The sequence below is a fragment of the Rothia uropygialis genome (genome assembly GCF_004137765.1).
Lineage (GTDB): Bacteria > Actinomycetota > Actinomycetes > Actinomycetales > Micrococcaceae > Rothia.
The window spans coordinates 57672-115342 of sequence record NZ_NOIS01000003.1 but is presented as its reverse complement, the minus strand read 5'-3'; the positions used below and the strand labels follow the sequence as shown (position 1 = coordinate 115342).

The window sequence follows — 57671 nt, the reverse complement described above, 5'->3', positions numbered from 1 at the left end:
CGGCGGCAGGGGCGGACGTCATGGTTCTGTCGGCGAATTCCGGGAAGGCGGGATACGATACTCGTCCCGACCTCGGCGATTCCGAATGGGAGACCCTCCTGGGCAACCTCAACACCATCAATGAGGTAGCCGCCGCCGTGGGTGTCACCACAACTTTGCATCCGCACATGGGAACCCTGGTGCAGACCCCGGAGGAAACCGAGCGCGTCCTCGCAGGGTCGACCATCGGCCTCTGTGTGGACACCGGGCATTACACTCTTGCCGGCGGTGATCCGCTGGATCTGGTCCGTAAGCACCCGGATCGGGTCGCGCACATCCATTTGAAGGACGTGGACCTTTCCGTAGCTCAGCAGGTTGCCGACGGGGATTGCGACTACCGAGAAGGATGCCGCCGCGGAATGTACCAAGCGCTGGGCAAGGGCGACGCGAAGATCGCAGAAATTGTCAAAGGCCTCCAGGACACGGGTTACCAGGGTTGGTACGTACTCGAGCAGGACACAGTTCTGGATACGGAAGACGACGCCGCCAAGGCCCACGAGGATGCCCGCTACTCCGCCCAGTTCATCAAAGAACTGATCTGAGGAAGGAACTGTATGGCTCAGAAAATTCGCATCGGCCTGATCGGGACCGGTCGTATAGGGCAGGTTCACTTCCAGAACTTGACCGCATCGCCGGACATCGAACTGACCTGGATTGCAGATGCCTTCCCGGATACGGCTCGCACATTGGGGGAGACCATTGGGGCCAAGGTCACGGCGGACCCTCTCGAACTGATCAATTCAGGTGAGGTGGACGGAGTCGTCATAGCCTCCCCGACCCCCACGCACGTGGAATTGATCGAGGCTTCGGTCGACGCCGGGGTTGCGGTCCTCTGCGAAAAGCCGATTGACCTGGATATCGGGCGGGTTAATGCCCTGAGGGGCAAAGTGGCTGCCTCCCAGGTTCCGGTGGCGTTGGGGTTCAATCGGCGAATGGATCCGGCATTTGCCGAGGTGCGGCAAAGGGTCCAGGCCGGCGAGATCGGGAACCTCGAAGAGGTGACCATCATCAGCCGCGATCCGGCGCCGCCTCCCGCTGCATATTTGGGTGTTTCCGGCGGGATCTTCCGGGATATGACCATCCACGACTTCGACATGGCACGGTATTTCGCCCCCAACATCGTGGACGTGAGTGCGACGGGATCGTGCCTCTTCGACGAGGGTGCTCGTCAGCACGGGGACTTCGACAGCGTGGTCGTCACCCTGACCTCACGGGACGGAAAGCTGATCTCGATCACCAATTCTCGTCACAGCGCAACAGGGCACGATCAGCGCTTGGAAGCTTTCGGATCCGAAGGGGCACTCAATGTGCTCAACTCGTCCACGTCGCTGGTCACCCTGTCCAACGCGGTGTCGGTCGAGTCCAAGGCCACTTATCAGGAGTTTTTCCTGGAGCGGTACGCCGCGGCGTACCTTCTTGAATTGGAAGAATTCGTGAAATGGATCAAGGGCGAGGAATCGCGGAGCCCCACGTACGAAGACGGGCGCGCCGCGTTAATCCTCGCCGATGCCGCTCAGAAATCAGCCGAAACCGGTCGGAAGGTCGCTGTCGACCTGGACTCCTGATGAAATCTCAGTCCTCGATCTTTCCGATCGGTTCGCGCTTTTCGGCCTGGAACTTGTCTTCGGTGCGTCCGAAGGCCCAGTAGCCGGAGATCGAGATCTGATCACGCGGGATTTCACGTTCCTTGAGGAGACGGCGCACCTGTTTGATCGATTCGCGCTCTCCGTGGGCGAAGACATCAACCTTGCCGTCGGGCCACTGCCTCTCGGTCATCAATTGCGCCAGGCGGTTCGGATCAGCTCCAGCTCCTTCCTTGACATTCCATACGATATCCAGACCGGTGGGAGCGGCCAGCTCCTGCCGATCTTCTTCATGATCGAGAACGATGAACGCGTACCCCCGGGCCGATTCTGGCAGGGCCTCGATGGCCGCGCCGATAGCGGGCAGAGCAGAGGCGTCCCCGGCGAAGAGATACCAGTCTGCGGTCGGATCCGGGTTGTACTTGCCGCCCGGGCCCATCAACAGCAACTGGTCCCCTGGGGACGCGGAGGCGGCCCACGGGGCCGCGAGCCCTTCGGCACCGTGGGTCACGAAATCGATGGTCAGCGTGCCCGCTTCTTCGTCCACGCTCCGCACGGTGTACGTCCGGGTCACGGGAACGTCTTCCGGGGGAAGCTTCTCCCGCATTTCCATCATGTCGAAGGGCGCGGTGAGGTTCAGCTCGGGTTTCGCAAAGACCAGTTTGACGTATTGGTCGGTGCATCCGTTGTTCTGGAATGAAGCGAACCCTGAACCGCCCAGAATGAGTCGGACCATATTGGGGGTGAGTTGGCGGCGTTCGAGGACCTCGAGGACGGTTTGGGGTTTGCGTTTGGGGGCTGTCATAGGACTCCAATCCTCGGTTTGATTAGGCTTACCTCACTCTATCTTTCGATCGTGCAAGGCCCAAAGGTCATGCCGCGGGCGGAATTATATTAAGAGGTAGACGGCGCCCAGGATCGTCACCACGATCACGGCGAGGTCGAAGGTCTTCTGTCGAATCTTCTGGGCGGCCCACCGACCAAAGAGGGCGCCAACGACCACAGCGGGAACCAGAATCAGATCCATGAGCAGCGTGTTCCAGGTGATGAGTCCCAAGCTGATAGACACCGGGAGCTTGAGCACATTCATGGTCGCAAAGAACCACGCGGCCGTGCCCAAGAAAGCATTCACGGGGAATCGAGCCGCGAGGAAATACATGGACATGACGGGCCCGCCGGCATTGGCAACCATGGTCGTGAAACCGCCCAAGGATCCGTAACCGGTGGCCGCGCCCCAAGATGCGGGTACGGGATCCCCCGTGGTTTTGGCCCTTTTTCGACGCTGCCACAGGGTCAGTCCCATCAGCATCAGCAGCAATATGCCGATCACACGCTGCACCACGGCGTCGCCTGCGAATGCCAGGAAGACACCGCCTGCCGCCAGACCGATCAGGACGGCGGGAATCATGCGGATGAGGGTCGGCCAATCGGCGTGTCGGCGGTAGGTCCACAAAGCGAATGCGTCACCGACGAGCAAGAGGACCAGGAGCGCTCCCGTGGACGGCCTCGCGGGCAGTACCGCTGCGAAGATTGCCACGGCGAGGGTATTGATCCCTGGCAGCGCAGTCTTAGAGAACCCCACCAATACGGCCGCCAGGGCCAGTCCGGTCCAAGCGAGCAACGTCAATTCGGGCAGCACGGAGCTCTAGCCGCCGAAAGGCAAGCGCGAGTCGATATCCTGCTCTTCCCACTGCTGACGGACCCATCCGTGATGAGGGTCGTCGCTGATGAGCCACTTGCGGACCGGCCCGGGACCGGCCATGACGTTCAGGTAGTACAGGTCGTATCCTGGAGGGGCCATAGCCGGACCGTGCCAGCCATAAGGGACCAGCACGACGTCGCCGGTTCGAACTTCGGCATTGACGTCGATGGGACGGTCGTCGGAGGCGTAGACACGCTGGTATCCGATCGAGTCGGTGGCTTCTTGCGGGGCACCCGGAGTCACTCGCGTCTCGAAGTAGTAGATCTCCTCGAGTTGGGTCTCGACGCCCTCTTTTTCCTCGTCATGCTTGTGGGGAGGGTAGGAAGACCAGTTGCCGGCAGGGGTCAGGACTTCGCAGACGATAAATCGGTCGGCCTCAAGGGACGCGGGGGTTCCGAAGTTCCGCACCTCCCGCGAGCAGTTGCCTGCACCGCGCAATTCGAGCGGGGCCTCGTCCTTGGTGATCAGGCGAGTAGGGTACTCATTCTTGGCCGGTGCGGAGGCGACGGCAAAGCGAACGCCCTGAGCTCCGGAGAGTTCTACGGCCTTGTTGGCCCCCGTGTACAGGACATCCGTAGGGCCGTGGAAAACGGATTCGCGGCCCGAGAGCTCATAATTCTGACCGTCGACCACCGCGGCGACATCGCCCGTCAGCGGGATGACGATGCGTTCTTCCGGAACGGCATCCAGGGAGATGGTCTCACCTGCGAAAGTCGCGGTCTTGAGGCCGGTATGCTCCCAGCCGTCGACCTGCTGTGCGGAATCATACGCACCGAGGGAAACATTCCAAGGGCCATCGGTTGCTGTGCCTGCGGGGTAAACCCAGTTCGTCATCGTTGCATCCTTTCGGGGAGGTGTTTCCGGACGGTTGAAGTCTTGTGGTCAGGCGGAGAGGGTCATCTCGAAGGAATATGAATCCGCGCGATAGACGTGTCGACCGGTTTCGGCTCGTCTGCCGATATCGTCGGTTGCGGTCCGGGACATGGTTACCAGGGCCGATCCGGTGCTCGTCTTGAGCAGTTTGGCCTGCTCATTGGTGGCCACCGCAGCGCCGATCTTCTGCTGTGCGAGCCTGAAATTGATCCCTTGTTGGCGCAGAATCGTGTACAGCCCGCGAGATTCGAGCCCTTCGCGGCTAAGGTCCGCGATCTCGAGGGGAACCCAATTTTCCATGATCGCCAGCGGTGTGCCTGAACGGCTGCGCACACGCTTGAAGTAGTACACAGGGTCTCCCGACGCGAGGTTGAGCCGCTCGGCGACGTCGTCCGGGGCTTTGGTTTCCTTGAATTCCAGAACCTCGGTGGTGGGCTGGGCGTGGTCGTCACTCAGGTCCTCGTACAGCGAGGTCAATCCGACGGAGCGTCGAATCTCCGAGGCTACGACCTGCGTCCCGACGCCTCGTTTGCGGACCAGGAGCCCCGAACGGACGAGCTCGTCCATGGCCTTGCGCACCGTGGGTCGGGACAGGTGAAGGTCCTTGGCCAGGGAAAGCTCGTTGTCGAGCATGGTCCCCGGGGGAAGGACGCCCTCGGCGATGGCCGTCTCGATGCCATGGACCAGCTGATGGTACAGCGGCACGGGCGATGAGCGGTCGATCGTGACGTCGATTGAGGCTGTCATGGGTTACTCCGTCGTTGGTTCCCTACTATTGTTCTTTGTAAGGACAATAGGATTTAAGCGTAGCATGGCGGGCACTCTTCGGGTCGAACGACCCAAGAATCCCGCGTTGACCAGGTCTGATCTGTCATACAGCAGGATGGATGAGGCAGAACATACTGACTTCGACTAGATATGAGAAGTCACCGCCGTATTTCATGTGAGGAGGGTTTGCCGTTATGGCGCCCAGTTCCGAATCGCAGGTTCGTCCCGATACCACAGCTCCGGATGCATCGGAGAAGAAACTGACCGGGAAAATGCGGGCGGCAGCCATGATCCTCACGGTGGGTGGGCTGCTCTTCGGCTATGACACCGGTGTCATCAACGGGGCCTTGCCATCCATGGCTGCCGACTTCGGTATGGGCGAGGAGTACGAGGGCTTCGTGACCTCTGCCCTCCAATTCGGCGCGATATTCGGTGCCGTTTTCGGCGGGCGCTTCTCCGACCGCCATGGGAGGCACCGGACCGTCGTTGTGGTGGCCGCTCTCTTCACCTTCGGGGCGATCGGCTCGGTCTTGGCCCCAACCTGGTGGGTCCTGTCCCTCTTCCGGGTCGTCCTGGGTCTGGCCGTCGGCGGTGCATCCGTCACCGTGCCCGTTTACTTGGCGGAACTTGCGCCCACTCATCTGCGAGGGAGGGTTATTTCTCAGAATGAATTCATGGTGGTCTTCGGCCAGCTCCTGGCCTTCGGGTTCAATGCGGGCATCGCGGGCGTCACCGACGCTGGGCAAGCCAATACGTGGCGGTGGATGCTTGCGATATGCATTGTGCCGGCCATCGTTCTGTGGGCAGGAATGATTGCCGTCCCGGAATCTCCCCGATGGTTGGCTCGTGGCGGGCGAATCGACGAAATGCTGGAAGTGCTCCGCGAAGTTCGCGAGCACACGTTCTCATCGGACGAGCTCGAGGAAGTCAAAGAACTTGCCGCAAAGGACGAGCAGGCGGCGTCGGGGACCCTCGGTGACGTGTTCGGGACGCCGTGGATCCGGAGGATCCTGTTCATCGGTGTCGGAATGGCGGTCATCAACCAGATTTCCGGGATCAACGTGGTTCAGTACTACGGCGTCACCATTCTGACGGACGCCGGTTTTGTGGGGAATACTGCTTTCGTGGTGAACCTTCTGATCGGTCTTGCCGGGGTCGTCGGAGTGGGGGTGGCTCTGGTGATCATGCCGCACGTCCGGCGCAAACTCATGTTGAGTTCGGGACTGACCGGAACCATCGTCATGCTCTCCATCCTGGCTACGACATCGATACTCATGAGCGACGATGCGTCCGCGAAGCGGTGGATCATATTGTTCTCGATCGTGATCTTTGTGGGCATCTCCCAATGCGCCATCGGCACGATGACCTGGTTGTACATGTCCGAAATTTTCCCGTTGACGGTTCGAGGGGTGGCGATGGGGATCAGCACGGGCGTCCAGTGGAGCGTGAACTTCTTAGTAGCCCTGCTCTTCCCTTTGCTCTCCGCAGCGCTCGGATTCGGCTCGACGATCGCGATATTCGTCGTCTTGCAGATTCTGGCTCTCGTATGGGTCCGACTCAAGGCCCCGGAGACCAAAGACAAATCACTCGAGCGGATCGAGATGGAGTTCCGCGAGGCATAACGTCAAGCCGCCGAAAACAAGCGCGACGCCAGGACCTGGAACGAGTAATGTGGGGCAGGCGACACCGGGGCATTTTCGGTCCCGGTCTTCGAACCGCCACAGGAGGTCTGCGTGAGGCTTTGGTCCCTCGACCCGTCCTACTTGGATGCAAAAGGACTCGTGGCCGCCTGGAGGGAAGCGCTGCTGGCGCAAAAAGTTCTGGCGGGGGCCACCCATGGTTACCGGCAGCACCCCCAGCTGATCCGCTTCCGACAGAGTGAGGCCCCTCGAGCGGCATTGTCTGCTTTTCTCAGGGGAATCCATAGAGAGGCTACGTCGCGCGGCTACAGGTTCGACGTCGAAAAAATCGTCAAGGGGCCGTTGCTTTCCGGGGAGACCGAGCTTACCCAGCCCGGTCCGGACTGGGTCGATCTGTCTGAACCCAGTGCGGAGGCGAGTCCCACAGGCAATTCCGACGGCGAGGCCGAGCCGCAGGTCTTGCCGCCAGCCTCAGGAAATACCTCGATATCGGACGCTTCCCGTACGGTTCCGGCGATCCCCGTGACTCAGGGCCAACTTGACTACGAGGCCGAGCTGTTGACGTTCAAATTGCGCATGCGCGCCCCCAAACTCGTCGGACGCCTCGAATCCGACCTGCGAAATGCGACCCTCAAGAACCACCCCCTGTTTAGGGTTATCCCCGGCGATATCGAGCCGTGGGAGAAAGTGAGAGACGACCTATGACCACATTTGAACACAACGCGCACATCGCTCATCCTCGATCCGCCGTGACCGAGTGGTACGGCAGGCCGGGGGCGGTGGTCAGGCTCACCCCGCCGTGGAACTCCAAGGTCCTGACCGAACCGACCCACGGACTCGAGGTCGGTTCGAAAACGGAATTGCTCATGGGGGTGCAGTGGGCCGAAGGGTTGCTTCCCGGCAACATACCGATCAGGCCAGGAACGCGCTGGACTGCAGAACATACCGAGTATGTGCCGGGCGCGAGCTTCACGGACGAGATGAAGAGAGGCCCGCTCAAGTCCTGGAAGCATCAGCACCAATTCACGGACGTGGAACAGGGCCAGACGATGGTCTCCGATACCGTGAATTACGAATTGCCGGGTGGGTTGGAGAATCGTTTCAAATTCAGCGCCAATGCTTTCGATAAAGAACTTGAGCGCGTCTTCGCATTCCGTACGGATCAGACGCAAGCGGATCTGGACTTCGCTTCGTACTTGGACGACCACCGTGAGAGCAAGGGGCAGGGCACCGGAAAGCTCAAAGTCGCGATTGCCGGTGCATCCGGGCTCGTCGGAACGCAGGTTTCGGCTCTTCTGCGCGCAGCGGGACATGAGGTCATCCACCTTAAACGCCGTCAGGGCTTCAGTGGAACCATCGGCGAGGGGCAAATTGCTTGGGATCCGGAACAGCAAACCCTGGACCCTCAACACCTCGTCGGTCTGGACGCCGTCATCAATCTGGCCGGCGCCGGAATTGCCGGACCTTTCACCGAGAAGCACCGTCGTGCGGTGCTCGAATCCCGTCTCAAGAGCACCGAGACCATCGTTGCCGCGATGCGGGAGGTCACGGACAGCGGCGGACCCAAGATCCTGATTAACGCCTCGGCGAGCGGATATTACGGGCACGAGGCCGACGTCGTCACGGAGACCGACGGTCCGGGGCAGGATTTCTTGGCCGAAGTCTGCACCCAGTGGGAAGCCGCCGCGCGGAAAGCCGAAGACTTCGGAACGCGTGTCGTCCTCGTCCGGACGGGACTGGTGCTCAGCTCGTCCGGCGGGCTTCTGGCCGCCCAGCTGCCTCTGTACTTGGCCGGAGCAGGTGGCCCCCTCGGCGGGGGAGAACAGTGGCAACCGTGGATCAGCGTGGAAGATCTCGCCCAGGTATACGCGTTCGCGATAGCCGACCCCGAACTATCCGGCCCGGTCAATGCCGCGGCCCCTCACCCGGTCCGGCAGAAGGAATTCGCCAAGACATTGGCCTCGATTCTTCGGCGTCCGAGCATCGTACCCACGCCCAAACAGGCGCCGGGTCTGCTTCTTGGAAAGCAAGGCGCTCGCGAGCTCGCACTGAGTTCCGCCGCTTTGGTGCCCCGTGTTCTGGAAAACCACGGGTACTCGTTCCGATTCGCAGAGATCGAATCGGCACTCCGGCACACTTTGGGAAGGACCAATCGTTGACCCCAGAGCATGCCCCCTCCGGCAACGGCAGAACATCGGATAGCCGCCCGGAGGGCTCGGAGGTGAACTCTGCCGGGTCGAGGCAGGAACCACCGACGATCACGGGTGCCTTGCCCGAGGTCATCGTTCCGGACGAGTCGGCGGGTCGTAACCCGCGAAAAGACCTCAAGACCGGCTTCCTTCTCGCTTTCATCGCGTACGGCCTCTGGGGTTTCCTTCCCCTGTACTTCGCCGCGATCAAGCCCACGGGCGCCTTCGAAATCTTGGGGTGGCGCATCGTTTTCTCCTTGTGTCTGTGCGTACTTTTGGTGACCGCGACGCGATCGTGGGGGCGCGTTGCGACGGCTTTCAAGGACCGACGTGTGAACCTGACCTTGGGCATGGCCGGGGGCATCGTTTCCATCAACTGGCTGGTTTATATTTTTGCGACGACGACCGGGCACGTCCTCGAAGCTTCCCTCGGATACTTCATCAATCCCGTCGCGACGATCGTCCTCGGGGTTTTCGTTCTGCATGAGAAATTGCGCAGACTTCAATGGATCGCGGTGGGAATCAGTCTGGTCGCCATCGTTGTCCTCACGGTCGAATACGGGTCGCTTCCGTGGATGTCCCTGTTGATCGCGGGCAGTTTTGCGCTGTACGGCCTGGTCAAGAAGAACGTCGGTGGACGCGTCGACTCGTTGACGGGTCTGACCTTCGAAACGGCGTGGTTGTTCATCCCCTCGGTCGTCGTTCTGGCGCTGGTCGGAACGGTGGGTGGTGGTCTTGCTTTCAGCCAAATCGGCCCCCTCAAAACCGCATTGCTCGTGGGCACCGGATTAATCACCCTGATCCCGCTCCTGGCTTTCGCAGGTGCCGCTACTCGTTTGCCCCTGTCATATGTGGGAATGGTGCAGTATTTCACCCCCATCATGCAGTTTCTGGCGGGGTATCTGCTCCTTGGGGAGGAGATGTCAACGGGCCGCTGGATCGGGTTTGGCATCGTCTGGCTCGCGATTCTCGTCCTGATCATTGACGCCGTTCGTGCCGCCCGTTCCTACCGCAATGCTCTGAAAACGGCCCGCTCGCAGGAGGCCGTTTGATCCGAGAATCGCCGTGAGGAACCCCGTAGAATCTCCTGACATGGGAGCTTCTCGTGGCTCTTGTGCGGAGATCGGATCGTTGTGCCGTAGCTAACGAACTCTCTGGTACTATTTCGTCGCTGGTTCAGCTCGGTCCAGTGTTTCCGCCCTTTGAGAGGCTCACATGACAGACAACAGACCTTCCGGGGAAAAGCCCGATCTGCCCTGGGCAAGCTCTTCAGGGGACGCGGAAGAGGGACGCCCTGAGACGGCCGCTGGCGACGCCGTCGTCAAAAGCAAGCTGCCCCAAGCCGAGTCGAAGCGTTCCATCTTGTTGGGCGCGTTGTTCCTCATGGCGACTTCGGCGATCGGCCCGGGTTTCATTACGCAGACGGCGACCTTCACGGTCAAGATGGGTGCCGCCTTCGCCTTCGCGATATTCCTGTCGATTCTTGTTGATATCGCCGTTCAACTGAACGTGTGGCGTGTGATCGGCGTCAGCGGTCTGAGAGCCAGCGAGCTCGGCAACAGAATTTTGCCCGGTGTGGGCATCCTTCTCGGCGTTTTCGTGGTTTTCGGCGGTTTCGTGTTCAACGTCGGCAACGTTGCCGGCGGAGGGCTCGGCATCAACGCGATGACGGGACTGGACACCACCTGGGGAGGAATCATCACGGCAGTGTTGGCGGTCCTCGTGTTCTTGTCAAAGAAAGCCGGAGTGGCCTTGGACAAGATCGTGGTCGTGCTAGGCGTCCTGATGATCCTGATCACCGGATATGTTGCGGTGGTGTCGGGCCCGCCCATCGGCGACGCTCTGCGCCAGACCGTTTTCCCGGACAACGTCGATCTGGCCGTGATCACGACCTTGATCGGCGGAACCGTGGGTGGCTACATCACCTACGCCGGCGCACACCGCATGATCGACGCCGGCGTCTCCGGAGTCGACGACGTCAAATCCATCTCCAACGCGTCCATCACTTCGATCGTGGTCACCGGTGTGATGCGTTACCTTCTTTTCCTCGCGATCCTCGGGGTTGTCGCCGGAGGTGTGACGCTGACCAGCTCCAATCTCGCGGCGGAGGCATTCCAGCACGCAGCGGGCGAAATCGGGCTGCGTCTCTTCGGCGTGATCCTGTGGGCCGCATCGATTTCCTCGGTGATCGGCGCCGCTTATACATCCGTTTCGTTCATGACCACACGGAACACCAAGACTTGGATTCGCAACGTGCTGACGGTCGGCATGATCGTGCTCTCCACGATCGTCTTCTTCTCCTTGGGCAAGGCGCCAGGAACGTTGTTGGTCATCGCCGGCACTATCAATGGTCTGATCCTCCCTCTGGGGTTCACCGTGATCTTGATCGTTGCGATTTTCCGGCGAGATTTGCTGAGCGGTTACAGATACCCGAAGTGGTTGATCGTCGTGGGCGTGCTGGTGTGGTTGTTGACCTTGTACTTGGGGGCCAGCGCCGTGGGTCAGCTTTCGACCCTGTGGAACGGATAGCGCGCCTAAACATCCCGGTGGCCAAAGGCTACCGACGCGGCATCAACCAGAGCCGCACCTGTGACCAATGCTCCTGAATCGTTGGGAAGGGGACAGCCCTTTCCCAACGATTCACGCGCGAGTGGCCTTCTCGGAGAGGCCTCGCGGCCCTGGTCGCCGCATCACGTGGCCCGGCAGCAGTCAGTTCGCTGTTTCGACCCGGCCCAAGATCATTCCGGCCGATAGCTTGTGCCCCGGTTCCACGGGCTCACGACGAAAGACGCCGGTCGCCGGAGATTCTAGCGGCATCTCGGTCTTCATGGCCTCCACTATCGCCAACCTCTGCCCTTCCTCTACGGTCGCGGAATCTTCCGCCTCCCAACGAACCAATGAGCCGCTGAGCGTTGCGGTGACCTCGACGTCGCTCGACCCCGGCGCGTCCGTCTGAGCGCCGCTGGTTCCCGAGAATTGGACTCCTCCGAGCCCATCAGCGAGCCCAGCACCGATTCTCGCGAGTGCTTTGGCAGGGAAACGAACCTTGGTCAGCCGGCCTTCGATTTCGATCCCCGCAGTGACGGAGGCCGTGGCGTCGGAAGCGGACTCACCGAACAGTGTCCTGTCCGCATAGCGCGGAGCACTGTAGCCGCCGTCGGATTCCAGGACCGGGGTCAGAACGTCCTCGATCCAGGTCGTGTAGACGTTGAAGGGAGAGGACGTGAAGTCCTTGTGCTCGAGGACGGCACGGTGGAATGGAAGAGTGGTCGAGACTCCACTGAGCGTCAATTCGGCCAGGGCGCGACGGGCTCGAGCCAGGGCGGCATCGCGAGTCGGGCCGGTCACAATGAGTTTGGCCAAAAGGGAATCGAAATCCCCGGCAACCTCGGAACCCGTGACAACTCCGGCATCCCATCGAATTCCCGGGCCCGTGGGAACCGTGATGCCTGTTACCGTACCGCCGGCAGGGAGGAAACCCCGTCCGGGATCTTCCGCATTGATGCGGAACTCGATGGAGTGTCCTTGTGCTTTCGGGGCACTCTCAAAAGGCAGGCGTTCGCCAGCGGCGACGTCGAGCTGCATGCCTAAGAGGTCGACGCCGAACGTCTCTTCCGTAACAGGGTGCTCGACCTGGATGCGGGTATTGACCTCGAGAAAAGAGATCAGTCCGTCCGCGCCGACCAGGAACTCCACCGTTCCCGCGTTGACGTAGCCGGCCTCCCGAAAGATCGCCGCGGATGCTTTCTCGATATTTTCCAGCTGTTCCTCACTCAGGAACGGCGCCGGTGCTTCCTCCACGAGCTTCTGGTTGCGGCGCTGCAGAGAACAATCGCGGGTTCCCACCACGACGACTCCTCCGTGCGAATCCGCGATAACCTGCGCTTCGACGTGACGAGGCTTCTCGAGGAAGCGCTCGACGAAGCATTCGCTCCGGCCGAAGGCGCTGTGGGCCTCGCGAGCGGCGGATTCGAAGGCCGACTCGACCTGATCGACGTCTCGGACCACGCGCATACCGCGACCGCCACCACCGTGTGCGGCTTTGATGATGATCGGCAATCCGTGCTCTTCGGCGAAGTCCCGAGCTTCATGGGCGTTCGCCAACGGCCCGTCCGTCCCGGGAGCCAGTGGTGCTCCGGCGGCCGTTGCTATGGAACGGGCCTGAATTTTGTCGCCGAGGGCCTCAATCGTCTCGGCGGTGGGGCCTATCCACGTCAGGCCCGCGTTGACCACGGCTCGCGCGAAATCCGCGGACTCGGCCAGAAAGCCGTACCCGGGGTGGACATCCGTTGCCCCGGATCGTCGCGCTATGTCGAGGAGCTTTTCGATATTGAGGTAGGTGTCCGTGGGGGCGTTGCCTTCGAGCGCGTAGGCCTCGTCGGCGAGATGGACGTGGAGGGATTCTGCATCGGAGGCGGCGTAGACGGCAACGGTGCCGATGCCGCGTTCGGCGCATGCGTGGATCACGCGAACCGCGATCTCCGAACGGTTGGCAATCAGGACTTTGCGCATGGGGATTCTCCGGGGTATGTGGTGTTTTGAATGGGCTCTTCGGCGGCGTCGAAAACGAGGCGGACCAGCGTGCCTGGCGGCGACTGTGCGAGGAGACGCAAGTATTCCGGCTCAACGACTCCGATCACCGGATAACCACCGGTTACGGGGTGGTCGGCCATGAAAACGACGGGGTTTCCGTTGGGCGGCACTTGGATGGCTCCGGCGACGATGCCTTCGCTGGGCAATTCGCGACCTTGGGCCTTTGCCGTGCGGGTCAGCGGAGAAGGAAGCGGATCCTCGTCGGGTTCATGGGTGGGTCTCGCGAGGCGCACGCCTACCCGGTTGCTTTCTTCCGTGACGGCCCATACGGTCCGTGAGGTCTCGCGAACGGACTCGGAAGTGAACCAGTCGATTCGTGGACCGGGAGAAACCGGAATGTCCGTGACCTCATGGGGATGCGGCAGCTCCGCCCCGCCTTCGTCCAACTCGACGGCCCGTCGGGGCTCGGGCCCGATGCGCACGACGGCGTTCTTGACCATCTGGGCGGGCCCCAGCTTGGCCAGGGTATCCGTGGCGGTACTCCCGAGGACCGAATTCACGCGAATTCCTCCGCGTACGGCCAGGTAGATCCGCAGTCCACGAACGGCCGGACCGATGGTGAGCCGTTGGCCCGAGCGCAAGGCAAATGGTCGGTTCCGAGGAACCCGGAAACTGGTGCCATCGGTCTGGACGGTCAGTTCGGCTTCTGCACCGGTGACGGCCAGGACGGTATCCGTCAGTGCAGTTGCCGTCAGCCCGCCGGCAGTGTTCTCGAGGACGCTCGCCTCAGGGTCGTTGCCCACGAGCCGATTCGCGGACTGGGCGGCCACGGCGTCGGCCCAGCCGGAAGGGCTCACGCCCCAGTCCGTATGTCCCTCTCTGCCCCGGTCCTGCACCATGGTCGCGAGTCCTGGGGCGTCGATGCGAAGCGCTTCGGTCGTGCCCTGAACTGGGTCCGTCATCTCCGCTGAAGCTTTTTTCTCCTGCTGGCCGTTTCTCCCGGATTCTGCCTTCTTTTCTTGTAATTCCATCGAATCCCGAACGCGCGAGAAGCGGACCACGGTCCCCGGCGTGATCAAGGCAGGAACCTCCTGATCGAGGTCCCACACGGGTGCGTTCGTCGTGCCGATCAGTTGCCACCCACCGGGTGAAGCGCTGGGATACACGGCAGAAAATTCTCCGGCCAGAGCGACGGAACCCGCAGGAACTTTGGTCCGTGGGCTGTCCCTCCTCGGGACCGTAAGATCGGTTGTTGGCTGGGGCCCGACGCCAACGAGGTACGCGAAGCCGGGGGAAAAACCGGAGAAGGCCGCCGTCCAGGCCGTCCCCGTGTGGCGTTCGACGACTTCATCCGCGGAAATGCCGAGGTGAGCCGCGACGTCCTCAAGATCCTCTCCGTCGTAGCGGACGGGGATTTCGACCTCGCGCGCCCGGGAAGAGCTGCCGTGGCGGCCGGCCATGGTGGACAACTCGATTGACAGCTCGCGTGCCCTGGCAGGGCCCAAGGGCGAACGAAAGCGAGCGAGGAGGGTCGTGGCCGCCGGGACCAATTCGAGCTGATCCGGCAATGGATTCTCCGTCAGCGCGGTGTGGAGGTCCAGGACGTCGTCGATCCCACCGCAATCGATCAAAAGCGCGGAGCGACCTGCACGCTGCACCTGCCGGCGGTTGTGTTCTGGCATCGCGGCTCCTGTCGTTTCTTCGCCTCCACCCGTCCCATGGTAATCGAGCCGATAGCCTTCCGGACGCTTGTCCACAGGCGACTGGCCGCCCCAGAATCAATCCGAAGCGGACGATCGCGAAAGAGAAATGTCCAGGCCCTGCTCAGCGACTATTTGAAGGACATTTTCCATTGTGCTTTCGTGTCCGTCACCTTGACCTGGACCAGAATATTGGCCTCGTCCTTGGTCGCGTCGGGGAAATTCACATTCGCATTGTTGCCCTTGGTGACGTTTTCGTGGAATACCGAATCCCCTTTGAGATCGTATGCTTCCACCTCGAAGGAATCATCGCCCAGGTTCTCGAAGGTCGCGGACTTCTTGGGTCCTTGGTACACGAATGCGACGGTTCCGTTGCTCTGCATCGTCTTATCGCCTGCCGACTTGATGGCATTGCCGTCGTAGACCTTGATCTCCCATTTACCGTCCGTGGCATCGACGTCGAATCCCTTGGGGTTTCCGTAGAGGCCATCCATATCGATCCAGCTGGAACCGGAGGTCTCGTCGATGTCATTGGCGTACAGTCCGGCGTCCTCGCCCTTGTTATCGAGTCCCCACAAGGCGAAGTTCGAATCACCCTGGTACCAGTACTCGACGTAGTAGACCTGCCCGTCCTCGAGCTTGTCCGTTTTGACCTTCTGAGAGCCTTCCCCGGTGAACTCCACGACGGGGTCGGCGTCATTGGCCGGAATATTGACCTGCTCGGGTCGCATCCCCGACGGCCCGTCGCCCGAAGCGGAAGCCTTCGGAGAGCCGGTCGCGCTGTCGGAGGCATGGCCGGATTTCGACGCAGAGCTCGATGTCGCCGCATTCGTCTCCCCTGAATCCTGCGTGTTACCGAAGACCCCTGTCAGAGCGAGAACCAAACCTATGACCAGGACGAGAAGAATAGCGCCGATGATCGAAAGAATACCGGCCGGGGACGCAAAGAAGTTCTTTTTGCGAGGAGTCTGATTCCACGGATTGCTGTTCCATCCGCCTCCTTGCGGAGGCGGAGTTCCCTGCCCCTGAGTCTCCCAACCGCCGGGTTGCTGCTGCTGGTACTGGCGTGTGGGAGCCGGCCCTTCCGTCTGATAATTCCCTGCACCATCGGCCTGCGGGGATCCCCAGTCATTCTGCGTGGAAGCGGGAGCTTGATCGCCCTGATGCTCGTCGCGCGGTTGTGACTGGTCCGGTTGTGGTGCCTGCCGCGGTTCGTCAGGGATGAACGATGGGTCCTCGGGGTGTGCCGAAGGGACAGGATTGCCGTTCTCGTCGGTCCAGAAAATCCATCCTTGCGGCGCCGGCCCCCAACTGGGATCCGGGCGCCATCCTGGATCCGGGGACCAGCCTTCCGGAGGCTGAGGCCAATGGGGCGGAGGATTGAATCGAAGTGCCATGAGGACGATTCCTTAGTAAAATTATGTGATTGACGATTCAATTGTGACACGAAGTTTCAAAGAATGCTGATAACTCGTTTGGCGAAAATTAGGTCTTCGCTGAATCATGCGGAATTATTTGACGGTAGCTCCAGAGAGCCAAAAGGTGATGAATTGATGTCAACTGCCCGGTTCAAGCCCCACGTCACTTCTCTGCCGCGAGCGCATAGGGTAGAGAGCATGGAAGAACCCGCATCCACCTCGCGATCCTCGACGAACCCGGAAATACCTGATGCGCCGAATGACCGGCAGTGGGGCTCGAAGGCCTATCCCGCGGGGCCTGATGCCCGGTCGATTGACGAGGCAGGGAGCCTCGAGGCTGCTCACGCATACAGGGTCGCGGGCGCGCCGCGTCTCAATGATGTGCCTCTCTCGCCATTGCCGTATCACCGGCTCTGGCGAGCCGATCCTTTTCACGGGTGGTGGAAACCACTGGTCGAGTTCTGCATATCGGGCCCTCTTTATTTCGTCCTCGCGCTAGTCATTTCTATACCTATGTTCCTGTTGCCTTTTGTGAGCGGTTCTGAACCGCTCACGCTGGGTCCGAACGGTTACCCGGAGGGGATGTTTTCCCACCCGGTGCTTTTCCTGTTCATGTTTCTCAGCATTGCGGTCATGGCGCCCTGCGTCCTCTTGGCGAGGCTCATCATGGGTCCCAAGCCGCTGGGCCTCCTGTTCTCGGTTGCCGGAAAGCTGCGGTGGAAGTGGCTGGCGACGTGTTTGGGACTTGGTCTTGCTCTCTTTGTCATTTTCCAAGGACTGAGCGTCTGGGTCTCGGCGGCATCCGGCGCGGAACCGGTTTCGGCAAGTTTCGACCCGGCCACGGGCTGGTGGATACTGGCCATCATCCTGATTGTGGTCCCGTTGCAATGCGCTGCCGAGGAAATGGCGTTCCGAGGATTTCTCATGCAGGCGGTGGGACGCTGGCTCAAACATCCGATCTGGGCCGTGATCCTGCCCGCGCCTTTCTTCGTTCTCAGCCACGGGTATGGGCTCTGGGGGTTGCTCAGCGTCGGAATTCTGGCCGTGATCGCCGGAATCCTGTGCATCGCCACGGGCGGTTTGGAGGCCTCTATCGGTCTGCACGTCAGCAACAACGTGACCACTGTTTTGCTCGGACTTTTCGGTTTCGCAGACCCTTTCGGGGCGGTCGACCCAGGCCCCATGGACGCCCTCGTGACTCTTGTGGTGGACGGGCTCTACGCCGTTCTCGTGCTCTGGGCATCGCGCCGTCGCCACCTCACCACTCGCCGTAACCCCGCCACGAGCTGGCCGGCATGGCCAGCCTGGGCATTGCACAATGCCGGGGCACGAATTCCCGAGGCCTCGACACACATGATCCCCAGGAGGACAGCATGACCGAACACAGCAACTCGCTGACCACTTTCGACCCCGCCGCAAATGCCGAGGATCTCGCGGCATTCGTTGCGGCGTCGCCCTCGTCGTATCACGCGGTTCGAGAGGCTGCCCGTCGTCTGGACGCGGCAGGATTCGATGAGCAAGCAGAAACCGCGGACTTCAACCCGTCCCCCGGCGGGCGCTACATCATTCGAGATGGCGCGCTCATCGCCTGGTACACGCCGGAAGCTGCGACGTCGAGCAGCGGATTTCGCATCGTGGGAGCGCACACGGATTCGCCCTCGTTCAAGCTCAAACCCAAATCCTCGATCGACCGTTTCGGATGGCATCAGATCGGTGTCGAGGTCTACGGCGGCGCCCTGCTGAACTCGTGGCTCGATCGCGAACTGTGTCTCGCCGGGCGCCTCACCACACGGGAGGACGGCCTGATCAGCGAGAGGCTCGTGACCACCGGCCCGGTTGCCCGAATCCCTCAATTGGCGATTCATCTCGATCGGGGGGTCAATGACGGTCTCAAGCTGGATCGGCAGACCCATGTCCAACCCATTTGGGGCGCGGGGGAGGCTCCCGGCGACGTGCTCGCCTACGTGGCCTCCCACGCCGTCGACGGTGAGGCCATCGACCCGGAGACGATTCTGGGTTATGACATCGTCCTCGCAGATACCCAGCCTCCTCGGGTATTCGGGGCGAACGGCGAATTCCTCGCGTCAGGACGTCTCGACAACATCTCCTCGGTCCATGCAGGCGTCGAAGCCCTGACCCGTGCTTCCGCTGGTGAGGTCGACGGGGACAAGACTCTGGTGTTGGCCGCCTTCGACCACGAGGAAATAGGCTCGACCTCCCGCTCCGGGGCGGCCGGGCCCATCGTGGAAGACGTCTTAGTGCGAATCTCTGGAAGTCGCGGTGGTGGCGCCGAAGACTATCGTTGCGCTCTCGCGAATTCTGTGTGCCTTTCCTCGGATGCCGGACACCTCGTTCACCCGAACTATCCCGGGCACCATGATCCGAACAACCAACCGCAGCCGGGAGCCGGCCCGCTCCTCAAAATCAACGCGAACCAGCGTTACGCAACGGATGCCGTTGGTGCCGCGATCTGGGCCCGGGCATGTACGGACGCAGGCGTTGAGTACCAGGAGTTCGTGTCCAACAACGATGTGCCCTGTGGATCGACCATCGGACCGATCACTGCCACCCGTCTGGGAATCCGAACCATCGACGTCGGCCTGGGGCTGCTTTCGATGCACTCCGCCCGGGAGATGTGTCACGTTGGCGACCTCGCGGCTCTTGGCCGGGCGCTCGAGAGCTTCTACCGGGTCGAGTAAGCCTGCTCGGCGCGTCTACAAACGAACGCCGTGGGGCTCCCCTCCGATTCAGGAGGCCCCACGGCGTCGTAGCTAGGCGTGTCGGTCAGTCCTTGGGGAAGCTCGCCGGATGAGCCCCGGCCATTTCCTCCACCACTCGAATCACCTGGCACGAGTAGCCGAACTCGTTGTCGTACCACACGTAAACGACCACGGAATTGCCGGAAACAATGGTGGCCAAGCCATCCACGATGCCGGCTCGGCGTGATCCCACGAAGTCGGTCGAGACGACCTCGTGCGAATCGGTGTAGTCGATCTGCTTGCGGAGCGTCGAGTTCAAGGACATATCGCGCAGATATGCGTTGAGAGAGCTCTTGGACTCCGGTGCCTTCTCGAGCTGGAGGTTCAGGATCGCCATCGAAACATCCGGGGTGGGGACCCGAATCGCGTTGCCGGTCAGCTTGCCCTGCAACTGGGGAAGAGCCTTGGCAACGGCTTTCGCCGCGCCGGTCTCTGTCAGAACCATGTTCAGCGCAGCCGAGCGGCCACGTCGATCGCCTTTGTGGAAGTTGTCGATGAGGTTCTGGTCATTGGTGAAGGAGTGAACCGTCTCCACGTGACCGTGTGAAACGCCGTACTCGTCGTCCAGAACCTTGAGGACGGGTGTGATCGCGTTGGTGGTGCAGGATGCGGCGGAAATGATCTTGTCATCGGCGGAAATGATGTCATCGTTGACGCCACAGACCACGTTTTTCAGACTTCCCTTGCCGGGAGCCGTCAACAGAACCTTCGCGACTCCCTTGGACTTGAGATGCTGAGACAGTCCCTCTTCGTCGCGCCAGCGACCGGTGTTGTCGATGACGAGGGCATCCTCGATTCCGTATTCCGTGTAGTCCACGGTGGCCGGGTCCGAAGAGTAGATGAACTGGATGGGAACACCGTTGGCGGTCACGACGTTGGTGTCCGGATCGACCTGAATGGTCCCGCGGAAAGCGCCGTGCACCGAGTCGCGGCGCAGGAGCGAGGCTCTCTTGAAGAGGTCCTGATCTCCGTTCTTCCGGACCACCACGGCGCGGAGGTTCAAACCCGAGCCCAGCCCTCTTTCGACGAGGATTCGAGCCAGCAGACGCCCGATTCGCCCAAATCCGTAGAGCACGATGTCCTGACCGTGGTGCTCTTCCTGACCCTGCCGACCGACGACCTCGGAGAGTTGCTCACGGAGCCAACCGTCCACGTCGGTGTCGTTCCCTTGGGTCTTGTGCAATTTGTTGAGCCGAGCCAAGTCGACCGACGCGGGGCCGAGCTCGAGTTTGCTCAGAGCTTCCACGAGCGGGAATGTCTCTTCAAGGCTCAACTCGACCGTATCGATCTGACGAGCCCAACGGTGGGCTTTGATGATGTCCGTGACGGATTGGTTGAGGAGGCTACGGCCATGAATATTGACGACCACGCGGTTCTCGCGATGCAACCGCCCAATCAGCGGAATCATGGCTTCGGCAAGTTCTTCGCGGCGGGACCACTCGGTGGGGGTGACAGGGCTGGTCACTGTTTGACCTTCACTTTCTCGCCCAGGGCTTCACTGACCCGGACGTGATGTTTGAACGCATGCATGTGCTGAGCATTCTCTAGCGTAGATGATCCGAGGGATCGTTTTTTGTGAAATGTGGGGTTTGGGGGCAGAAAACAACGTGGTGCCGGACACACTGATTTTTCGATATATTCACGCCCGACGTCGGTCATGGTTGTTTGGCGCGAGGTCTCGGTAGACTGAGGTCATGTTAACTGTGATCGGCGAGGCCCTCGTAGACATCGTGAAGAAGGAAGGCGCCATCCCCAGGACCCACCCAGGTGGCAGTCCGCTCAATGTCGCCGTGGGTCTCTCGCGGCTCGACCATCGCACCCGATTCATCGGAAGGTATGGTCGGGACGAACACGGAAACGTCATCGACGAACACCTTCGGAACTCCGGTGTCGAACTGCCTGTCGAACCAGACGACGCACCGACCTCGGTGGCGGAATCCAACCTCGGCGAAGCAGGCTCGGTCTCGTATGATTTCCAGCTGGAATGGAACCTCGAAGCGGCCCGAGACCACATCGAAGATCTCCTGGCGGAAACCGACCTGTTGCACGTCGGCTCAATCGGGGCCATGCTCGAACCCGGTGCCTCAACGGTCCTGGACGCCGTACGGCTGGCAGCGCCACACGCCCTGATCTCCTACGACCCCAACTGCCGTCCTACGATCATTCCTGACTCCGCCCAAGCCAGAAGCTGGGCCGAGTCCGTGGTTGCCAACGCGGACGTCGTCAAGGCCTCGGACGAGGACCTGTTGTGGCTATACCCAAATCGAACCGTCGAAGCGACCGCGCGGGCTTGGCTCGAAGCCGGGGTCGGACTCGTTGTGGTGACGCGAGGCGAGTGGGGCCCGTGGGGCATCACCCGCGCTACCGGCCCGGAGGGGGTCCGGGTCGTTCCGCCTCACGTGGAGGTTGCGGACACCGTCGGTGCAGGAGATTCCCTCATGGCTGCTTTGCTGTCTGCCTTGATCGACCGCGGAATATCGGGCAAAGGAACGCGCGCAAAACTCGATGAGCTCGGCGCGGATGACTTGCGCACCGTGCTGAACAGTGCAGCTCGTGCGGCCGCGATCACCGTCTCGCGGGAAGGCGCGGATTTGCCCACCCGTAAGGATTTGGAAGAGTACGAGAAGCCAGAGAAGGAGAACGAAAATGCTGGATCGTGAACCGTACGCTGCTCTGCCGCAGCTCCCAGGATTCAACCTGACCTCGACCGACGTTACCGACAATCAACCCTTGGGCCTGGATCAAGCCTCCGGCGCGATGGGTATTGAGGGCGGAAAGGATACCGCCCCGCATCTCGCCTGGTCAGGAGCCCCGGAAGGCACCAAGAGCTACGTCGTGACCTGTTTCGACCCGGATGCTCCCACCCCCTCAGGTTTCTGGCATTTGTGTGTGTCCAACATCCCCGCGAACGTGACCGAGTTGAAGACAGGCTGGGCCGCGGAGGAGATCGCGGGAGCCATCAAACATCTCAACGACGGAGGAAACCGTGAATTCACGGGTGCGGCACCGCCTCCAGGGCATGGCGTCCACCGTTACATCTTCTGTGTGACCGCTGTGGATACCGAGCAACTGGACATCGACGAGAGCGCGAGCCCCGCCGTGGTCAATTTCAATCTCTTCTTCCACGGCATCGGTCGGGCGTTCTTGACCGGCACGTACGAGGTCACCGAGTGATCAAACTGATCGCAACGGATCTGGACGGGACCGTTCTCGGGCCCGACTTCAGATTTCGCGATCGCACCCTCGAAGCGTTGCGTGCGGCCCGGTCCGCGGGTGTCGAAATCGTCTACGTCACCGGGCGGCCGCATCGCTGGATCGAGCCGGTTCGGGAGCAGCTCGAATATGAATCGGTGGCTATCTGTTCTAATGGCGCGGTGATTTACGACGTCGCCCAGGGTGAAGTCCTGCATGCCGAAACAGTCCCGACAGATATGATTCTGGACCTTCACGCCACATTGCGCGAGACGCTGCCAGGCGCTCATTACTCGGTTGAGACTTTGGCAGGGGTCGTCTCCGAGCCGGGGTGGCCGCAAACGAATCTCCTCGAAACCGGGCAGCGCACCATCGGGCCTCTGGGCGAGCTGCTGACCGCGGACTCCCAGATCATCAAATTCCTGGTCAGGGACGAATCCATGGATCCGCGGACTTTATATGAAACGGTCCAGGACAAAGCCAAGAACCAGGTATCCGTAACTCACGCAGTCGCGAATATGCCTCTGACGGAAATAGGGCAGGCCGGGCTCTCGAAGGGCCGTACTCTGGCCCGATGGTGCGCGTCCGAAGGGATCGCTGCAGACGAAGTCGTCGCATTCGGTGACATGCCCAATGACACGACCATGCTTCAATGGGCCGGCCGAGGCTACGCGATGGCCTCCGGGTGGCCGGAAGTGATCCAAGAGGTCGGAAGAACCTGCCCTGCCTTCGAGGAAGACGGTGTCGCCCAAGTTATCGAGGAGCTGCTCGAACGTGGGTGACCGTCTGCGAGGAGAACCGGTCAGGATCCTTGCCCATCGCGGCTTGGCGTTGGATACGGACGAGAATTCCTTGAGTGCCTTTCGCGCCGCCGCCGCTTTGGGGATTCAATGGGTTGAAACGGACGTCAACACCACCTCGGATGGCGTGGTCATGGCTATTCATGATCCGGACCTCGAGCGAGTCGCTGGGACTAGTGGCTACGTTACGGCGATGGATTCAGAGGATCTCGCGACGATCCGGTTGCGCGCGGGGGAACATGTTCCGACGATGGTCTCGGCCCTCGAGAAATTCCCAGAGCTACGATTCAACGTCGACATCAAGGACGAAGCCTCCGTGCTCGCCCTGCCCCGGGCCGTCAGTCGGGTTGGGGCATGGGACCGAGTGCTGATCGCGTCCTTCTCCGAATCGAGACGCCGCAGGGCACTGCGTCACGTCCCAGATGGCGTTCCCTCGAGCGCAGGTTACACCGGAATTGCAGTGTTTCGGCTGGTCAGTGCCCTTATGCCGCTCAGGGTATGTGTGAAGGTCTGGCCTTGGGTGCGCAGAGCGATAAGTCCGTGGGTCGCCCGCTTCGAGGCTGTGCAGATCCCGGTCTCCCAGAAGATCGGCCCCTTCAAGATTCCGGTCGCGGAACGGCGATTTGTCGAGGCCGCGCACGCTTGCGGTCTGCGTGTGGACGTTTGGACCATCGACGATCCGGAAGAAATGAAAAGGCTCGTGGCCCTTGGAGTTGACGGAATCGTCACGAACCGGGCCGACTTGGCGAGGGACGTTGTCGCCGGCATCTGACGCTGGGGAGCTTGCGTTCCGGTAGGGCTGCCCGCGGCAGCTGAATGACCGACAAAGGAGTCTTTCCGGGTGCCGGTGGCGTCGTCATCGGGATCTGCCTTGTTCGCCGACCGCCGCAAACTGTCGCTTTTTCTTCGAGCACGTGCACACCATGGCTGCGATATAGGACTCGTGAAGGAGTAACGCTATGGAGTACACCCGTCTAGGCAATTCCGGCCTGTACGTGTCCCGCGTAGCACTTGGAACCATCCCCTATGGCCAGGGTGGAGGATTCGAGAAGATCTCCGGCTTGGGCGTCGAAGAAGCCAAGAAACAGCTGGACGAAGCGTTCGGTCGTGGCGTCAATTTCCTCGATACCGCGAATATTTACAATGGCGGCGATTCGGAGAAAATTCTGGGCCAGGCCCTGGGCAAGAAGCGCGACGAGGTCGTCTTGACCTCCAAGGCCCGCACCTCGATGGGCGATGGCCCCAACGATTCCGGCGCGAGCCGCTACCATCTGACCCGGGCCGTTGAGGACAGTCTGACGAGACTCGGGACCGATCATCTGGATTTGCTGTATATGCACCAGTGGGACGGGCAGACCCCGATCCGGGAGACCATCGAGACCGCCAACGAACTGATTCGTTCCGGGAAAATCAGGTACTGGGGCGTCTCCAATTACAGCGCATGGCAGCTGACCAAGACCGTCTATGAGGCCAAGGCCTTGGGGCTGAACCCGCCGATCGAGCAGCAGGTCTACTACACACCTGAGGCGCGGGAGATCGAATACGAGATTCTGCCGGCCGCTCGTGATCTAGGAGTAGGTACGTGGGGTTGGTCGCCTCTGGGCGAGGGCCTCTTGAATGGCAAAGTTCGACGCGGACAGGAAACCCCATCGGACACGAGGCAGGGCGCCGGTTGGCCGGAACCCCATGTCACGGACTGGGAACGTGCCTATGACCTCATCGAACTCTTCGACGACATCGCTGGCGACTTGGGATGGAGTTTGCCCCAGGTGGTCATCGCCTGGATCATGGGACGCCCGGGGATTGACGGTGTCGCGATTGCGGCACGCGATTTCGGCCAGTTCACGGAGGACCTCGACGCGGCCGAGTTGACTCTGCCGGCTGAAGCGCGCGAGCGTATCACCGAGGCGTCGCAACTGCCCGCATACTACCCGCTGTGGCACCGACTCATGAACGGTATGGATCGTCCCGAGCCGGCTGATCGCGAGTTCTTCGAGGAACAGCGAAAGCACGTGCTGGGGGAGTAAGCGAGGGGAAGCCCGCCGGGTCGCGCGACGCTCCCGCCTCACACGCGATGTCGGTTGCTGCCGCGCTTTGGGGAGATAGAACCCTGTCAAGGGGCGTTATCCACTTCTGGGTCTGCGCCTGACCAACACTAACCCAGCGGCGAGGGGTGTTCCGTAGCGTCCGGATCGAGTGGGTCGCTTCCGACCGACCGGCGACGTCGGGCAATGAACGCCATGAGGTGATACACCACCAGTGTGGTTCCCGTGCCGAGGGCGATTCCCGCGAACTGCAATCCGAAGATGTCCCACGTGTAGTCCGCGATACCCACGATCAGGGCTACGGCCGCAGTCGTGAGGTTGACCTGATTGGAGAAGTCCACGCGGTTCTGAACCCAAATGCGTACGCCGAGCATGCCGATCATTCCGTACAAGACGGTCGCGGCGCCTCCGAGGACGCCTTCCGGCACGGTGGCTACCGCCGCGCCGAAGACCGGCATCACGGAGAGCAGCAGTGCAAACATGGCAGCGACCCAGTAGGCCGCGGTCGAATAGACCTTGGTGGCGGCCATGACGCCGATATTTTCGGCATAGGTTGTGGTGCCGGATCCTCCACCCGTGCCCGCGATGGTCGTCGCCAATCCGTCGGCCATGATCGCGCGACCGGCGTAGTGGTCCAGGTTGTTCCCGGTCATCAAGGCCACGGACTTGACGTGGCCTATGTTCTCCGCGACCAGAACGAGAACCACGGGCACAAACAGGCCGGCCAGAGCCAGATGGAACTCCGGAGCATGAAACTGCGGCAGCCCGAACAGGCCCTCGGAATCCCAGGCCTTCTGAATAGAACTGAAGTCGACCTCACCGCGAACTATTGCCGTGACGTATCCGATGAGCACGCCCAGCAGAATCGACAGGCGACCAAAGATACCCCGGAAAAGCACCGAGATCAGAATGATCGATCCGAGCGTCACCAAAGCCGTTACGGGTGCCTTCATGAAATTCTCTTTGGCGGACGGCGCGAGGTTGAAGCCGATCAATGCGACGATCGATCCTGTCACGAGTGGCGGCATCAACGTCTGGAGCCATCCGGTGCCCGCGATTTGGACGATGAGCCCAATAACAAACAGGGTCAGTCCGGACATGACGACGCCGCCGAGCGCACCGCCTGGTCCGTATTGGTTCATGGCCGCACCGATCGGCGCGATGAATGCAAAGGAGGAGCCCAAGTACGAGGGCACACGACCAGCCGTGAGGAGCAGGAACAGGATTGTGCCGACCCCGGAAAAGAACAGCGTGGTTGCCGGAGGAAAACCGGTGAGCAAGGGCACCAGGAAAGTGGCGCCGAACATCGCAACGACGTGCTGGGCGCCGATGCTGATGGTGCGTCCCCATGCAAGGCGTTCCTGCGGTGCCACCACCTGACCTGGGGCGACATGTTTTCCGTCGCCGTGAAGCGTCCATCTGAGCCCCATTCTCTGGGCAGTCGAGTCGGATGGGGGTGCAGAGCTCACGCTGACTCCTGGATGAGGTTCGATTATCGACTTGCGGGCCCTTGCGTAGGCATCGGTCGACGCCGGGCTTCATCAATTCTACGTAGTCGTAGAGGGCAGGAACGGTTGGCCGCACTCTGTGCCTCGGGGAAATGAAATAGGTCTAACCGAGGATCTCCTCGGCAAGTTCCGTCAGCTCGGGGGTTTCGCGGGCCTTTTGGGCGGCGCGTTCCAGGGCGGCATCGTGCGTGGGCTTGGCCTCATTGAGGGTTTTTCTGCCGCTCGGCGTGAGTTCGGTGTAGATGCCGCGTCGGTCGTCTTCGCACAAGATCCGGGTCAGAAGGCCGCGGTCTTGGAGGCGGTTGACGAGCCGTGTGGTCGCGCTGGGAGACAGGGCTGCGGCGCGCCTGAGCTGGGACATGCGCATATGCCATCCGTCTTGTCGGCTCAAGGCCTCCAGGACGTTGTACTCGACCACCGACAGCTGGTGCTCGGAATCGAGATCCTTCTCCAACTCGCCCTCGATCAGATGGTGAAGCGCCGCGAGTCGGAGCCACCCTTGGGCACGGATTTCGAGGGCATCGTTACTGATGGACATGGAGCCATGATACCAAGAGGTTGCAATATCGGGCGTCTGCAACTAGTTTTGCATACGCCGTTGTTTGCATACGCCGTATAAACGCTCGTACAACTCAACGCGGCATTCATTGCTCCCCACGTGAGGTATCCCCATGAAAAATATGCCCTTAGGCCTCCTGGCGCTGGCGATTGGAGGTTTTGGCATCGGCCTGACCGAATTCGTGATTGCCGGCCTTCTGCCCGAGGTTGCTCAGGACTTCAGCGTCAATGAAGCGAAGGCTGGAGGCCTGATCTCCGGCTACGCTCTTGCCGTTGCTGTGGGAGCGATCGTATTGACTCTGCTCCTGAATACCGTGCCGCGGAAGGTTGCTCTCCTGGGGCTGCTGATTCTGTTCATTGCCGGCAACCTCATATCTGCCCTGGCCGGAACCTACAGTCTGATGCTGACCGGCCGAATTCTGGCGGCCCTTTGTCATGGTGCATTCTTCGGTATCGGTTCCGTGGTCGCCGCATCAATGGTTGCACCATCCAAGCAATCCGGGGCGATAGCCCTCATGTTTGGCGGGTTGACAACAGCAAACGTCCTCGGAGTTCCGTTAGGGACCCTGGTGGGGCAGGCCTTCGGGTGGCGTTCCACATTTTGGATCATCACGATGATCGGGATCGGTGCATTTGCTGCCATCGCCGCGCTCGTTCCGGCCATGCCTTCAACGAGGCCTCAGGCGAACTCCGTCGAGCGCAATGAATCCGCGTCCGTCCGGATTCGGCGAGAACTGTATGCCTTTACACGCATACAGGTTTTGCTTTCCCTTCTCGTCACCGTTCTCGGATTCGGCGGAATGTTCGGCGCCTTCACCTACATCTCGTACATTTTGACCGGCGTATCCGGGTTCCCGTCGGCCTGGGTTCCGTGGCTGTTGGTTGCTTTCGGGGTGGGGCTCTTTGCCGGCAATCTCTACGGGGGTCGTGCGGCGGATCGCAACAATCACGTGACGATCCTGACCGTGCTCGTTGCCCTGGTGATCGTTATGTCTCTCTTCGCCCTGACGGCACAGTTCAAGGTCACCGCGGTGCTGTTCCTGATGCTGATGGGTCTCTTCGGTTTCGCAATCGTGCCAGGGCTGCAGAATCGAATTCTTTCCCATGCCGGTGACGCCCCCACTCTCGCGTCTGGGGCCAACATTGCGGCTTTCAACATAGGCAACGCCATGGGCGCCTGGCTGTCCGGGATCGGAATCTCTTTGGGGTTGGGATACGCGTCTGCGTTGTGGATAGGGGCCGGATTGTCCCTGGTAGCCGTGCTCGTTTTTGCCATCTCGATCGCATTGCCGGGCGGAAGGCCTCAGAAACCGGCGTCGGTCCCAAAGAGCGACGTTGTGGGCGCAGTCTCCGGGCCGCGATGAGGGAAGCGCTGTGGAGCCCTTCCGGATGAACGGAGCGGAAAACGCAGAGGGTGGGGCTCTCGAATGAGAGTCCCACCCTCTGGTGAGCTGAGAGCAACCTACTTGAGGCCGCGCATCATCCTGAGGATCGGTTTGCGGACGAGCCACAGAATCACGCCGGCTACGACGCTGATGAGGCCCATCGTCAGGAAGTAAGGCACTTCCGCCTGTTCCGAGTAGAACTGAGCAAGCCAGCCGGAAAGGGCGGTACCCATTGCGACCGATGTCCAGTACCACGCCATCATCTGAGACTTGTGTGCCTCAGGGGCAAAGCGCGTGGTCGCGGACGTCCCGGTCGGGGAAAGCGTCAGCTCCGCAACCGTGCAGACGAACAGAATCAGCACGAGCCACCACAGGCTCACGATGTGATGTCCGGCCGGCAGCAGGAAGATCAGGAATGCGACGCCCACGCCGATCATGCCCAAGGAGAACTTGGTGACGGTGGATGGCTGGCGATTGCCGAGCTTGGTCCACATGGTCGCGAACACTGTTCCCAAAAGAATGATGAAGACCGGGTTGATCGACTGGAACATGCCCGGCTTGAACTCCAGCCCGAACAAATGCCAATCGAGACGGCTATCCGAGTAGACGGCCATGACCGTGAACTGCTGCTGGTATAGGGCCCAGAACACTGCGTTGCCGATCCACAGCGGGACAAAGGCCAGAACCCTCGAATGTTCGGTCTCGCTGGTCTTGTTGCTGCGAATCAGGATCGTGCCCAGGACTATCGCCCCGAGCAAGGTGATTCCGATGACCCAGTTGGAGATGTTTCCTGGCGTGATGAGACCCGTGAGGCACAGAACCAGGACGATCAGAACGGCGACGAGAAGACCGCCGACGAACATGCCCTTTTGCCGGCTGTTCGCCGGATTGTTGACGTGGTGGACCGTCTCGGGAAGGTTCTTGCGGGTCAACATGTACTGCAGAAGACCCAGGGCCATGCCGATCGCGGCTAGCAGGAACCCGAAGTGGAAACCGAGGATGCCCCAGCCGGTATTGGTGAACAGGGGTCCCACGAGGGCGCCGATATTCACGCCCATGTAGAAGACCGTGAACCCCGCTTCGCGGCGCATGTCCTTCGTGTCATAGAGGGAGGCGACCAGGACGGACGCATTTGTCTTGAGGCAGCCCGAGCCCACGGCGATCAGCACGAGGCCGATGATCACACCGGCGAAGTTGGGGATCAGGGACAGCGCGAGGTGCCCGAACATAATGGCAATCGCGGAATAGAACAGGGTTCGTTCGGGGCCGAAGACTCGGTCGCCCAAGTAGCCGCCAAGAATGGCCATGAGGTAAACCATGCCGCCGTATGCGCCGATGATCCCTGTGGCTGCGGCCTGATCGAGGCCGAGGCCGCCGTCCGCGGCCGAGTAGTACAGGTAGTAAACGAGGATGCCTTGCATCCCGTAAAAGGAGAAACGCTCCCACATCTCAACAGAGAAGAGATTAGCGAGCATTCGGGGGTGGCCGAAGAAGGTCTTGCCGCTCGGATTCCGAGGGTCTACCTCCGTGCCTTCAGCGACGTGACTAGACATCGGATAGCACCGTTCGTAGATAGGATTTTAAGTATGCCGTCCGCAACTCTAACCCCAAAGTGTGAAGCGGCGCATACTTAGCTTTGGTATGAGCCTGTGTGGGATCCGGCGGGAGCCGGGGCGATCACCGACCGCCTGCGCCCACACGACGCCATTTCGTTGGCTCATAGTCATCAAGATTTTGGATGACGATGAGCGACTATGTGACTAGCATCATGACTATGAAGAGCACGAGACAGCTCATCAAGGAACTCAGGGCATCGGGCTCGGAATCGACCGAGGTCGAGGTCAAATCCGGCCTCCACGGCTTTCCCAAGTCCGCCGTGGAGACAATGAGCGCGTTCGCGAACGGAACCGGCGGAACCATTCTCTTCGGCCTCACCGACAAAACGTTTCGCCCTGTCAAAGGTTTCGACGCGCAACGCGTTCACGACGCGGTGTCCAATGCGGTCAGGGCCAAGCTCACGCCGCATCCGGCCGTCGAGCTCTCGGTCGAGGAATTCGAGGGCATCAGGGTCGTCAGGGCCGATGTCGAGGAGCTTCCGTACTTCGACAAGCCCTGTTTCGTGGCTAGCAAAGGAGCGTACGGGGGCTCGTATATACGGATCGGCGAAGGCGACCACAAGCTCTCCGAGTACGAGGTCACGCAATTGCGGGACAACCGCGTACAACCCGGCTACGACCGGGAAGCTGTGGAAAACGGGAACCAGGAGACGCTCAACGCCCAAGCCGTCGACAACCTTCTCGAGAAAGCCTGCGCGCGCACCCCCGCCGCCTTCAGCGGGGTCGAGCCTCGGATCGCTCTCAAGAGGCTCAACGTTACGCACGAATCCACACGTCGGGCCCGGCCGACGCTCGCCGGTCTCCTGGCTCTCGGCGTGTATCCCCAAGAGTTTTTTCCCCAGCTCAATGTAACGTTCGTGGCGGTCCCGGGGACATCGCTCGGTGAGGTGGACGCGGGCGGCGTCGCTTTCACGGACAACCAGTCGTTCAACGGGCCCATTCCAACGCTGATCACCGCCTCGGTAGACGCTGTGCGGCGGAACTCGAATCGAGCGGCGATCATCACGGGTGCGGGCCGGAGGGATGTTTACGACTTCCCCGACGTCGCCGTCCGAGAAGCTATGACCAACGCCCTCATGCATCGGGATTACAGCCCTTATGCTCGCGGAATACAGGTCCAGATGGAGCTGTATTCGGATCGTCTGGAAATACGCAATCCCGGGGGCCTGTACGGCGGAATCCGGGTCGAGGAGCTAGGGCGTGTTTTCACATCGTCGTCGCGCAACGCGGCCCTGGCGAAATTGCTCGAAGAAGTCGAGATGCCCCGAACTGGGACGTCGGTCTGTGAAAATCGTGGGTCAGGTATCGCCCGCATGGCGTTCGCGATGGAACAAGCTGGCCAGCCAGCGCCGGAGTTCCGAGTGACGCCAACCTCGGTGACCGTGATACTTCGTCTGGCACCGGTTCGTTCCTCGAGTTCCGTACCCCACTCGCAGCCGCGTACGGAAGTTCACGAGCGCGCCCGGATAGCGCTCAATGCCGATTCGCATGAGCAGGAGCTCATTGAACTCATGGCCCGGCGGAGCGCGCCGATCACGAGTCAGCGCATTCAGGACGCTCTGTGCCTCTCGCAATCCGCAGCCAACCGTCTCCTGAAGAAGATGATCGACGCGGGAAAGGTCCTGCCGACTGCCCCGCCCCGCAGCCACCGCAGAAGGTACCTGCTCGCGGACGGGGCGAGGGGCAGATCAGATGGGAACGCGCGACGAATTATTGGCGGGAAAGCACGACCTTGACCTCACCACGGGTCGCGGGGCTGGCGAAAAACCCATATGCCTTCCCGATCTGATCGAGAGCAAAGCGGTGCGTGACCATCTTCCGGCCGTCTCCGCCTTAGCTGAGGGCTCCGTCGACCAAGGCTTTGGCTTCCTTCTGCACCTCGGCCAAATGCTCGTCACCCTTGAAAGATTCCGCGTAGATCTTGTAGACGTCCTCGGTCCCTGACGGGCGGGCAGCGAACCACGCGTTTTCCGTGACGACTTTCAGGCCGCCGATGGGTTCTCCATTTCCAGGTGCCTCGGTCAAAGTCGCGGTGATGGGTTCTCCTGCGAGCTCGGTTGCGGTGACGTCCGCGGCGGAAAGCTTTTTGAGCTTTGCTTTTTGCTCTCTGTTCGCGGGTGCGTCGATGCGCGCGTAGCTGGGTGAACCGAACTCCTCCGTCAGCTCCGCGTAACGCTGAGACGGGGTCTTGCCTGTGACCGCCGTCATCTCCGCCGCCAACAGGGCCAGGATGATCCCGTCCTTGTCCGTTGTCCAGACCGAGCCGTCTTTTCTCAGGAAGGAAGCACCGGCGGATTCTTCACCCCCGAAGCCCAGAGAACCGTCCATGAGGCCGGCGACGAAGAATTTGAAGCCCACGGGAACTTCCACCAAGGGGCGGTCCAGGGATGCGGCGACCTTGTCGATGACGGATGAGGAAACCAGGGTCTTGCCGACGCCTGCGGTCCCCGGCCAGTCAGGTCGGTGGCTGTACAGATAGTCGATGGCGACCGCCAGATAGTGATTGGGGTTCATCAGCCCTTCGTCCGGGGTGACGATTCCGTGCCGGTCCGAATCGGCGTCGTTCCCGGTCGCGATGTCGTACTTGTCCCGCGAGGAAATCAGGGAAGCCATGGCATTGGGCGACGAGCAGTCCATGCGGATTTTCTCGTCCCAATCCAGGGTCATGAATGACCATCTGGGGTCGACCTCGGGATTGACCACGGTCATGTTGAGGCCGAATCGCTCCGAGATAGTGATCCAATACTCGACGGCGGCCGAGCCCATGGGGTCGGCGCCGATGCGCAACCCCGAATCGCGGATCGCTTCGAGGTCGATGACCTCGGGAAGCGCCGAGACGTAGGAGGTCATGAAATCGAAGCGCCCGGTCGTGTCCGCAGCTTTGGCCCGTGCCAGCGGCAACCTCTTGACGCCCGCGAGATCGTTCTCGAGGAGTTCGTTCGCGCGATTCGCAATCCACGATGTCGCGTCCGAATCCGCAGGTCCACCGTGCGGTGGATTGTATTTGAAACCGCCGTCTGTGGGTGGATTGTGGCTCGGGGTGATGACGATGCCGTCCGCGCGCTCTGCCGAAGGCTTCGCGTTGTGCGTCAGTATCGCGTGGGACAGGGACGGAGTGGGAACGTAGCCGTCGTTGGAATCCACTAAGACGTGGACTTCATTGCCTGCCAGAACTTCCAAAGCAGTCTCTTGGGCCGGACCGGACAGCGCATGGGTGTCACGGCCCATGTAGAGAGGACCCTTGTAGCCCTGACCTGCTCGATACTCGACAATCGCCTGTGTGATCGCTGCGATATGAGCCTCATTGAACGACGCTTTCAAAGAACTGCCGCGATGGCCTGACGTGCCGAATGCGACACGCTGGTCAGGATGTCCCGAGTCCGGGACGACCGAATAGTAGGCGTCGGTCAATTCCTTGAGATCAACAAGGTCTTGTGGTTGAGCGGGGGTTCCTGCGCGGTTAGCCATGACTTAAACCTATCCCGAAAAAGCTGAGCTGGGGCTACGAGGGGCTTATCGCCTCACCGTCCACACCCGGCTGGTTCTTACGCCTCGACCGTCACCGGCGGCCGATCAGTCCTCGTCTGCCCGACGCCGGTTGCGGTGGTTGCGCGTCCGGCGTCGGGCAGATGTCCTGATTCCTTAGGACAAGCCCTGGGCATGGAGCGCACGCTGGCGTTGGGCCAGGAATTCACGTTGCTCGGGTGAATCGGCGGCGTCTGCGGCGGGCCGATTGAAGGCAGCGCGGGTCGAGCCGTCGATCAGGCGTGCGGCCGCGCGGGCGGTGCGCTCATCGAGATCGTATTCAGGGTTGAGACCGACGACGTCCATCATGGCCATCTTGCCGCTCGCGGCGACGCGTCGGACCACTTCTTGGACGACGATCATCGGGACGCCGAGGGCGGACGGCGCGCTGACTCCAGGCGCCTGGTATCCGGGAAGAACGTCGAGATCAACACTGAGATAGACCAGATCCAGGTCTGCCAGCTGCTGGTCGACGAAATCGAGGACGTTCTGCATGCGGCATTCGGCGCACTGGTCATCCTTCAGGTAGGAGACGTTGAGATCCTGGGCGTGCTCGAATTGCGCTCGTACGTTATCAGCCTCGCTGACTCCGAGAACGCTGTAGCGGAACTCGCGCTCGGACTTCTTCTCATCCGTGATGATTTGGCGCAGTGCAGTGACCGCCGTGGGCTGGGGAGTGTTGCGAATCGCGAAATGAGAATCGAGGCTAATGACGCCCCATTTTTTCACCTCGTCGAGAGATCCGGACGAGACAAGCCCCTGATATGCCGCATAGGTGGTCTCGTGCCCTCCGCCCAGGACGACTGTCAGGCTGTGCTCCGGGATGAGCCGGCCGAGCTGTTCCCCGGCCTTGGCCTGAGCCTCTTCCATGTTGTGTCCGTCCACGGTGACGTCGCCGCGATCATGGACGATTTGTCCGCCATGAAAGGCCAACTGAGCCAGCGCATGCCGAATGTGGAATGGCCCTTTGGCCGCACCCGGGCGCCCCTGGTTGCGAATGGTGCCCTCGTGGGAAGCAAAACCGAAGATCGCCAGACCTTTGGCCTCGTCTTCCTTCTGTATCTTCCCGGCGTACACCATGTGGTGCCAACGGGTGTGGATTGCTCCCGGACCCTCGTCGCGTCCCATCCAAGGTGTTGTCTCCATGACCAGTTCCTCTGTTTTGAAATTTTATGTAGCTTGATCCCACACATAACACCCGTGATCATGAACTTGGCAAGCTTATGTCGCATGTCGTCCCGAATCTTGGGACGACCGGTCGCATTTCCGCGATCTGGGACGGTTGTGGATTTCTTCGTGAGCCTTCCGACGTGGGCGGTAAGTTAGATAAGGAAGAAGCGAATACGGGCGGATCGCCGCCTCGAGTGAGGAGAAACCATGGACGAGAACGTTCCCAACGTGAAGGTCGAGGAGATCCCCGAGGGCGCCAAGATCCTCGATGTCCGCGAAGACTATGAATGGGAAGAAGGGCACATCGAAGGGGCTCAGCATCTCCCGCTGGACCAAGTCCCGGAACGGTATGGTGAGGTCCCCCTGGATGAGGACGTCTACGTCATCTGTCGGAGCGGAGGCCGTTCGCTGCGCGCGACCGCCTACCTCAACCAGTACGGATTCGACGCATTCAACGTGGTCGGTGGTATGGGTGCATGGCAGGACGCCGAGAAGCCCATGGTCTCCGAGAACGGCCAGACGCCGCAGGTTCGGTAGTCAGGCATTCACATATGAAGTACACATATCTCGGCCCCGAGGGCACGTTCTCTGAGGCCGCACTACTTTCCGTCCCCGGCTCGGATGCCGCCGAACGCATACCGGCCACGTCCGTTCCGGCCGCCCTGGCCATGGTCCGCGAGGGCAAGGTCGACGCGGCGATGGTCCCGATCGAGAACTCCGTAGAGGGCGGAGTCACGGCAACTCTTGATGCCATCGCGGACGGAGATGACTTGCGCATCGTACGGGAGGTGCTGGTCCCCATCCGCTTCATCCTCGTTGGCGCCCCGGGACTGACGCTCGACGAGGTCCGAGTGGTGTCGACGCATTCCCACGCTTGGGCGCAGGTCCGGAAATGGATGGGTGAGGCGTTGCCCAATGCTGATTACGTGCCTTCGAGCTCCACGGCCGCGGCAGCCGTCGCGTTCCTCGACCAGGACAACCCGGGGTATGAAGCTGCGGTATGCTCGCCGATTGTCGCCGAACAGCATCCGGAGCTGAACCTGCTGGCAACAGACATTGGGGACAACGCCAATGCGATCACCCGATTCATTCTGGTGACCACGGCCCATGACGGCCTGCCGACCCCTGAACCCACCGGGGCGGATAAGACCACCCTGGTCATCCCGCTCCCCGAGGACCGTGCGGGCGCGCTGATGGACCTCTTGGAACAGTTCGCGGCGCGAGGGGTGAATCTCTCGCGCATTGAATCGCGGCCGACGGGGCAGTCCTTGGGTTCATACTTCTTCTCCATCGACGCCGAAGGCCACCTGGACAACCTGAGAATGCGCAACGCCCTGCGTGGCCTGCATCGGGTATCACCGGGCGTGAAGTTTCTGGGTTCGTATCCTCGCGCCGATCGGAAGGAGCCCCTTCTCGATCCGCATCATTCGGACGAAGCTTTTTCCCGTGCAGACGAGTGGGTAGACAACCTCTGACGCGCCGCGGTGACGAGACGTCACCCGCAGAGTCGCCGTCGAGGGAATCTGTGGGCGTTTGACCCGTTCCGGTGGATACTGAACACTTAAGGTCGAAGAATAGAAGGGGAAACCACATGCGAGTTACCGGTTGGTTGCAGGCTGGCATCATCATGCTTGTCCTGGGCATCTTCGTGGGAGCTTACGGGGTCGGCATTTGGGCGCTCGCTCTGGGCCAGGACACGGATGCGGACAGCGGGGCCAAGATCGCTTCGCCCATCATGATGCTTGCCTCCGTCCCCCTCCTCGTTGTCGGCCTCGGTATGACCATCTCCGGGATCTTTTGGGAAAGGCATGTTTTCCGCGAAGCGCTGGTGGCCCGAAGGCAAGAAGCGGAAGCCGCATCTTCTGTCCGGTCTCGCCCGGAATAACCGGAATAAAGTGACTAACTCACCGTAGGGTTGACGAACCGCCTCCAGTTCAAACGGGACTGTCCCAGAGCGCTTGTCTTTCGGAGGTTCGCCAAACTGCGGAACGGTGTGATGTTCTCCGGGTAGGTGTTGACGGCCAGGACAGCCGGTCGGACCTCGGCCACCAGGCGACCATAGGTGCCGATCAGGTCGCCGTCGACCTCTACCGGTTGCGGACTGCCTCCGAAGTCCAGTACGACTTTCTTCCCGTGAAGATGCTCGATGACCGGAAGACCGTTTCTTTTCCGCGTGACAACCTGTCTGGTCAAGGACACCCACCCGATCAGGTTGCGGGGGGTCAGCAAGATGACTTCGAGAAGGCCGTCGTCCGCTGAGGAGTCCGCAGCCAGATGGAGACCCGCCGTGATTTCCCCGCAGTTGGCGACGAGCACTGCGCGAATCCTCCTGCGGATCGGTTCATCGTTGTCGATCTGGATGGCAACCGGACGTCTGACGGAGACCAAATTGCGCAGACCGGCCTCGACGTAGGCCAGCCACCCCAATCTCGACTTCAGGTCGTCCTTGGTGTCGGTCATGATTTGGGCGTCGAAGCCCGCTCCGCCCATGACCAGGTACGACAGCTCTTCATGGATCCCGTCTTGCCGCGTCGCTCGAAGACCGATCATGTCGATGCGTCGCGGCCTGCCGTGGAGCGCCGTATCGATGCAGGAATGCAGATCCGAGATGCTCATTTCCAGGTTGCGTGCGAGCAGATTGCCAGTGCCCAACGGCACGATCCCCATCCCCGTCGTGGTGCCCTCCAGGACGCCAGCCACCTGGCGGACCGTGCCGTCCCCACCCATGGCAATGACGAGATCACAGCCGTCGGTCACCGCCTGTTCGGCCATACCGCGGCCGGGATCTTCCGTCGTCGTCTCGTAGAACTTCGGTTCCGGCCAGTCGATTTTACGAGTTGCGTGTGCCAGAGCATCGCACGAGAAGTGTGCGAGCGACTTCACCGGGTTGTACACGACACCGACCTGACGTGGGCTCCCCGGTTCGAGGCGGGGGCGCCACGGCACGGGCTGGGTTAGTACAGGGGGCCGCCCGCGCCACGACGTGACGACGCTGGCGGCAGCGGCGGCGGCCAGGCTCAGGAAGCCCACCACACCTAGGGCTTTTCCGGAAGGTCGCATAATTTCCAGGTTACCGGTCCTGAGCGCGATTCAGCCGGTGAGCCAAGTGATTACGAACCGCGGGCCACTCGTCGCGCACGATCGAATAACTGCAGGTATCCCGGATCGAGCCATCCTCCATACGCCGGTCGTTGCGTAGCACGCCGTCCAGTTGCGCTCCCAAACCTTCGATCGCTCGGCGGGACTGTCGGTTCAGTTTATGGGTTTCGAAACGCACGCTGATGCACTTGAGGGTTTCGAAGGCATAGGTGAGCAGGAGCTTCTTCGACTCGATGTTCATCCCGGTCCGTTGCGTCGACGCGGCATTCCAGGTGTACCCGATATCGACCCTCGGCGCGCTCCAGTCAAGATCGTAATAGCTCGTCATGCCAGTGATCTTTCCGTCGGCGAGACGGCGGGCCGCGAAAGGGATCATGGCCTTGTTCCGCTGGAGCTCGAGACGCCGGTGGATCTCCGACTCGATGCCTTCCGGACGGGGTACCGAGGTGTACCAAAGGTTCCACAGCTCGCCGTCGCGGGTTGCCTCCTGAAGATCCTTGCAGTGGTCGAGGGAAAGCTGTTCGAGCTGGACCGACGTGCCCGTGAGCGTAGGCGCGCCCAGGTCGGTTGGAGGCGTTGGGATGGTGTCGAATTCCGTCATGGCCCTACCGTATCGGGTGACCAGTTCGGAGCATCGTTATCCACAGCGATGTACCCGACGTGGGAACCTCGCGAGCGTTGCGGTAGGTTAAGGGGCGTGATCGACATTAATCTTCTGCGTGAAAATCCAGACCTGTTTCGGGCTTCTCAGCGTGCCCGCCAATCCGACGTCGAGCTCGTGGACCACATCCTCGAAGCTGACGCCAATCGTCGGCAGTCGATTAGCGATTTCGAATCCCTGCGAGCGGAACAGAAGTCTTTCGGCAAGAAGGTATCTCGATCCACTGGCGAGGAGAAGACTGCCCTCTTGGCCGAGGTCAAAGAGCTCTCGCAGAAGGTCAAAGCCGCGGAGAACGCCTTGAACGAGGCCCAGGCGAGCCAGGACGAACTCCTCTCGCGCATGGAGAACCTCATCATCGACGGTGTGCCCACCGGTGGCGAGGACGACTTCGTCACCTTGAAAACGGTTGGCGAGCCCCGGGATTTCGCTTCCGAAGGCTTCGAACCGCGGGATCACCTTGAGATCGGGGAGCTTCTCGACGGCATCGATATGGCCCGAGGGGCCAAAGTCTCCGGTGCGCGTTTCTACTTCTTGAAAGGCACCGTTGCTCGCCTCGAGCAGGCTTTGCTGTGGATGGCACTGGACCAAGCCACCAAGGCCGGCTTCACGATGCTGACTACCCCGACGCTCGTCCGCCCCGAAACCATGGCCGGAACGGGTTTCAACGTCAAGCACGACGATGAGATCTACCGGCTCGAGCGGGACGATCTTTACCTCGTGGGAACATCCGAGGTTGCGATTGCCGGTTACCACGCGGACGAGATCATCGATTTCGACGGCGGACCCCGGAAATATCTCGGGTGGTCCACGTGTTACAGACGTGAGGCCGGATCCGCCGGCAAGGATACTCGCGGCATCATTCGCGTACACCAGTTCAACAAAGCAGAAATGTTCGTGTACTGCCCCGTAGAAGAAGCGGAAGGCATGCACGAGAAAATGCTGGCCTGGGAAGAGGAAATGCTGTCCAAGTGCGGCTTGTCCTACCGGGTGATCGATACCGCGGCCGGCGATTTGGGTTCTTCGGCAGCGAGGAAGTTCGATTGCGAAGCGTGGATTCCCACCCAAGGCACATACCGGGAATTGACCTCGACCTCGAATTGCACGACGTTCCAGGCCCGGCGGCTGAACATTCGAGAACGCAAGCCTGACGTCGTCTCCGCCAACGGCAAGACCAAAAAGGGCGGGACCCGGACGGTCGCTACTCTCAACGGCACGCTCGCCACAACGCGTTGGTTGGTCGCGATCTTGGAAACTCACCAGCAGAAGGACGGATCGGTCCGTATCCCCGAAGCACTGCGCCCCTATATGGGCGGGCTCGAGGTCATCCCAGTGGTTGGGCAGAAATAGTCCAGCAACCGGCCGCCGTCCGAACTTGCCCGTCGCATCGCTCCGAAGGCGTGAGACCAGGGCCAAGTCGGGCGGCGTCCCAATTTAACGAGAATTCTTAACCGCCGATTCACCGCGAATTCGCGGAATCGGTGCATACCCGTTATAACGGGTGGATCAGATGAAAGTATGGAAATAATGACTCAAGAAACAATTCACCCGCCGGTGCAGGTGCGCTGGCACAAAGAAGCAGGGGTGAAATACCTGGTAGCCCTCGACGTCGACGGGACCCTCGTGGACCACGACGGTCACATGTCAGAAGACGTCAAGGAAGCCGTTCGATCCGTTGCCCAGGAAGGGCACCACATCGTGGTCTCGACCGGCCGTTCGAAGGGCGCGACCTTGCCGATCGTGGAACTCGCCGACATCGAGTCCGGCTACGCGGTCAGCTCCAACGGCGGCGTGACACTCGAAATCGGCAAGCAATACGTGGACGGTTATAAAATCATCGACGCGGTGACCTTCAGACCGGCCAAGGCGCTCGCGGCTCTCCACGAAAAACTGCCCGGCGCAAAATTTGCTCTCGAGGCCGCCGACGGGTCGTTCTTCTCGACGGCCCACTTCCAGGACCGGAGCTTCGGCATGGAAGCGCAGACCGTTTCCCTCGAAGAAATTCTCGACATGGAAGCCGTCCGCGTGGTGGTTTTCTCGACCGAAACGGACATCGATTCCTTCGCCGAAATCATCGACGAAGTAGGCCTGCACGGTGTGACCTACTCGGTGGGCTGGACTCCCTGGCTGGATATTGCCGCTCACGGAGTTTCCAAGGCATCCGCCCTCGAACAGATCCGCAAGAATCTCGGTGTCGACCCCGCCCACACCATCGCGATGGGCGATGGTCGGAACGATATCGAGATGCTCGAATGGGCAGCTCGCGGCGTCGCCATGGGACAGGCTCCGGAGGAAGTCATCGACGTCGCCTCCGAGGTCACCTCGTCGGTTTACGACGACGGCGCCGCGCACATCCTGCGCAGCCTGCTGGACTAGGGAGGAACCACCGGCCGTGCGCAGAAACAGATTGTTGCTTACACCCAGAGCGCACCGTCGTCGGCGTTGGCCGTAAGCTCGGAGACAGGACGTTATCCGTAAGGAGCCAGCATGAAAATTGCTATCGCGCAGATCAACAGCAGCGAGATTGTCAGCGAAAACCTGAGCAAGGTGCAAGATTGTACGCGCCGCGCTCGAGAAGAAGGCGCGGAACTCGTCGTCTTCCCGGAAGCTACCATGTCTGCTTTCGGCAGCGACCTTTTCGCAGCAGCAACCGAACATGCCGAGATGTGGAAGACCGAAATGCAGTGGCTCGCCGCGGAACAAGAGATATCCCTGGTGACTGGCGAATTCGCTCCCGCAGAGGACGGCAAAGTACAAAACATCCTGGCCGTGTACACGCCTTCGGGCGAGCGACTCGATTACGCCAAGATTCACCTCTACGACGCGTTCGGATTCACGGAGTCCGACGACGTGGCCCCTGGTAAGCACCCGCTCGTGGTCAACATTGGGGGAGTCTCGGTGGGCATGTCCCTGTGCTACGACATCCGGTTCCCCAAGTTGTTTGCCGAATTGTCCCGCAAGGGCGCACAGGTTTCCTTGGTGGCCGCGTCATGGGCCGCCGGAAGCGGCAAGGTGGAGCAATGGGAAACCCTGGCTCGTGCCCGCGCCCTGGACAGCAACACGATCGTCGTCGCGGTGGATCAGGCCGACCCGAAGGTCTCCGGCGTCAACGTCAATCCCAAGGCTCCGACCGGCGTCGGACACAGCATCGTCTCCGACCCATTCGGTCACGTCATTACCTCGTTCGGGGAGGCAGAAGAATTGCGGGTCATCGAACTGGATCTGGCTGTGGTCGAGCAAGCAGAAAAATCGATCCCTGTCCTGAAAAACGCAAAACTCGGTTATTAGAATCCCATTCCGGGGCGTCTCAGACAGTGGATTCTTGCTGAACTTGGGGCGAACCCGTTGACTTACCGATAACTGCTTGAAATTCTCAATATAAGCATTATCACTGGTCGGTTATGGATTTAGGGATGTGGGACCGTGGCTCCGTCGAAATGCAGGACCGCTGTCGCCAGCGTGCTGTTGATTTCCTTCTCCATGCCGGTCCTTTCGGGTTGCACAGGAGCAACGAGTGATTCCAGTGTGGCCAGCCTGCCCGCTGAGACGAGCACCTCTCCGACGGAGCCATCCGAGGGCTCCGCATCGGGTGATGCAAGCTCGCCGAGTGGATCCACGGGCCAACACCGACAGTTGGACGTCATCGATGATCCGTGCGCGAATTCCTGCATCAAGGGCGGAACCATTGAGGTCCAACATCCTGCTTTCGGCCCGATGACCGTGATTCCGTACTGGAACAAGCGAGCCGATGACAACGGTTCGCCCGCAGGGAATGCCGCTTATGCCTTGTACCAACACGATAAGGCCGTCGGCTACGTGGAGGATCCGAATCAAAAGCTTCTCTGGTTCGGTGCCAGGCCGGTTGATCAGGCCAACTCAGACGTGTGGAATCTCGAAAACGGATCCAACGTGGACAAATACGGCAATGTTTACCTCAGCTACAACGGCGGGGTAACCGTTCTCACCCCGACCGATCAGGGGTACAACTCCTATGATTCGATGCCCAGCGGGACCAACCCTTTCAAAAATGCATCGTTGCATATCGACCCTTCCGGGGAACCGACCATGACGTATTCAGAAGACGGTAAAGAGCGGGAACACCACTGGGACGGCAATCAGTTCGTCGATTCCGAAGACTTCTGAAATTCGTTTCCCGAATCGCCAAAGGCCCGCATCTGGTTTCGGATGCGGGCCTTGTGCTGTCCGGGAATTCAACTCCTGGATGATTCGAAGTTGCTTGCCGGGGCAGGGTGCGGTTGATGACCTTATCGCGCGCCGGGTGTCGTTGCGCACTTGTGCAGCGGCAGTTCACGGCTGTGACGCCGGCTCGCCGTGGCACCGTGCTCAAGCGGCAGTGAACGTCTTCACTGGCGGATGAGCAGCGATCAACTGTCGATGACGTAAACCGCGCGGGTACCCGGTTCGAGTGCCTCGAAACTGTGCTCGACGTCGCCCGCGAACGTCAGGAAGTCACCCGGATTGAGTACGGCTTCCTCTCCGTCGCAGACCGCCCGCGCTTTTCCTGCCGCCAACACAATATGTTCGACGGTTCCCGTGGGGTGAGGGCTGGATTCCCGGGGCCGGCCGGGCTCGGCACTGATGAGATAGACATCGCGCCGAACCCCCACCTGGCCTGCGGATAGAAGCGCGGCCGAATAGCTGGCATTCGAAGAGGGGAGCTGAGGCAAATTCTGGAGTCTCACGAGGGAGATGCGACCGCGGGGAGGGTCGAGCAGTTGTGCTAGCTGCACCCCGTACGAGGTGGCCAGCGCCCACATGGTTTCGACGCTGGGGTTCCCGGATCCGGCCTCTAGCTGAGAGAGCGTCGACTTGCTGACCCCGGCCCTCTTGGCCGCCTCGCTCAGACTCAGACCGTGCCGGGCTCTCTCGCGTTGGAGTGCCTGCGCCATGCGCAGTTTTTGCGCATCCGGTTCCTCGGGCCCATCGGTGTGGCGTGAGTCGGGGAGTTCGACGTCGAAGTTCATGTCATCAATATATTGGACGTTCGTATTTCTTGACGAACGTTCGGGCAAAGATGCACCATAATACCCATGCGTTCGATTTATAGAACGGTCCCGCGGTACTTCTCCGATACCGTGGCGCCGACCCAGCGTCGCAATGCGATGGCGATCTTCCTGACCCTCGGTGCCGTGGGGCTTTCCTACGGTGCGCTGTCGCAATCCTCTGGATTCGCGATCTGGCAAACCGTTCTCTTGGCTGCTCTTGCAACCAGTGGCGCGGCGGAGCTTACTTTTGTCGGCGTGATCGCTGCGGGAGGAGCCCCGATCTTCGCGGTATTGGGAGGGCTTTTGGTCAACTCCCGCAATTTCGCTTTCGGTCTCAGCGCGGGGGAGTACGTGCCCCGAGGCTGGCGCCGACTCCTTGCATCTCACATGGTCAACGACGAAACCGTCGCTTTTGCCCGATCGGTGAGAGGGCGTACAGCCCGCTGGCAGCATTTCGTCGTCATGGCCGTACTTCTGTTTCCCGCCTGGGTCGGCGGCGCCGCGCTCGGCCAATTACTCGGGTCTGTGGTCGACGCCGACGCACTCGGCCTCGACGCCGCCTTTCCCATCATTCTGTTCTGCCTCGTGGTTCAGGACCTCAAGAATCCCCTCGTCGCAATCATCGCCGGCGGAGGAGCGATACTCGCGATCGCGGCCACTCCTGTGTTGCCCCTGGGGCTCGGAGCCGTCGCGTCGCTCGCGATCCTGATTCCGGCGGCCGGATTTATCTGGGCCAAAGGCCACATTCGCCAATCCCACACGAGCGCCGAAGGAGGCGAGGTATGAGCACAATTCCCTTCGTGATCGCCTTGGCCGGTCTGGTCATCGGAACCTACATCCTGCGGTATGTGGGTGTGAGAATCGGTTCGATGTCCGGTACGGACGAGGAAACCGAAGAACCCACGACCGCTCGCCTTTGGATGGACCGGGCCACCGTGGTCCTGATCTGTGCAGTCGCCGCGACCACCATGGTCTTCGAGGGGCAGGACATCGCCGGGCCCGCGCGCATCATCGGAACTTCAGTCGGAATCATCGCCGCAATCGTCAAAGTGCCCCTTCTCATCTGCGTGATCCTCGGGATGGCTACCTGCGCGGTCCTTCGCCTGTTTGGCGTCGCGTAAGCACCTCGGCGATGTGGTCCAACGCTTCCTCATTCTGAAGCGAAGACCGATCTCCCAGTTCCCGCCCTTGGTACAGCTCTCCGAGAAGGCGCCGAGTGATCTTGCCCGACCTGGTCTTGGGGATGTCCTTGACCACGATGACTTCCTTCGGCTTGGCGATGGGACCGATCTCCCGGCTCACGTGGGCCCTCAGGGTTTCCCGGAGCTCACTCTCATTCGGGGCCCGGTCGCCCGCGACGGTCACGAACGCGATGGCGGAGTGCCCCGTGAGCTCGTCCTCGACGGGGCAGACACCTGCTTCGACGACGGCTTCGTGGGTCACCAGAGCCGACTCGATCTCGATGGTCGAGAGTCTGTGCCCCGAGATGTTGATGACGTCGTCGATCCGGCCGAGGATGAAGGTGTCGCCTTCGTCGTCGACCTTGGCGCCGTCCCCGGCGAGGAACCAACCGCGCTCGCCGTAGTGCTTCCAGTACGAATCCAAGTACCGCTGAGGATTGCCCCACACGGTGCGCGCCATCGAGGGGCCGATTTTGTCCACCACGATGAATCCCTGGGTCGACGGCTCGACGTCCTGGCCGGACTCGTCCACAACCCGCGTCGAAATCCCCGGAACCGCCCGAGTTGCGCAACCTGGTTTGACCCGCGTGTGCGGTGCATCGTCCGGGAACGAACCGGCAGGTGCGAACTGCGGATCATGGGGTCTCGGGGAACACACGGTCGCTCCGGTCTCGGACTGCCACCATGTATCGATGAACGGAACCTCGCCGGCGCCCACGTTGTCGCGCAACCAGCGCCACGCTTCCGGATTGATGGACTCACCGACTGATCCCAGAAGCCGCACGGACGCGAGGTTATAGCTCGCGGGAAGGCCCTGCGGAAAAGCGCCCATCAAGGAACGGATGAGGGTCGGCGCGGTGTAGTAATTCGTGACGCCGTACCGTTCGATGATTTCGAAATGGCGACCGAAATGCGGGGTGTTGGGCGTCCCCTCGTAGATCACCTCGGATACCCCGTTGAGGAGCGGACCATAGATCTCGTAGGTGTGGGCCGTGACCCAGGCGAGATCGGCGGTGCACCAGTGAACCGTGGAATCGACTTTGCCCGCGTCATTCTCCGCGGAAAGCTCATCCGGACGGACTTCCCCGCTCTCGTCCAGGGTTTCGGGAAGGAGATCGAATAACAGGGCATGAGTGTATGCCGTCTGGGTGAGGTAGCCGCCGGTCGTGTGGACAAGTCCCTTCGGGCGGCCGGTCGTTCCGGAGGTGTAGATGATGAACAGAGGGGTTTCGGCTTCGAAGAATTCCGGCTCGTGCACATCGGATGCGCTCTCGATGAGGTCGTGCCACCACACATCGCGTCCGGTCGTCCAGGGCACGGCTTGCTCGTCCTTGGAACGGAAGCCTTTGTCGGACGGGGAGAGCGGAACACCCGCGGGTGTCTTGCGGCCAGGGCGTGAGGTCCGACGGACCACCACGACGTGTTCGATCGAGTTGTCTCCCGCGCAGGCCTCGTCGGCGTTCTGCTTGACGGGAACGACCTTGCCCTTTCGGTTCTGACCGTCCGTGGTCACCAGAACCTTGGCACCGGTGTCTTCGACCCGAAATTTGAGCGCCTCGGCGGAGAATCCGCCGAATACGAGCGAATGCACGGCCCCGATCCGAGCGCAGGCAAGCGTGATGATGACGGTCTCCGGAATGACCGGAAGATAGATCACAACGCGATCTCCTTTCTCGACCCCCAGATCGAGCAGAGCATTCGCGGCACGGGAGACTTCCGTCTGCAACCGAGCGTACGTGTAGACCTCCCGGTCTCCGGGCTCTCCCTCGAAGTACAGGGCAACGTGCTGACCGCGTCCCGCCTCGACGTGCCGGTCTACGCAGTTATAGGCCGCGTTCAGTCTGCCGCCTTCGAACCAGGCGATCTCGGGCACGCTGAACTCCGGTGCTCCGTCCTGGTCAGTTCCTATGGGCCGCGGCTTCTCGAACCGGTGCGCGGTGTGCCAAGGTTCGGCCCAGGACAGGCGACCTGCCTGCTTCTCCCAGAAATCAACGCGGGCCGCGTCGGAGATCGTGGCGGGATTCGGGGTCGGCTTGTGAGGGTCAGAGAAGACAAAATTTGTCGGAAGAGTCATGATCGTTCCTATCCGTTGCGGATCCTTCACGCGTTTTCCGGGGCAGTGCCCCATCGGCGTTGGGTCCATCGTTCAAAGATTCCTATCAGGGCGTCAGTGATTTTGCCCAGTATTGCCAAGAGAATGATCGCCAGAATCAGGCGGTCGGTCCGGCCGTTGCTCTGCGAATCGGTCAGCAGGAAGCCCAGGCCCATCGAAGCTCCTACGAGCTCTGCGGCCACCAGAAAAAGCCATGCCTGGGCCAGGGCGAGTCGGAGACCGGAGACCACGGACGGCATGACCGCCGGAAGCTGAACCGTCGTGAAAAGTCGTAGGCCAGTGATCCCAAATGAGCGGGCGGCCTCGATCAGCTGGCGGTCGACGTGTTTCAGCGAACCGGCGACCGTGGTGTAAACGGGAAAGAATGCACCGATCGCGACGAGAATGACCTTGGAGTTCTCGCCCACGCCGACCCAGAGCAGCATCAAGGGGACCCAGGCCAGAGACGGCACCGCTCGCACCGCTCCCACGGTCGGACCGGCCAAGACGTTCGTCCAGCGTGAGAGACCGATCAACGCACCAATCGCCAGCCCGAGGGCGCTTCCGATGAGGAAACCCAGGATCACCCGTTGTGTCGAGATCCCCACGTGCTGCCACAGCTCGTGGCGCTGAACCAACTCGACACCGGCATCGACCACAGCCGATGGGGCCGGAAGCTGAATCGGTGAGAAAACACCGGTCGAGGAGAGCAGATGCCACACCAGCAACATGATCAATGGTAGGACCAAGCCCAGGCCGCCTAAGGCCCAACGATTTCTCGGAAGGAATTTCACGCTCTACTTCCCCTCAATCCGTCTGGCCGCGGAACGCGCATCCGCTGCCTCGGCGTAGTGCTTGTCGATGATGTTGGCCACGGCGTCGTCGACGTCCTTGCGCTCCGAGACGTCTCCGGAATCCACGAGGATTGGTGCAACATTGCTGAGCACTTTGAGTTGCTCTTCGCCTGGTACGGGGTCGATATCCAAATGAGTTCGGTCCCAGACCTTCTCAGCGACCCCACCGGAAACGGCTGCTTCTTCGGCGAATAATCGCGTCGCCTCGCTCGGATTCTTCAGGGCCCACTCTCTGGCGTACGCATAGACGTCGACGACGAGCTGAGCACCCTCCGGATTCTGTTGCAGGAACTCTTCCCGAGCGTTGAGGAAACCCCACGTGTTGAACTCCAGATTCCGGTAGAACAAGACGTCACCGCCTTCATCCTCTGCAGTCGCCATGATCGGGTCGAGCCCTGACCACGCATCGACTTGATGGGTATCGAGCGCGGCCCGACCGTCGGCATGCTGCAAGTTCACGACCGTGACGTCGTCCGTGCTCATACCGGCCGCTTTGAGGGCCTGAACTAACAGGAAATATGGGTCCGTCCCCAGCGTCGCCCCGACGGACCGGCCTGCCAGGTCCTCGACCCGTCGAATCGACGATTCCGGCGTGCGCATGAGGGCCGACCATTCCGGTTGTGAGAAGAGATCAATGGTTTTGAGCGGAGCCCCGTTCGCTCGTGCCAGAAGAGCGGCCGAGCCCGCCGTAGACCCGACGTCTATGGCTGCGCCGATGAGGTTCTGATTGGCTTTGTTCGAACCCGCCGACTTGAGCCACGTGACCGATTGCCCCAGATCGGCCGCGGCCTTCTCGAGCCATTCCTTCCTGCGAATGATCAGAGACAACGGGTTGTACGTCGCATAGTCGAGGGTGATGCTGCTGGTCGCGTCCGCGTTGATGACGCCGCGTCCAGCGCCCTCGCCGGGCATGCACCCGGACAGGGCCAGGGTCACGACGCCGAGGCCGGCGGCCCGCACTGCGTCTCGACGGGAAAGATTGATCATGAGGTTGGGGTCCTTGCGAGGAAGTCGAGGAGGGGATGAACGAGGAAACCTTGGGCGCGGGCCGCGTTGGCGCAGCGGGTCACACGTCCCGAAATGCCTCATGTGCGGTCGTGTCCACGCCCAGCAGACCCAAGAGGTGGCCGCGCATTCGGACCAGTTGCGCGTCCTCACGGGAACGAGGACGCGGCAAACCGACCTCAATGCTTTCGACAATCCCCGCCGGTACTCCCGGTGCCGTGCGGCCGAGTATGACCACACGGTCGGATAGGTACAGGGCCTCGTCGACGTCGTGAGTCACGAGGAGAACGGTGGTGGGGTCCTGACCGTGAATGTCCAGCAACAGGTCCTGCATTTTCAGGCGAGTCAGGGCATCCAGGGCCCCGAAAGGCTCATCGAGGAGGAGCACTCTGGGGTTGCGTGCCAGGGCCCTGGCCAGGGACGCGCGTTGAGCCATGCCCCCGGAGACTTCCCCGGGGCGATGGCTCGCGTGCTCTCCCAAGCCCACGAGGTCGATCAGCTCGGCGACTCGTTTGCGTCCGCCGTTCTTGCTCGCATTCTTCGGCAGACCGAGGACAACGTTGTCCGTGACGGAACGCCACGGCAGAAGCCGTGGTTCCTGGAATCCCACAGCGCACCGGGGATCAATTTCACGTACTGGCGTTCCATCAATCGTGACGGATCCTGCGCTCGCGGTGTCGAGTCCGGCCGCTGCACGCAGAAGAGTCGACTTCCCGCAGCCCGAAGGGCCGAGCACCGCGACGATTTCCCCTGGTTCCGCGGTGAAGGTCACGTCACGGAGAACTTCGGACCCGGCAGTGCCGCGCCTGGATCCCGGGAATGACTTTCCGACGCTGTGGAACCGAACCGAAGCCGCTTTCCTCCGGGCTTCCTGCGCACGTTCCGTCGGGTGCGTCGAGGCCACAATCAATCACTCCATCGAGTCCTGGCGTTAGCACCGTGCTCGTCCGCGGAGGATCTGTCCGCCGGTCGGGGCGAAGGATCACCGTGGAGATGGGTTGCTGCGACGTCATCGAGCCAGGTCTCTCGGTCGCTCTGGATGGTTTTCCTTTCCAGTTAATCCCGTGTGCTCCAAGGGCTCCAACTCGCGAGGGACTGTTGCGGGACATGAACCGCTGACCGTCAAAGTCCGTAACCCTGGTGCACGATGCGAATGGAGTGGAATTGACGCATGTCACACCGGATGCCATATTAGTGAACGAATGGTCAGTAATTCGAAGTCTGTCCCACCCAGGAGTTCTTATGCCCGAAATGCCCGCAGCCTTCCTCGTCAGTGGAGCCCGCACTCCGGTGGGTCGATACGGCGGTTCACTCTCCTCGGTTCGCCCTGATGACCTCGCGGCGCTGTGCATCGGCACCGTCGTTGAGGAGGCGGGAATCGACCCGGCCGACGTCGATGAAGTCATTCTGGGCAACGCCAACGGGGCGGGTGAGGAGAACCGGAATGTTGCCCGTTTGGCCTGGTTGCTGGCCGGTTACCCGGATTCGGTACCGGGGATGACGGTGAATCGGTTGTGTGCCTCGGGGATGTCCGCGATCACGATCGCCTCCCAGATGATCAAGGCCGGTGCCGCGGATATTGTGGTCGCCGGCGGCGTGGAATCGATGTCTCGCGCGCCCTGGGTCATGGAAAAGCCGACCAAACCGTTCTCCAAGCCCGGTGAGGTCTTCGATACTTCGATCGGCTGGCGCTTCGTGAATTCGAAATTTGTGGACGGTCCTTTGTCCCGTAACGGCAAGGCTACGTATTCGATGCCGGAGACCGCGGAGGAGGTTGCTCGCGTGGACGGAATCACGCGCGAGGAGGCAGACGAATTCGCGGCGCGCTCCCAGGAGAAGGCCAACGCGGCGATCCGGGCGGGCAGGTTCGCGAACGAAATCGTGCCCGTCAAAGTTACCGGTCGTAAGGGCGAGGTGAATCTGGTCGAGACCGACGAGGGCCCGCGCCCGGGTACCACTACCGAAGTTCTGGCCAAGCTGAATCCGGTCGTCAAAGGCGGATCCGTGGTCACGGCCGGCAACTCCTCTGCCCTCAACGACGGCGCCTCGGCGATTATCGTCGCCAGCGAGAAAGCTGTGAAGAAATACGGATTGGAGGCTCGCGCCCGGGTCGTGGACGGTGCATCCGCCGGTGTGCCTCCGGAAATCATGGGCATCGGGCCCGTCCCCGCGAGTCAGAAGGTCCTGGAACGTTCAGGGTGGGGCATCGGGGACTTGGGTGCCATCGAAATCAATGAAGCCTTCGCGACCCAGTCTCTCGCCTCGATCCGTAGACTCGGCCTGGATCCGGACCTCGTGAACAGGGACGGCGGAGCGATTGCGTTGGGACACCCTCTCGGTTCTTCCGGCTCCCGAATCACCATCACACTGTTGGGTCGAATGGAGCGCGAGGGTGCTTCGAAGGGCCTCGCGACCATGTGCATCGGCGTCGGGCAGGGCGCCGCTCTCCTCCTCGAAAGGGTATAGACCATGGAATTGACCGGTGACTTCACGGCGATCGAGATTCAGGAGCGCGAAGACCGGCTCCACGTTCGCCTCAATAGGCCCGAGGTTCGCAACGCGATCGACGCGACCATGATCGGCGAGTTGCACCGGGTCTGCGCGCACCTGGAATCCGAACCGAAAATCCTGGTCCTCTCCGGAACGGAGACGAACGGAAAGGGTATCTTCGCATCCGGTGCGGATATTGCCCAGTTGCGCGAACGGCGTCGGGACGATGCACTGCGCGGAATCAATTCGCGGCTCTTCGAGAGGTTGGCGAGCCTTCCGATGCCCGTGATCGCGGCCCTCGACGGCTACGCCCTGGGCGGCGGTGCCGAGCTCGCCTGGGCCGCAGATTTTCGCATCGGGACACCCCAGATCAAGATCGGTCAGCCGGAGACCGGTCTCGGCATCGTGGCAGCAGCCGGGGCCATGTGGCGGCTCAAGGAACTCGCCGGAGAACCGTTGGCCAAGGAGTTGCTGTTCGCAGGGCGCACGCTGGGGGCCGAGGAGGCCCTCGCGGCGGGCCTCATTACCGAAATCCACGAATCACAGGACCTACTCGATGCCGCCGACGGTCTTGCCGATCGGATCGCCAAGCAAGACCCGCTCGCGGTCCGGATCGCCAAAGGCGTCTTCCATATGCCTCGGGAGGCGCACCCATACGTCGACGAGCTCGCCCAGGCGGTCTTGTTCGAGTCTCCCGCCAAATTCGACCGGATGCAGTCTTTCTTGGACCGCAGGAAGGAGCGCAGCTAAGTGAGCGCGCATGACAAGCAGCAAGTTCCCGAACGCGTAGGAGTACTTGGCGGTGGCCGCATGGGGGCTGGGATAGCTCATGCGTTCCTGATCTCAGGGGCGGCAGTGACCGTCGTCGAGGTCAATGACGACGCCGCTCAATCCGCTCGGGCTCGCATCGAGAAGGACATCCGTGCTTCCGTCGAGCGCGGCAAGATCAGCGGAGAAGCCGACGAGTGGGCCAAGAAACTGGAGACCGCGACCGATGCTTCCGCCTTTGCCGACTGCCACCTGGTGATCGAGGCCGTTCCGGAGATCTGGGATCTCAAGGTCGAGTCCCTTCGCAGGGCAGAGTCGAATGTGGACGAGAATTCGTGGCTCGCGACCAATACATCCTCGATGTCCGTGGACGGGCTGGCCGACACCCTGGAGCGTCCCGAACGGTTCTGCGGTCTGCACTTCTTCAACCCGGTACCGGCCTCCAAACTCGTAGAGGTCGTCGTGGGGAATAGGACGTCGAAGGAATTGCAGGGCTTTACCCGGGAGTGGGTGGCCGGGCTGAACAAGACCCCGGTGACCGTGCACGATGCCCCCGGCTTCGCGTCCTCGCGACTTGGAATCGCCCTGTCCCTGGAAGCGATCCGCATGGTCGAGGAGGGGGTCGCCTCGCCCGAGGACATCGATCATGCGATGACCCTGGGATACAAGCATCCGGTCGGCCCCCTGGGGCTGACGGACATTGTGGGCGTGGACGTGCGCCTCGACATCGCCGAATACCTCGAGTCCAAGCTGGGGCCGCGCTTCAGCCCGCCGCAACTCATGCGGGACATGGTCGAACGCGGTGAGCTGGGCAAGAAGACCGGGAAGGGCTTCTACTCGTACGAGTAGCGCCTCGAGCTGCATATCGGTACGTTATGTGCGCATCGGATCATCTCAGGGCCCGATATGCACCCAACGCCCCGGTACGTCCGGGCGTGCCTCAGTCGAAGAACCCTTCCGGCGCGGGCTTGAGGTAGTTGCTGATCCGAACGGTGCAGAGACGCCGACCGGTCTCGACGTGCGTCATAACAACTTCGTGGCTGGTCATCGAGCGCCCCAGCTTGATCGGCGTCGCAACCGCTCGCACGGTGCCTTCGGTTGCCGAGGAGTGGTGCGTGGCATTGACCTCAATCCCGACTGCGATCTTCCCGAACTGGGCGGCGTGCAACACGGCCGCCCAGGAGCCCGTGGATTCTGCCAGGGCGATCGACGCTCCTCCGTGCAGGATTCCGTGTCCCTGGCGGTTGCCCTCGACCGGCATGGTCGCCACCACTCGTTCCGGCGTCTGCTCCTCGAATTCGATGTTGAGCTTGTGGTCGAGTTCGCCCGGGTCGATGCGGCCCACCAGCCGTGTTGAGTCCTGTTCCGTTCCGGTTGCCTGGTCTTGTGCGTTGACTGACTGGTTCTCCAATGAGACCTCCTCATGACTTTGTGCCGGGCCGCGTTGTGGCACGCGACTGTGACGTGGGCTATTCTGACACTAATTACTGACCGAACGTTCGGCTAATTTATTGCAGGGAGTGAATCCACCCGTGACCACCCAAACCCGATACGAGGCTACAACCACCCAGGCCACCGAGATATTGCCGAGTTACGTGCGAGGGCAATGGTGGCGCCCGGACGAGCCGGAGCGAGCCGTCGACGTCGTCAATGCGGCGACGGGTGATCCCGTGGTACGTGTCAGTACCGACGGTATCGATACCGCCGAGGTCATCCGATACGGACGTGAGAGCGGCCAGAAGTCGCTGGGCGAGCTGACCATCCACGAACGGGCACTGATCGTCAAAAAACTCGCGATGTACCTCAACGAGCGCAAGGATGAGCTGTACGAGGTCTCCTACCTGACCGGTGCAACCGCCAAGGACCATCTGATCGACACTGACGGTGGTATCGGTACGCTCTTCACGTTCTCGTCCAAGGCCCGCCGTGAACTGCCCAACGCCAATGTGATCGTCGACGGCGCTGTCGAACAGCTCTCCGGTGACGGCAGCTTCCTCGGCGAGCACATCTACACCCGTCTGCCAGGTGTTGCCGTGCAGATCAACGCGTTCAACTTCCCGGTGTGGGGAATGCTCGAGAAATTCGCCCCGGCGTTCATCGCCGGGATGCCCACCGTGGTCAAGCCCGCCACACCGACCGCTTACGTCTCGGAAAAATGCGTGCGGCTCATGGTCGAGTCGGGATTGCTGCCTGAAGGCTCGATCCAGCTGATCTCCGGCTCGGCTCGGGATCTTCTGGATCACCTGGACATGCGCGATCACGTGGCCTTCACAGGATCGGCGGCGACTGCGAATTCGCTGCGCCAGCATCCGAACGTGATTGAGGGCGGCGTCCGGTTCACGGCAGAGACCGACTCGCTCAACGCGGCCATCCTGGGACCTGACGTCACCGAGGATTCCCCGGAGTTCGCGGCGTTCATCAAGTCAGTGGTCCTCGAGATCACCGCCAAGGCCGGGCAGAAGTGCACCGCGATCCGCCGGGTCATCGTTCCGGACAGGATGCGCAGACCGGTCGTGGACGCGCTCGAGGCCCGCATTGCCGAGCGCGGCGTCGTCGGGGACCCTCGGGACAAAGCGACCACGGTCGGCGCGCTGGCCTCCCCTGAGCAGCGCGAAGAAGTGCTCAAGGCCGTGCGCAGGCTCGTCGACGCCGGCGGATCCGTCCGCGTGGGCGGACCGGACGCACTGGATACAGTTCCGGCCGAGGGTGCGTTCTTCCCCGTCACGGTGCTCGAATTCGACGATGCACGCACACGCGAGGCGCACAGTGTCGAAGCATTCGGTCCCGTTACCTCGGTTCTGGGGTATTCGGGCGACATCGAGGAAGCCGTGGAGCTCGCTGCCCTCGGTGGCGGCTCGTTGGTTGCCACGGTGTGCACTCACGATCCCCTGACCGCCGGCGAATTCGCTGCCGGGATCGGTGCTCATCACGGCCGCGTGCTCTTCCTCGACCGCGACGACGCCAAGACCTCGACGGGCCACGGCTCGCCGATGCCTCAACTCGTCCACGGCGGTCCGGGTCGAGCTGGCGGCGGCGAAGAGCTCGGCGGTGTCCGTGGCGTCAAGCACTATATGCAACGCACGGCCGTGCAGGGTTCACCTGACCTGCTGACCGGGGTGACCGGCGTGTGGCACTGGGGGGCGACGGCGCAGACCGTGACGCGCGATGAGGTTGAGAACGGGACCGGCACGCATCCGTTCCGCAAGTCACTGGCCGAACTTCGCATCGGCGACCAGTTCCGTTCCGACCTGCGGAAAGTCACCCTGGAGGACATCACGGAATTCGCGGAGTCGACCGGGGACACGTTCTACGCGCACACCAATGAGGAGGCCGCGACCGCCAATCCGTTCTTCCCGCGCCGCGTCGCCCACGGCTATCTGCTGGTCTCGTGGGCCGCGGGCCTGTTCGTGGAGCCCGCACCGGGGCCGGTCCTGGCCAATTACGGTCTGGAGAATCTGCGATTCATCACGCCCGTCACCTACGACGATTCGTTCCGCGTGACCCTGACGGCCAAGCGCATCACCCCGCGCGTCACGGACGATTACGGCGAGGTCGCCTGGGACGCCCGCTTGACCAACCAGGACGACGAGGTCGTGGCGACGTACGACGTGCTGACGCTAGTCGAGAAGGAGTAGGCCTCCGGGGCGGTGGAGATGGAGGTTCAGCCGGAAGGCGGCATTCGGCACTGCCTTCCGGCTGCTACCAGCCCACGATCGAATTGATCATTCCGAGAACCAGTCGCGGAGCCGGCTTGCCGGAGACGTCTTCGGGGGCATCGTCGAGCTTTGAGACCAACCTCCAGCCAATTGAAGCGCAGGCTCCGAATGCTCTCTGCACCGAATCCTTATCCCATGGTCGACCAATTGGACTGAGGTTTATGAGGACCTCACATCCATCAGTGGAATGGGTCAGAATCGTGGGGCTGAACACGCCTATCGTTTCCGAAGTGGATCACGGTGGACTAGCCGACCCCGGCGTGGATACCGCGTTGTCGATGTGGTGCGACGGCCTTGGCTTTGCCCTCGAGCGCAGATTTGATCTGAATGAGACCGTTACGGTTGCCGTGGCGGGAGTGCCCGGCTCCAGTATCCACGCAGCAACGATCATCCTTGGCCACCAGCGCATCGAACTCTTGGAACATTGCCCTGCACCCACCGGGCTGGTGCAGGCGAGGGATTCCTCCCTGGTGCTCCAGCGTGCGGCCTCGGCAATCTTGCGAGCTCCGAGAGGTCGAAGGGCGTCAGCATCGAAATCAGTGACGCTCAGCAGAACGATGAGCTCTTTCACTGCCCCGGTGCGTTCCCTGGCGATTTCGTCGCGGGTATTCAGAAAGGCAGCTGAGGTTGAGATTCGCCGATTTCGGGCCACGTGGCGCCAGCTCGGCTGGTTTGCGTTCTCATGCATTCTTGGGGTTACCGATCCACTATCGGTGTCGCCCCCGTTCGAAAGTCGTTTTCGAGTTCCTCCAAGCTTCGGTCCATTGTCTCCGGAACCCAGCGCGCCACGATGGGCATGATAATCACGCCGATGATCGCAAATGCGATCATGATCGGGCCGGCCCCGATTCCGTGTTGAAGGATCGGAAAGGCTTGAGATACGGCGAACGCCGCCAGCCAATTGAAAAGCGTTGCGATGCCCATGGCGAATCCGCGGATCCGCAACGGAAAGATCTCTGCGAGCATGACCCAAAGCACTGGGCCCCAGGTTGCCGAGAAGACGTTGGTGAAGACGACGAATGCAAGAATCGTGACCACGATCTGAGTGGCTGTACCCGGCGCGCCAAAGATGGTCACCAGTCCGATGGCTGCCGTGCTAATGACTAGCCCCGCCAAACCAGCCAGCAACATGGGTTTGCGGCCTCGACGATCCACGATTTTGAGCTGAACCGTGACTGCGATGGTCACGATGTTCAGAATGCCGTTGAGGAATGAGAACAACAGCGATTGCGTGGGTGTCAGTCCGAGATCTGTGAGCACGGTTGGAGAGTAGTAGACCACTGCATTGATGCCCGTGACTTGCTGGAATACCGCTAGAAGCACCCCTACCACCAAGAGCCTTTTGACCCATCGTTCACTGAACTTGCCGGGTCCTTTGGCCCGAGCCAACGCGGCGTTGGAAGGATCAGCCGGAGAGGCCTGCTGATCCGGGTCATCGTTGGCCAATTCCGTGATCTCTGCGAATTCCTCTTCGGCTTTCTCGGGATTCTCGCGCAAACGATGCAAAACCGACCTGGCCATCTCCGGGTCTCCGCGGCGGACCAGGGAGCGCGGTGTGTCCGGCATCAAAAGCATTCCGCCGAGAAGTACAAGGGCAGGGAAAACGCCGATCACGAGCATCCAACGCCAGGATCCGCTGAAGGACAAAGTAAACGCGACACCGCCAGCAACCCCTGTGCCGATGATGACCATGTATTGGTTCATTGAGGTTGCAATGCCGCGTTTATCCGCGGGGGCCATCTCGGCCAGGTAGAGAGGAACCACCACGGATGAGATGCCAATTCCGAGCCCGAGGATGA

General features: G+C 61.3%; 53 protein-coding genes and 1 riboswitch (2 of these 54 cut by a window edge). Of the genes, 29 read left to right on the top strand and 24 right to left on the bottom strand.

Annotation, left to right across the window (positions count from 1 at the left end):
• On the top strand, positions 1-581 hold the 3' portion of the coding sequence (locus EWV35_RS07320; protein ID WP_238654263.1) for a TIM barrel protein. Its footprint begins 280 nt before the window's first position; only the last 581 of its 861 coding nucleotides appear in the window; its start codon lies beyond the left edge, outside the window; it ends in the stop codon at positions 579-581.
• A 12-nt stretch (positions 582-593) separates the two neighbouring features.
• On the top strand, positions 594-1604 hold the full coding sequence (iolG, locus tag EWV35_RS07315; RefSeq protein ID WP_129659947.1) for an inositol 2-dehydrogenase: 1011 nt from the start codon (positions 594-596) through the stop codon (positions 1602-1604).
• 7 nt (positions 1605-1611) lie between these two features.
• Here iolG and EWV35_RS07310 read toward each other — a convergent pair whose 3' ends face one another.
• From EWV35_RS07310 to EWV35_RS07295, 4 genes are all read right to left on the bottom strand, one after another.
• Entirely contained in the window at positions 1612-2427 is an 816-nt protein-coding gene (locus EWV35_RS07310) for a siderophore-interacting protein (protein ID WP_129659944.1), read from the bottom strand.
• A gap of 84 nt (positions 2428-2511) precedes the next feature.
• Positions 2512-3258: a sulfite exporter TauE/SafE family protein gene (locus EWV35_RS07305; protein ID WP_129660959.1), complete on the bottom strand. Its 747-nt coding sequence runs from the start codon at positions 3256-3258 to the stop codon at positions 2512-2514.
• A gap of 9 nt (positions 3259-3267) precedes the next feature.
• Positions 3268-4158, bottom strand: coding sequence for a 5-deoxy-glucuronate isomerase (iolB, locus tag EWV35_RS07300; protein ID WP_129659941.1), 891 nt, complete (start codon positions 4156-4158; stop codon positions 3268-3270).
• Positions 4159-4206: 48 nt separating this feature from the next.
• Positions 4207-4944 (bottom strand): GntR family transcriptional regulator, encoded by a 738-nt coding sequence (locus tag EWV35_RS07295; protein ID WP_129659938.1) that lies wholly within the window; start codon positions 4942-4944, stop codon positions 4207-4209.
• Positions 4945-5159: 215 nt separating this feature from the next.
• On the opposite strand from EWV35_RS07295, the gene EWV35_RS07290 reads away from it, so the two are divergent.
• The 5 genes from EWV35_RS07290 (at position 5160) to EWV35_RS07270 (ending at position 11323) form a co-directional block, all read left to right on the top strand.
• Positions 5160-6587 (top strand): sugar porter family MFS transporter, encoded by a 1428-nt coding sequence (locus tag EWV35_RS07290; RefSeq protein ID WP_129659935.1) that lies wholly within the window; start codon positions 5160-5162, stop codon positions 6585-6587.
• 111 nt (positions 6588-6698) lie between these two features.
• Positions 6699-7310, top strand: coding sequence for a pyrimidine dimer DNA glycosylase/endonuclease V (locus EWV35_RS07285; protein WP_129659932.1), 612 nt, complete (start codon positions 6699-6701; stop codon positions 7308-7310).
• The gene (locus EWV35_RS07280) at positions 7307-8764 is read left to right on the top strand and encodes a TIGR01777 family oxidoreductase (RefSeq protein ID WP_129659929.1); all 1458 of its coding nucleotides are present in this window, start codon (positions 7307-7309) and stop codon (positions 8762-8764) included. Before EWV35_RS07285 ends, EWV35_RS07280 begins: the two co-directional genes overlap by 4 nt.
• Positions 8761-9846, top strand: a complete 1086-nt coding sequence (gene rarD, locus EWV35_RS07275) for an EamA family transporter RarD (protein WP_238654261.1) — start codon at positions 8761-8763, stop codon at positions 9844-9846. Before EWV35_RS07280 ends, rarD begins: the two co-directional genes overlap by 4 nt.
• A gap of 163 nt (positions 9847-10009) precedes the next feature.
• Positions 10010-11323, top strand: a complete 1314-nt coding sequence (locus EWV35_RS07270) for an NRAMP family divalent metal transporter (RefSeq protein WP_129659926.1) — start codon at positions 10010-10012, stop codon at positions 11321-11323.
• A 180-nt stretch (positions 11324-11503) separates the two neighbouring features.
• Here EWV35_RS07270 and EWV35_RS07265 read toward each other — a convergent pair whose 3' ends face one another.
• The 3 genes from EWV35_RS07265 to EWV35_RS13265 form a co-directional block, all read right to left on the bottom strand.
• Complete coding sequence (locus tag EWV35_RS07265; RefSeq protein WP_129659923.1) at positions 11504-13306, bottom strand: acetyl/propionyl/methylcrotonyl-CoA carboxylase subunit alpha; 1803 nt, start codon at positions 13304-13306, stop codon at positions 11504-11506.
• Entirely contained in the window at positions 13291-15009 is a 1719-nt protein-coding gene (locus EWV35_RS07260) for a 5-oxoprolinase subunit B/C family protein (protein ID WP_129659920.1), read from the bottom strand. Before EWV35_RS07260 ends, EWV35_RS07265 begins: the two co-directional genes overlap by 16 nt.
• A 149-nt stretch (positions 15010-15158) precedes the next feature.
• Positions 15159-16424 (bottom strand): hypothetical protein, encoded by a 1266-nt coding sequence (locus EWV35_RS13265; protein ID WP_129659917.1) that lies wholly within the window; start codon positions 16422-16424, stop codon positions 15159-15161.
• Between the two features lie 219 nt (positions 16425-16643).
• Between EWV35_RS13265 and EWV35_RS07250 the strand changes: the two genes are divergently transcribed.
• Positions 16644-17822: a CPBP family intramembrane glutamic endopeptidase gene (locus EWV35_RS07250; protein WP_165168433.1), complete on the top strand. Its 1179-nt coding sequence runs from the start codon at positions 16644-16646 to the stop codon at positions 17820-17822.
• Positions 17819-19144 (top strand): M18 family aminopeptidase, encoded by a 1326-nt coding sequence (locus tag EWV35_RS07245; RefSeq protein WP_129659911.1) that lies wholly within the window; start codon positions 17819-17821, stop codon positions 19142-19144. The genes EWV35_RS07250 and EWV35_RS07245 overlap by 4 nt, the downstream gene beginning before the upstream one ends.
• An 85-nt stretch (positions 19145-19229) precedes the next feature.
• Here EWV35_RS07245 and EWV35_RS07240 read toward each other — a convergent pair whose 3' ends face one another.
• Positions 19230-20669 carry a glyceraldehyde-3-phosphate dehydrogenase gene (locus EWV35_RS07240; RefSeq protein WP_274542950.1) on the bottom strand — a complete coding sequence of 480 codons (1440 nt, stop codon included), beginning with the start codon at positions 20667-20669 and terminating at the stop codon, positions 19230-19232.
• Positions 20670-20898: 229 nt separating this feature from the next.
• On the opposite strand from EWV35_RS07240, the gene EWV35_RS07235 reads away from it, so the two are divergent.
• The 5 genes from EWV35_RS07235 (at position 20899) to EWV35_RS07215 (ending at position 25223) form a co-directional block, all read left to right on the top strand.
• The gene (locus tag EWV35_RS07235) at positions 20899-21864 is read left to right on the top strand and encodes a carbohydrate kinase family protein (protein ID WP_129659908.1); all 966 of its coding nucleotides are present in this window, start codon (positions 20899-20901) and stop codon (positions 21862-21864) included.
• A complete protein-coding gene (locus EWV35_RS07230) occupies positions 21851-22378 on the top strand; it encodes a YbhB/YbcL family Raf kinase inhibitor-like protein (protein ID WP_129659905.1) in 528 nt (175 codons plus the stop codon). Before EWV35_RS07235 ends, EWV35_RS07230 begins: the two co-directional genes overlap by 14 nt.
• Entirely contained in the window at positions 22375-23178 is an 804-nt protein-coding gene (locus EWV35_RS07225) for an HAD family hydrolase (RefSeq protein WP_129659902.1), read from the top strand. Before EWV35_RS07230 ends, EWV35_RS07225 begins: the two co-directional genes overlap by 4 nt.
• On the top strand, positions 23171-23968 hold the full coding sequence (locus EWV35_RS07220) for a glycerophosphodiester phosphodiesterase family protein (protein WP_165168431.1): 798 nt from the start codon (positions 23171-23173) through the stop codon (positions 23966-23968). The genes EWV35_RS07225 and EWV35_RS07220 overlap by 8 nt, the downstream gene beginning before the upstream one ends.
• A 187-nt stretch (positions 23969-24155) precedes the next feature.
• Positions 24156-25223, top strand: coding sequence for an aldo/keto reductase (locus tag EWV35_RS07215; RefSeq protein WP_129659896.1), 1068 nt, complete (start codon positions 24156-24158; stop codon positions 25221-25223).
• Between the two features lie 128 nt (positions 25224-25351).
• On the opposite strand, the gene EWV35_RS07210 is transcribed toward EWV35_RS07215, so the two are convergent.
• Together EWV35_RS07210 and EWV35_RS07205 are read right to left on the bottom strand one after the other, a co-directional pair.
• Positions 25352-26671, bottom strand: a complete 1320-nt coding sequence (locus tag EWV35_RS07210) for a uracil-xanthine permease family protein (RefSeq protein ID WP_129660950.1) — start codon at positions 26669-26671, stop codon at positions 25352-25354.
• Positions 26672-26852: 181 nt separating this feature from the next.
• Positions 26853-27287: a MarR family winged helix-turn-helix transcriptional regulator gene (locus tag EWV35_RS07205; protein ID WP_129659893.1), complete on the bottom strand. Its 435-nt coding sequence runs from the start codon at positions 27285-27287 to the stop codon at positions 26853-26855.
• 142 nt (positions 27288-27429) lie between these two features.
• Here EWV35_RS07205 and EWV35_RS07200 point away from each other — a divergent pair, with 142 nt between their 5' ends.
• The gene (locus EWV35_RS07200) at positions 27430-28671 is read left to right on the top strand and encodes an MFS transporter (protein ID WP_129660947.1); all 1242 of its coding nucleotides are present in this window, start codon (positions 27430-27432) and stop codon (positions 28669-28671) included.
• Between the two features lie 98 nt (positions 28672-28769).
• On the opposite strand, the gene EWV35_RS07195 is transcribed toward EWV35_RS07200, so the two are convergent.
• Positions 28770-30245 (bottom strand): peptide MFS transporter, encoded by a 1476-nt coding sequence (locus tag EWV35_RS07195; protein ID WP_129659891.1) that lies wholly within the window; start codon positions 30243-30245, stop codon positions 28770-28772.
• A 221-nt stretch (positions 30246-30466) separates the two neighbouring features.
• Between EWV35_RS07195 and EWV35_RS07190 the strand changes: the two genes are divergently transcribed.
• Positions 30467-32044 (top strand): ATP-binding protein, encoded by a 1578-nt coding sequence (locus EWV35_RS07190; protein WP_165168429.1) that lies wholly within the window; start codon positions 30467-30469, stop codon positions 32042-32044.
• A 97-nt stretch (positions 32045-32141) separates the two neighbouring features.
• Here EWV35_RS07190 and pgm read toward each other — a convergent pair whose 3' ends face one another.
• Together pgm and hutG are read right to left on the bottom strand one after the other, a co-directional pair.
• Positions 32142-33776 (bottom strand): phosphoglucomutase (alpha-D-glucose-1,6-bisphosphate-dependent), encoded by a 1635-nt coding sequence (pgm, locus tag EWV35_RS07185; RefSeq protein WP_129659885.1) that lies wholly within the window; start codon positions 33774-33776, stop codon positions 32142-32144.
• Between the two features lie 174 nt (positions 33777-33950).
• On the bottom strand, positions 33951-34979 hold the full coding sequence (gene hutG / locus EWV35_RS07180) for a formimidoylglutamase (RefSeq protein WP_129659880.1): 1029 nt from the start codon (positions 34977-34979) through the stop codon (positions 33951-33953).
• A gap of 231 nt (positions 34980-35210) precedes the next feature.
• On the opposite strand from hutG, the gene EWV35_RS07175 reads away from it, so the two are divergent.
• The 3 genes from EWV35_RS07175 to EWV35_RS07165 all read left to right on the top strand — a co-directional run bounded on the left by EWV35_RS07175 (position 35211) and on the right by EWV35_RS07165 (position 36888).
• Positions 35211-35540: a rhodanese-like domain-containing protein gene (locus EWV35_RS07175; protein WP_129659877.1), complete on the top strand. Its 330-nt coding sequence runs from the start codon at positions 35211-35213 to the stop codon at positions 35538-35540.
• Between the two features lie 14 nt (positions 35541-35554).
• A complete protein-coding gene (gene pheA, locus EWV35_RS07170) occupies positions 35555-36478 on the top strand; it encodes a prephenate dehydratase (protein ID WP_129659874.1) in 924 nt (307 codons plus the stop codon).
• A 116-nt stretch (positions 36479-36594) separates the two neighbouring features.
• The gene (locus tag EWV35_RS07165; protein WP_129659871.1) at positions 36595-36888 is read left to right on the top strand and encodes a hypothetical protein; all 294 of its coding nucleotides are present in this window, start codon (positions 36595-36597) and stop codon (positions 36886-36888) included.
• 14 nt (positions 36889-36902) lie between these two features.
• Here EWV35_RS07165 and EWV35_RS07160 read toward each other — a convergent pair whose 3' ends face one another.
• Together EWV35_RS07160 and EWV35_RS07155 are read right to left on the bottom strand one after the other, a co-directional pair.
• Positions 36903-38063, bottom strand: a complete 1161-nt coding sequence (locus EWV35_RS07160; RefSeq protein ID WP_129659868.1) for a diacylglycerol/lipid kinase family protein — start codon at positions 38061-38063, stop codon at positions 36903-36905.
• Positions 38064-38073: 10 nt separating this feature from the next.
• Positions 38074-38703 carry a GNAT family N-acetyltransferase gene (locus EWV35_RS07155; RefSeq protein ID WP_129659865.1) on the bottom strand — a complete coding sequence of 210 codons (630 nt, stop codon included), beginning with the start codon at positions 38701-38703 and terminating at the stop codon, positions 38074-38076.
• Between the two features lie 96 nt (positions 38704-38799).
• Here EWV35_RS07155 and serS point away from each other — a divergent pair, with 96 nt between their 5' ends.
• The 4 genes from serS (at position 38800) to EWV35_RS07135 (ending at position 42903) form a co-directional block, all read left to right on the top strand.
• A complete protein-coding gene (serS, locus tag EWV35_RS07150; RefSeq protein ID WP_129659862.1) occupies positions 38800-40110 on the top strand; it encodes a serine--tRNA ligase in 1311 nt (436 codons plus the stop codon).
• Between the two features lie 177 nt (positions 40111-40287).
• On the top strand, positions 40288-41136 hold the full coding sequence (locus tag EWV35_RS07145; protein WP_129659860.1) for an HAD family hydrolase: 849 nt from the start codon (positions 40288-40290) through the stop codon (positions 41134-41136).
• Between the two features lie 111 nt (positions 41137-41247).
• The gene (locus tag EWV35_RS07140; RefSeq protein WP_129659857.1) at positions 41248-42048 is read left to right on the top strand and encodes a carbon-nitrogen hydrolase family protein; all 801 of its coding nucleotides are present in this window, start codon (positions 41248-41250) and stop codon (positions 42046-42048) included.
• A gap of 135 nt (positions 42049-42183) precedes the next feature.
• Positions 42184-42903, top strand: a complete 720-nt coding sequence (locus EWV35_RS07135) for a hypothetical protein (protein WP_129659854.1) — start codon at positions 42184-42186, stop codon at positions 42901-42903.
• Between the two features lie 242 nt (positions 42904-43145).
• Here EWV35_RS07135 and EWV35_RS07130 read toward each other — a convergent pair whose 3' ends face one another.
• Positions 43146-43745 (bottom strand): helix-turn-helix domain-containing protein, encoded by a 600-nt coding sequence (locus tag EWV35_RS07130; RefSeq protein ID WP_129659851.1) that lies wholly within the window; start codon positions 43743-43745, stop codon positions 43146-43148.
• Positions 43746-43811: 66 nt separating this feature from the next.
• On the opposite strand from EWV35_RS07130, the gene EWV35_RS07125 reads away from it, so the two are divergent.
• Together EWV35_RS07125 and EWV35_RS07120 are read left to right on the top strand one after the other, a co-directional pair.
• A complete protein-coding gene (locus tag EWV35_RS07125) occupies positions 43812-44552 on the top strand; it encodes an AzlC family ABC transporter permease (protein WP_129659848.1) in 741 nt (246 codons plus the stop codon).
• Positions 44549-44887 carry an AzlD domain-containing protein gene (locus tag EWV35_RS07120; RefSeq protein WP_129659845.1) on the top strand — a complete coding sequence of 113 codons (339 nt, stop codon included), beginning with the start codon at positions 44549-44551 and terminating at the stop codon, positions 44885-44887. Before EWV35_RS07125 ends, EWV35_RS07120 begins: the two co-directional genes overlap by 4 nt.
• On the opposite strand, the gene EWV35_RS07115 is transcribed toward EWV35_RS07120, so the two are convergent.
• From EWV35_RS07115 to EWV35_RS07100, 4 genes are all read right to left on the bottom strand, one after another.
• Positions 44850-47021 (bottom strand): AMP-binding protein, encoded by a 2172-nt coding sequence (locus EWV35_RS07115; RefSeq protein WP_129659842.1) that lies wholly within the window; start codon positions 47019-47021, stop codon positions 44850-44852. The genes EWV35_RS07120 and EWV35_RS07115 overlap by 38 nt on opposite strands.
• A 26-nt stretch (positions 47022-47047) precedes the next feature.
• On the bottom strand, positions 47048-47833 hold the full coding sequence (locus EWV35_RS07110; protein WP_238654258.1) for an ABC transporter permease: 786 nt from the start codon (positions 47831-47833) through the stop codon (positions 47048-47050).
• A 3-nt stretch (positions 47834-47836) separates the two neighbouring features.
• Positions 47837-48880, bottom strand: a complete 1044-nt coding sequence (locus EWV35_RS07105; protein WP_129659839.1) for an aliphatic sulfonate ABC transporter substrate-binding protein — start codon at positions 48878-48880, stop codon at positions 47837-47839.
• A gap of 79 nt (positions 48881-48959) precedes the next feature.
• Complete coding sequence (locus EWV35_RS07100) at positions 48960-49802, bottom strand: ABC transporter ATP-binding protein (RefSeq protein ID WP_202976053.1); 843 nt, start codon at positions 49800-49802, stop codon at positions 48960-48962.
• An 8-nt stretch (positions 49803-49810) separates the two neighbouring features.
• Positions 49811-49944, bottom strand: a riboswitch (SAM riboswitch).
• Positions 49945-50149: 205 nt separating this feature from the next.
• Here EWV35_RS07100 and EWV35_RS07095 point away from each other — a divergent pair.
• The 3 genes from EWV35_RS07095 to EWV35_RS07085 are packed head-to-tail and all read left to right on the top strand — an operon-like array spanning position 50150 to position 53005.
• On the top strand, positions 50150-51364 hold the full coding sequence (locus tag EWV35_RS07095; protein ID WP_193554098.1) for a thiolase family protein: 1215 nt from the start codon (positions 50150-50152) through the stop codon (positions 51362-51364).
• A 3-nt stretch (positions 51365-51367) separates the two neighbouring features.
• Positions 51368-52138 carry an enoyl-CoA hydratase/isomerase family protein gene (locus tag EWV35_RS07090; RefSeq protein ID WP_129659833.1) on the top strand — a complete coding sequence of 257 codons (771 nt, stop codon included), beginning with the start codon at positions 51368-51370 and terminating at the stop codon, positions 52136-52138.
• A complete protein-coding gene (locus EWV35_RS07085; RefSeq protein WP_274542949.1) occupies positions 52139-53005 on the top strand; it encodes a 3-hydroxyacyl-CoA dehydrogenase family protein in 867 nt (288 codons plus the stop codon). It begins immediately after the preceding gene.
• A 91-nt stretch (positions 53006-53096) separates the two neighbouring features.
• Here the strand turns inward: EWV35_RS07085 and EWV35_RS07080 are convergent, their stop codons facing one another.
• Positions 53097-53501: a PaaI family thioesterase gene (locus tag EWV35_RS07080; RefSeq protein WP_129359402.1), complete on the bottom strand. Its 405-nt coding sequence runs from the start codon at positions 53499-53501 to the stop codon at positions 53097-53099.
• Positions 53502-53688: 187 nt separating this feature from the next.
• On the opposite strand from EWV35_RS07080, the gene paaZ reads away from it, so the two are divergent.
• On the top strand, positions 53689-55791 hold the full coding sequence (paaZ, locus tag EWV35_RS07075) for a phenylacetic acid degradation bifunctional protein PaaZ (RefSeq protein WP_129659830.1): 2103 nt from the start codon (positions 53689-53691) through the stop codon (positions 55789-55791).
• A 64-nt stretch (positions 55792-55855) separates the two neighbouring features.
• Here paaZ and EWV35_RS13170 read toward each other — a convergent pair whose 3' ends face one another.
• From EWV35_RS13170 to EWV35_RS07070, 3 genes are all read right to left on the bottom strand, one after another.
• Positions 55856-55993, bottom strand: a complete 138-nt coding sequence (locus EWV35_RS13170) for a hypothetical protein (RefSeq protein ID WP_165168426.1) — start codon at positions 55991-55993, stop codon at positions 55856-55858.
• A gap of 124 nt (positions 55994-56117) precedes the next feature.
• Positions 56118-56249, bottom strand: a complete 132-nt coding sequence (locus EWV35_RS13525) for a hypothetical protein (RefSeq protein WP_274542948.1) — start codon at positions 56247-56249, stop codon at positions 56118-56120.
• A gap of 319 nt (positions 56250-56568) precedes the next feature.
• Positions 56569-57671 carry the 3' portion of a sugar porter family MFS transporter gene (locus EWV35_RS07070; protein WP_165168424.1) on the bottom strand. Its footprint extends 322 nt past the window's final position, so the window shows 1103 of its 1425 coding nt (coding positions 323-1425); the start codon falls outside the window, past its right edge; the stop codon is at positions 56569-56571.

Coding starts and splice junctions, on each gene's coding strand:
- iolG (WP_129659947.1), top strand. CDS start 594: ATGGCTCAGAAAATTCGCATCGGCCTGATCGGGACCGGTCGTATAGGG.
- EWV35_RS07310 (WP_129659944.1), bottom strand. CDS start 2,427: ATGACAGCCCCCAAACGCAAACCCCAAACCGTCCTCGAGGTCCTCGAA.
- iolB (WP_129659941.1), bottom strand. CDS start 4,158: ATGACGAACTGGGTTTACCCCGCAGGCACAGCAACCGATGGCCCTTGG.
- EWV35_RS07295 (WP_129659938.1), bottom strand. CDS start 4,944: ATGACAGCCTCAATCGACGTCACGATCGACCGCTCATCGCCCGTGCCG.
- EWV35_RS07290 (WP_129659935.1), top strand. CDS start 5,160: ATGGCGCCCAGTTCCGAATCGCAGGTTCGTCCCGATACCACAGCTCCG.
- EWV35_RS07280 (WP_129659929.1), top strand. CDS start 7,307: ATGACCACATTTGAACACAACGCGCACATCGCTCATCCTCGATCCGCC.
- EWV35_RS07270 (WP_129659926.1), top strand. CDS start 10,010: ATGACAGACAACAGACCTTCCGGGGAAAAGCCCGATCTGCCCTGGGCA.
- EWV35_RS07265 (WP_129659923.1), bottom strand. CDS start 13,306: ATGCGCAAAGTCCTGATTGCCAACCGTTCGGAGATCGCGGTTCGCGTG.
- EWV35_RS07260 (WP_129659920.1), bottom strand. CDS start 15,009: ATGCCAGAACACAACCGCCGGCAGGTGCAGCGTGCAGGTCGCTCCGCG.
- EWV35_RS13265 (WP_129659917.1), bottom strand. CDS start 16,424: ATGGCACTTCGATTCAATCCTCCGCCCCATTGGCCTCAGCCTCCGGAA.
- EWV35_RS07250 (WP_165168433.1), top strand. CDS start 16,644: ATGGAAGAACCCGCATCCACCTCGCGATCCTCGACGAACCCGGAAATA.
- EWV35_RS07245 (WP_129659911.1), top strand. CDS start 17,819: ATGACCGAACACAGCAACTCGCTGACCACTTTCGACCCCGCCGCAAAT.
- EWV35_RS07235 (WP_129659908.1), top strand. CDS start 20,899: ATGTTAACTGTGATCGGCGAGGCCCTCGTAGACATCGTGAAGAAGGAA.
- EWV35_RS07230 (WP_129659905.1), top strand. CDS start 21,851: ATGCTGGATCGTGAACCGTACGCTGCTCTGCCGCAGCTCCCAGGATTC.
- EWV35_RS07215 (WP_129659896.1), top strand. CDS start 24,156: ATGGAGTACACCCGTCTAGGCAATTCCGGCCTGTACGTGTCCCGCGTA.
- EWV35_RS07210 (WP_129660950.1), bottom strand. CDS start 26,671: ATGGGGCTCAGATGGACGCTTCACGGCGACGGAAAACATGTCGCCCCA.
- EWV35_RS07205 (WP_129659893.1), bottom strand. CDS start 27,287: ATGTCCATCAGTAACGATGCCCTCGAAATCCGTGCCCAAGGGTGGCTC.
- EWV35_RS07200 (WP_129660947.1), top strand. CDS start 27,430: ATGCCCTTAGGCCTCCTGGCGCTGGCGATTGGAGGTTTTGGCATCGGC.
- EWV35_RS07195 (WP_129659891.1), bottom strand. CDS start 30,245: ATGTCTAGTCACGTCGCTGAAGGCACGGAGGTAGACCCTCGGAATCCG.
- EWV35_RS07190 (WP_165168429.1), top strand. CDS start 30,467: ATGAAGAGCACGAGACAGCTCATCAAGGAACTCAGGGCATCGGGCTCG.
- pgm (WP_129659885.1), bottom strand. CDS start 33,776: ATGGCTAACCGCGCAGGAACCCCCGCTCAACCACAAGACCTTGTTGAT.
- hutG (WP_129659880.1), bottom strand. CDS start 34,979: ATGGAGACAACACCTTGGATGGGACGCGACGAGGGTCCGGGAGCAATC.
- EWV35_RS07175 (WP_129659877.1), top strand. CDS start 35,211: ATGGACGAGAACGTTCCCAACGTGAAGGTCGAGGAGATCCCCGAGGGC.
- pheA (WP_129659874.1), top strand. CDS start 35,555: ATGAAGTACACATATCTCGGCCCCGAGGGCACGTTCTCTGAGGCCGCA.
- EWV35_RS07165 (WP_129659871.1), top strand. CDS start 36,595: ATGCGAGTTACCGGTTGGTTGCAGGCTGGCATCATCATGCTTGTCCTG.
- EWV35_RS07160 (WP_129659868.1), bottom strand. CDS start 38,063: ATGCGACCTTCCGGAAAAGCCCTAGGTGTGGTGGGCTTCCTGAGCCTG.
- EWV35_RS07155 (WP_129659865.1), bottom strand. CDS start 38,703: ATGACGGAATTCGACACCATCCCAACGCCTCCAACCGACCTGGGCGCG.
- EWV35_RS07145 (WP_129659860.1), top strand. CDS start 40,288: ATGACTCAAGAAACAATTCACCCGCCGGTGCAGGTGCGCTGGCACAAA.
- EWV35_RS07140 (WP_129659857.1), top strand. CDS start 41,248: ATGAAAATTGCTATCGCGCAGATCAACAGCAGCGAGATTGTCAGCGAA.
- EWV35_RS07130 (WP_129659851.1), bottom strand. CDS start 43,745: ATGAACTTCGACGTCGAACTCCCCGACTCACGCCACACCGATGGGCCC.
- EWV35_RS07125 (WP_129659848.1), top strand. CDS start 43,812: ATGCGTTCGATTTATAGAACGGTCCCGCGGTACTTCTCCGATACCGTG.
- EWV35_RS07120 (WP_129659845.1), top strand. CDS start 44,549: ATGAGCACAATTCCCTTCGTGATCGCCTTGGCCGGTCTGGTCATCGGA.
- EWV35_RS07115 (WP_129659842.1), bottom strand. CDS start 47,021: ATGACTCTTCCGACAAATTTTGTCTTCTCTGACCCTCACAAGCCGACC.
- EWV35_RS07105 (WP_129659839.1), bottom strand. CDS start 48,880: ATGATCAATCTTTCCCGTCGAGACGCAGTGCGGGCCGCCGGCCTCGGC.
- EWV35_RS07095 (WP_193554098.1), top strand. CDS start 50,150: ATGCCCGCAGCCTTCCTCGTCAGTGGAGCCCGCACTCCGGTGGGTCGA.
- EWV35_RS07090 (WP_129659833.1), top strand. CDS start 51,368: ATGGAATTGACCGGTGACTTCACGGCGATCGAGATTCAGGAGCGCGAA.